This window comes from Aristophania sp. ESL1142 (genome assembly GCF_058107345.1).
In genome coordinates this window covers 1-57,671 of sequence record NZ_JBYLUH010000003.1, presented here as the reverse complement: position 1 = coordinate 57,671, position 57,671 = coordinate 1, and the positions used below count along the sequence as shown (strand labels likewise).

The following is a 57,671-nucleotide window of genomic DNA, read 5'->3' as shown; positions in this document are numbered from 1 at the left end:
CGTAGGAGCCTGTCGAGGAATGGACATTAGCTCCTCTATGAGAGCAGGAAACATTAGACATGAAGATTATCTTCTTTTTGAGCTAAAAAATTTCCCGTCTAAGTGTAGGTAGAGTATGTCAGTAGCCTACAACAGGTCTTGAGATTAAGGCACATACTTTACCGATGATTTTGATTGGTAAATGAGAGTTTTCTTCCCATGTAATCTTTTCAGCCTCAATTTCGTATCTAGGATAAATTGGATTATCACTAATAATAGAAAAAGTATTTTCTTTATGTAAAGCAATTCTTTTGAGTGTAATAAAATTATGTATTGAAACAAGATATATACCGTTAACAACACTGGTTTTCTTTCTGTCAACCAATATAATATTTCCAAATTTTATTGTTGGATTCATACTATCTTCATTTATTTTTAAAAAAAATAAATTATTTTTATTCGAATACAATATTTTAGAAATAAAATTTTCTGGTAATTTATAATTACGTTCGGGTATTATATTCAACATATCCTTATCATTTAATATAGAATCATAAGAAGTTATATAAGGTATTGTAAAATATTCATGCTCATCATTATGGTGAATTGATTGCGAATTACATGAAAAATTATCAGGAGAATCTCCTGTCATGAGCCAAAACACTGAGACTTTACATGCTGTTGCTATATCATTTATTAAGCTGACTTTTATATCGCGCCCGTCAGCGTAATTTTTCAGTGTTTGTGGCGGAATCCCTGTTTCTTCAGAAACATATTTAAACCCCCCAGCGTTATCTATTGCCTCACGTAACCTAGCAGAACGCATTTTAATCTGTTCTTGTCGTTTTAAGTGTTTTTTGTCTGCCAGGCTTGAACTGCTGTTCATTTACTCAATTCTCACACATATAAAAAATAATAGAAAAAACCCAAAAAAATAAATAAATAGGTTTTAAAATTCAAAAAAAACATATATAACCTAATTGTTTTATTTTTTGGGTTTCTAGAAACCCAATTTCTAACTAAAGAAATGTAGTCTTAGTTGAATTGGGTATTTCTTATGAATTATAGCCGACAGATAAAAGCTATAAAAGTGCTCTTATATTACTGCTTCAATTTCTCTTTGTTTTATGAAGATTTTTTTTTCTTAAATAAAAAATATAAACCTCTCTTTTTACGTCAGGCGAAGTTTATAACGCTGAATTTTATCCTCTATAAGCCCGTTTCTTAATTTTTTATAAAAATTGGAGACAGGTTTATGGAGCTACAGAGTAATTTAAAAATCCAAAAAAGAAAAAGAAAACCCAAAAATCTTCTTTTTTGTGAGTTACCTCTTGGCGCAGTATTTAGCTTTGTAAATATGGAAGGTAGTATAATGGCGAAAGTAGGTGAAGGTGTATATTTATATAATCAGACAATATGTATTAGTAATTTAAATGAAAAAGTTATTAAAATTAGAGTTAGATCTAAAGGGAGAGAAATATAATGTTAAATATTGCAAAGAAAATATATTTTTTATTTGTAATGTATGGATGTTGTAGTCCTGCTCTAGCAAGTTATACAGGATGTGGCATATTATGTTATCATGGAACCTCTCCCTATGTTATAAACAAAAGACTCTCAGTTTATGCAGTTTCTCTTTATAATGACAGTTATGTACTATTATATTCGGAAATCGCCAGAGAGCCTCTTTGGGTAGCTGAACGTTTAATGGGTAATGACTACAAAAACGGTGCTTATAAGCGTCATAAGATATCGTTTTATATGGATGATCGTATTCCTTATAGAGCACAAGCTAATCTTTCTGATTATAGGCATTCAGGTTACGATAGAGGCCATATGGCCCCCGCAGGGGATGCAAACTCAGACAAAGGCCAGGTACAGACATTCTCTATTACTAATGTAGTTCCCCAAACGCCTGATTTAAATGAGGGAATTTGGACAGGTGTAGAAATGGCCGTTCGTAATTTGGCTATCACTGAAAAACTCATTTATGTAGTTACAGGGCCTCAATTTGGAACAACAATCCGTACAATTGGCAGAAATCATGTATTTGTTCCCATTGCTACATGGAAAGCGGTTTACGCCCCATTTAAACATGCAGGTGGTGCTTATGTGTGTTCAAACTCTATTTTTCCTAAATGTGCCATAATAACGATAAAGAATCTTATCAACACGATAGACATAGATCCATTCCCGACTATCCCTTCCAACGAAAAGGAAACTCTGCTTCCTTTGCCAGTCCCTGCTGAGAGTCCTTACCGTCATTAAGATTTTTGAAGCCTTATGAATTCTTCCGTTTGAAGGAAAATCTTAGTTGCTGTTTAGGTTATGGGAGGTTGCTATTTTGGGACTGTTTCCATCCTGTCATGTCAGGTTAAATAGCTCTGCATGTAAGTTAGAGGTGGATACAGCCCCAATATATAATAATGCTCAACAGACTCACAAACAGTTAACATATGCTCCGTAGTTGTAATGAAATTAGGAATTTTATATGGCTCCCGAGAATTCTGCAAAAAAGATTGATCTTTATAGGAATGCTTTAATAGAGGTGAAGGAGATGGTTAGGAAGTACCCTTCAACTGTTTTAGAGTTGTACGATAATGGTAATGATACTGTTAAGGAATATCTCCCGATGATTTTAGATGAATTGCTTCAAGCCGGAGAAATAGTCCCTCTGGGACATACAGTTTATAGTCGTGTCCCGTGGAACCCGGCAGGCAGAGCTGTTATGCCTGCTCCTGTAAAAGAACTGATTTATGCCTTTCTGACACGAGTTCAGAATGAGTATGACTTATCGGTGAGATTGAATATCCCAGAGGAAGCTGTGAGAAAAAGTCTTCTTGAGTTAGTCAAGGATGGTTTAGTGATTGAAAAGGATGGAAATTACCGAATTGTTTCTAAAATGGAAAAAAAACATATAATAGCTGGTAGCCATAATCGGTTATAATAATGACTTTTACAGATATTCAGAAATTGCCTTTACGACGTCAACTTCAAATCATAGGATGGCCCATTAGACAAGCAGAACGAAGATCTTCGTATACTAGAGATACGATTAGACGATGGTTAATTGGGACATATGAAGCTGATGAAAGTTTTTTATCCTGGATAAATAAACTAGCATATGGTCATTATAAATTATATGGACCGCTTTCTAAGCATGTAAGAGGGATTGGCAACCGACCATGTTTTGTGGGTAGGGATATAATGAATGCTATGATTATTATTGGTTGGTCAGAAAGGGAACTGGCGAGAAGGTTATGTGTTCATAGGACATCTCTTAGGCGTGGTCTTGAAGGTAAAATCTCTTTGTCGCCGAGAGAAAGCCGATGGTTAGACGATTTGTGTGATCTGCATAGATCATACCCACGTCCTATTTGAGTAGGATAGATAAATTCTCTTAACGATTAATTTTAATAAGAAAATGGATCGAGATTTCTCTCGATCCATTTAACAGTTTATTTCCCACTTGAGACTTTCCATATTTTGCTATCTCTAGCAAAATAAAAAAATATCACACTTTAATTTAAAGTAAAAATTATTATTATTATTATTTCTAATTTACTTTAGATAACTTTTATGAAGATAAAATCTTCGTATTTGATTGCAGTTGTCTGTGTGTGGTGGGTATTTCTAATGGCATGGTAGCTATAACAATGCAGCTTATGGTGCCAGTTTGAGTTGTTTTTCTGTCTGATTTATATGGCCTTGGCCTTTCTGAAACGGGGTTAGTTCACGCCTGTTGTCCACGCTTACCACATATTACCCACCGGAACGCCGCGCTATAAGGGCGCGCTTATCCGGTGGGTAATATGCTCCGCTTCGCTCCGGCCCTAAAGGGCTGGAAAGCGTGGACAACCTGAAGCTCTGATCAAGCTTCCTGTTTGATTATATCGGCACTATATTTCACCAGACAGCCTACGGCTGGCCTACGGCGCTCCCGCTCTGCGCTCGCTCTGGTCTGTAGAATTTTTCCGATACTTATGTCGTATTTGCATTAAAGAAGTTGTTATGTGTAATATTTATTTGTAAAGATTAATTATTATAAATATAGTATTTATATTTTGGTAATTTAATATTAGGTTTAATGCCCCTCCTATATTAAATAAAAATACAAATTTAATGAAATAAGTACGTTTTTTATATTGCAAAATGTAGTCTATTTTGCTACATTTTTAATTGCAGAAAGAGATTTTCTTTCTGTTAGGGGTCTAACACTCCTCTGAAATTAAAAGGAAAAAAACGTAATGATTAGATTAAAACAATTTCTTACTCACAAAAAACGTCAGGTATTCTTTTCCTATCGGTTTTGTGGGACTGTCAGCTCAAATGCAGAACTGACCGCAATCCTGAGTGAGGCCGTAAATATGGCCTACACATTATAATCATACATTTGAATGGAATGGTCGGGGAAACCCGGCCATTTCATGTGGGTTGGGACCGTTAATCAATATTACGGCAAAGTTAAGGATGCACTAAAAATGGGCGATCTAACTGAAACACAGTTGACCGCATCGCAGCTTGAAGGGCCTGTTGTTGTTCTGGCCGGGGCTGGTACTGGAAAAACACGAACATTAGTAGCCGGAATACTGGACCGCATTAACAGGCGTCATATAGACCCTGGTAATATTCTGGCCGTGACATTCACCAATAAAGCAGCGCAGGAAATGAGGCTTCGGCTCTCAAAACAACTTGACCCCTCTCTCATTCCCAGATGGGTTGGCACGTTTCATAGTCACGGTTACGCCCAGATCAGTCGTTTCCCGGAAATCGCCTCTCTGGCACCAGGTGTTACGGTCGCTGATGACCGGCAGGCCAAGAAGATTTTAAAGAAATTGCTTGAGGATTATAAAGATTTTTCCTCTTTTCCAGACCTGGTTGATCGCTATCGCGATGAGATAAATATTAACGAGAAGACATTTTCATTTGTCTTTAACCGAATATGCGCATTTAAGGAAAACCTTATTGAGCCTCACCAGGTGCAAGATTTTGTTCGACAGAAACTTGAGACGGGTTATGGTTGTAAAAATTCCCTTTATAACCGCGTCTGGCTTGCAGCCGCCGCTATTTACCCGGTATATCAGGCAGCATTAAGGGCAGAAAATCTGGCGGATTTTTCTGATCTTCTTTTATGGCCGACACTGGCTATGTCACGTGATGAGCGGTTTCGGAGATATTGGGCTAAAATTTTCCAGTATGTCCTGGTCGATGAATTTCAGGATGTTAATTTTATCCAGTATAATTGGTTGAAACTGATTGTCAGGGATCATAATGAGATCTTCGCTGTCGGGGATGATGCGCAGGCGATCTATGGGTTCCGGGGCGCAAAGGTCCAATATATTCGGGAGTTTAAAGAGAACTTTCCAGACGCCACCGTTATATCTCTGGAAGAAAATTTCCGGTCAACAGGGAATATCCTTACAGCCGCCAATGGCATTATTCGGCCTGATGGGGTTAAAAAAACTCTGTACACCAAGGCTGATGCCGGAGAAAAAATCAGTCTGGTTCAGTTTGCTGATGCCGAGAAAGAGGCTGAAGGTGTCGCAAAGAAAATTCTCGATCTTCGTCATTCACAAGGGGAGAGTTTCAATGATTTTGCAATCCTTTACCGCAATAATAGTTTGTCCAGGTTGTTCGAGGAAGCGTTGAGAAAAGCTCATATTCCCTATGAGCTGGTCAAGGATTTTTCTTTCTGGGGCCGTGAGGTTGTCAAGGACTCAATAGCGCTGCTTGAGTGCTATTTATTTCCTGATGACGTTCGTTCAAATGAATCATTCTGCCGGATTGTCAATAAACCTGCCCGTGCCGTGGGTCCGAAAAAAATCGAGAAAATTCAGGCGCTGGCTGAAGAAGCGAAGATTTCATTATTTCAGGCGGCAGAATTATTTTCGTCGCGCACAAAAGCCAAAAGTAATGAAAAGTTGAGGCTTTTCCTTGATCTGATCAGAAATTACAAACCAGAAAATCCAAATGCTCATATTTCATTCAGATTGAGTGAATTGCTCAATTTGACAGGGTATCGAGATATGTGCCGAACAAGACGGAAAAGTGAGGATGACGATCTCGCCAATATTGATGAACTTATTGAAGTTCTGAAGGATTATGATGACGTAGAAGACTTTTTCCAGCATGCTAAGCTCGATTGTCTGCCTGAAGGAACGCAGAAAGTAAAGCTCATGACCATCCATGCCTCTAAAGGAATGGAGTTCAAGAATGTTTTCTTGATCGGATGGGAGGCGCAGATCATTCCTAGTCCCCGTAGTGAGATCCCAAATGAAGAGCGGCGTCTGGCCTATGTCGCCATTACAAGAGCAGAGAAATTTCTGGCAATTACGTGGAGTAAATTTCGTAACAATAAAAGCGCTGATGCCAGCCGGTTTATTTATGAATTGCCTAGTGAAGTCGTTCAAAAGCAGTCGTGGGATTGTGACGCTGATGACTGAAAATTAAGGTAAAGAAGAAGAAAATTATGAGAGAAACTGTGCAAATATCGTTTCATGTTACGGGTGATGAGAAACGCCAGATAGATCACTATTGTCTGTCGCACAATATAACGATTGTGACTCTGATATTGCAGGCATTTAGAGTGATGGGGGTTCATGTGCCGAGCTATATTTATAGCTCGGTCAGACGGAGCGAATTTCCTGATGATAAATCATATAAAGATATGGAAAGCATAAGGGTTCGCATTCCTAAAGAAGTAAATTCATCATTAAGATACAATATGTCAATAAAAAAATGTAAAATGAAAGCTTTATTATTTGATGGTTTGTATAAAAATGGAGTATTTAAATATTAAAAAAGAAAATAAATACGTTTTTGTATTGTAAAATGTAGTCTATTTTGCTACATTTTTAATTGCAGAAAGAAATTTTCTTTCTGTCATGGGTTTAACACTCCCCTGAATTAAAAGGAAAAAATAATGGCTTTAAATTACGATTCCATACGGACTGTAACGATTAGTCTGGGTCAATATCGGTCCTATATTCAGAAACTGTATAGATACCGTATGTTGCAAAAAGAAGGATTCTTCTCAATAGCTGGTGAAGCTGGTGAATATCTTGAAACGTGCGGGGATAATGAAGATGCAATTAAAGAAGCTGTGCTGGATAATTACTATAATCACCACCTATTTAAGGATGCCGATTACAACAATCGGAAAGATTCTTACATAACAATCACCAGAGATCGTTTTCGGGAATTAATTATTGTCGAAAAGAAAATTGACCTTATTAATAGGTGGGCTATTGGTGGTAGCTATTATATAAAAGAAGGTTCTGTCAGTCAGGATATCTATAACAAGGTTGAAGCAATTTACTTCCCTATCAAATTTCACGGGCAACCTGCCTATAATAAACGGCCTCCGTTTTTGGAATTTATGGCAAAAGAAACTGAAAGTGACACCGTTGAGCTTCAAGAACCTGACGTAAATCCCGAAACAGAGGAATTGGTTCAGAAATTCATTGCCCTGGGAGGAAAGGAATGGGTCCAGGGTAGTAAGCGCCGGATTTATTTTAATAGCGATTTTCTGGCAGATTTAACGCTCTTGCGCCTCTCTAATTATGCCAGGTTTTATTTTGATGTGCCTACAATGAAATTTATGGCGACTGATATGAAAGATGAGGCCAAGCTTGAAATATCCAGGGCGATCATGGAGCAGTTGGGGACGCCCCGCTTATTAAAACGGTTCATATTGGTCGATATTGAGACAGATACGGTCATGGGGGATGTTGAAGCCCTGAATCCCCATGAGGCTATTGAGGATTATCGCCGGAGTGAGCAGCAACGCGAAGAATGTTATGTCCAGGTTACGTCTACTCATGGTGCGCCTGCCGGTGGTTATGTTGTTTATGAGGCTCTAAAAGAACGTAAGGAACTCGAATTTGATAAGCCGGATCTCGTTCGTAAAGAGTGTCTTCAGGCCGGTGTGTTTGCTGTTGATACCGGCCATATAGATCGTGTTTATATCGTTGAATCTGAGGATAATGACCAGAAGAAGCGGGTTAAAACCCTCATGAAATCTTCTTATGAGGATGTTTTCCTTGTTGATGATAAAGTATATCTTCAGAAGAGATTCCCATTTGATGGGAATGCTTGAGGTATAAAGTTAAGATAGTCAAATGGCCAGACTATCGCCTGGCCATTTGACTATGATAGTAATGAAACCTAATTTGAGACTGTGTTGCTCTTTTGCCACTATTGGCAAGACTTACTATAGCATAGTCAGTCTTGATGGAAAGATTAATATTTATTTATTTTAAATTAGTTAGGACATGAAAATGTCAGATATTTCTCCAGTTGATTGGCTCACAATATATGACGAAAAATATCCTCTCATGGGTGATCAAGTTCAATTCCTTCTCGATAATAAAGGAAAAAATGGTATTCCAGATTGGCCTCAATGGTGTTTCCTTCCAATAAATGGATGGTTCTCTGTCGTGCGTCGTACTTTTAATATTACCAATAATATGCCCTGTAACCTTGTTCCTGATGTTTATCGTCTCGCTGCTATCGGATCATGGCGGTATAGTCAGGGTATCTATCGTTTTGATGAGTCTTTACTTGAAGCTCTTAAAAACACTCCCATTACTCGCAAATTTTCATCCGATATTTTCTTACGCTTGCCTGAATGGTCTATTTACGTTGAAACACCGGGTTTCATGTTCCCAGAGCCTTTTTTAGCTCCGGTTTTTGGTTTCTGGGTTCATCTCATATACGACGAAGATCCAGGCGCTCATTCCCAATTACGCTTCCTTTTCAATATGCTCGTTCAAAATGAAATTTTTCTATTGCCATTCCCTTTTAATCTTGAGTGCAATTCTCTTGAGGATGCCGTCAACGATTTCTTCTGCAACATTCACGATATGTTCCCTGATCTTCCTCATAATATAACTTCAAAATTCAATAGCTATCAAAAGGGCATGGCCCTTTCTATTGCTCCTTTCCTCTCTCTCGTTCTTTATCTCTGTTCTCATTCCCCTGAGATAGACGATCAGGCTTTCTCTTCTTCTCCCATTTATGCAAAACCTTTAAAAACCCATTCCGGTTTTCGGTGGATGCCTCCTTTTGACGTCGCTATTAGAAAGGTCGGTAATCATATCGGTAAAAATATTCGCGCAGTTTATGAGGCCGCTGATCTCTTGTCAGATCTTCAGATAAAAGAAAAATTCCGTAACCCTCGGTGGAACTTTTTTTATCTCGCCCAGAACTCGGGTAAAGCATCATTTATCTGTCGTTGGTCCCCTCCGCATATCATCAAGCTATAACACGTCCTCTTTTCCCTTGATCTTCTCTTGCTTTCCCTTTATGATCCTCCCAGAAAAAGCGTTGTTCTTATTTCCTTTAGTGTCATCGTTTTTTCCTTTTATTTTAAATAAAAGTGTTACCCAGACCCCGTCTCTCTTTTGAGCGGGGTTTGTGGTTTTTAGCTCCCTATTTACTCTTTCTCTCTTTTCATGTCATATTCTTCTCGATCATAGTGAAAAATCTTTTTTCTCTCTGATTAGGATTAGTTTCCAGGCTCTGTCTTTCATTAGGCAGGGCCTGTTTCTTTTTCGGTGTGCTCTTCTGGGCGTCTCACAGGCTTAACGCCTGTGACCGCGCTCTACTGCGCGCCTATGGCGCTCCGCCAAGCCCCCTTCAGGGTCTTGGCCCTTACGGGTAACGATCGTTGACGCTGTCTTATACCGCAGATCTCGACACGGCCAGACAGCCTTTCAGGCTGGCCTGCGGCTCTCCTGCTCCGCACTCGATCTGACTTGTGAGTAATTGCATAATACTAATTGATTAAATGCTTAAAAGTAAGTGTTTTGTGTGTAATTTATTATGTCAAATATAATAAAACACTCTTTTGTGAATAGTTTATGTTATAATTTTATTGTATTTTTATTGATTAATTATTTGTTTTCATGTATTTATATAATGACAAAAGATAAACATTCTTTTGTTGAGGTTTAACACTCCTCTGAAACTAAAAGGAAATGTCATGAATACTTATGAAATGAAGCAGGAAAAACGCCGTGAGCGTCTTTACCATCTCGCTAATCAGGCGGAAGAACAAGCGTTAACAGCCTCCGTGGAAGGTAATCGCCTTCTTGCCATCATTCCTCCGGGGCAACCTATTCATGTTGGTCATTACAGCGAAAAAGCAGATAGGGCCTTACGGGCCAGAATTAACGATAAATTTGCCAGATCAGTAAGCCTATCCCAAAAAGCTGAAGATCTCAGGGAAAAAGTCGAAACTGTTGGACGCGGAGGAATTTCAAGCGATGACCCGGACGCTGTTATCAAGTTAGAGAAAAAACTCGCCCAAGCTATTGAGGTCTTAGAGAAAGCCAAAGAAGAAAATAAGCTTGCAAGGAAAGCTGACCGGGACGCGCTAAAGGCGCTCGGTAATAGCGAAAGAGAAATTGATGATCTCATTAGATTTAGGGGACACGGACCCGTTATAATGGGTAATAAGAGGGCAAATGTTAAACGCATTGAAGAGCGCATTGCTCATCTAAAGAAACTCGCCCAGAGAAATGATGTTGAAAAGGTTTTTGACGGCTTCACTTACCGTGAAGACATCGCCGAAAATCGCATCATGTTTATTTTTGAAAGCAAGCCTGATGATAAAGCGCGTGACATTTTAAAAGGTAAAGCCTTTAAATGGTCTCCGAACCGGGGCGCCTGGGTGCGGAAACTTTCAAATAGTGCTCTTTGGGCCGCCCGTGATGTTATTGTGAAACTCAGTCCATCTTGATTGATGTAAGGTGAGCTATAAAGCTCACCTTATTTTTTAACGGCCCTGGTTGTCCCAAACTTGGGCCATTCGCGCTTGTTCTCCACGCTTACCACACATTATCCACCGGAACGCCTGCGCTATTGGGGCGCGCTTATCCGGTGGATAATGTGCTCCGCTACGCTCCGGCCCTAAAGGGCTGGAAAGCATGGATAACCTCATAAGGCCATGAGTGCCAGAATTAGCGATTAAGTCAAATGGTAGGTCCTCGCCATGCTCCCCCTACGGGGTGCGCGTGGCTGTGCGTGGCTCTGGTCCCGGCCGCCACTACGTGGCCGCCGCATTTGACTAAATCGCTAATCCCGGCAGTCCTGAAGGTGTCGGGACGAAAGGCGTCGCTGCGCTATCCTTTCGTCCCTTACGCTCCGCTAAGGGTCGAACAAAAGGCTGGTATTTTTTATTGCGCTTTACAAGTGGTTTTTTTTGGCAGAAAACTGCGATTTTTTCACATTCTATGCTTGTTTTTTCTTATTATATGTGGCATATAATAAGGCATGACGAAAGGCCAGATGGTCTGGCTTTACGGTCATACAAATAGGAGGGTAAGCCTATGTCAAATACCACCACAAAAACAGGTGATAAAACCACTGTTTTGGCGCGTGAAATCCCCTTTAATCGCTTGTTCCGTTCTGAAAAAAACGTCCGTAAAACTGACGCAGCGGCAGGAATCGAGGAATTGGCAGCAAGCATTAAATCAAACGGTCAGCTTCAGAACCTTGTGGTAGAAAAGGTTGGGAACAAGTTCGGTGTTGTTGCCGGTGGCCGCCGCTTGCAAGCTATTGCTTTGCTGGTAGAGCGTGGCGATCTCCCGAAAACAACGCCAGTTCTTTGCCGCGAGGTTACGGCCGACGATGCCCATGAAGCCAGTCTTGCCGAAAATGTCTTGCAAATTGCCATGCACCCGGCAGATCAGTTTTTAGCTTTTGCGCAAATGATAGATAACGGGTTGAGCGTTGAAGAGGTGGCAAACCGTTTCGGTACTACGGTATCAATCGTGAATAAGCGTCTGAAGCTGGCCCGTGTCTCGCCTAATGTAATGGCTGCGTATCGTGAGGGTAAATTATCACTCGAAATCGTCATGGCCTTTACGATCACGGACAACCATGACGATCAGGATGCCTTGTTGCAGTGGATTGACTCGTTACATTACACCCCCACGCCCGAAAACATTCGTTCACGTCTGTTGTCGGATCAGAAACTCCGCTCAGATGCGGTTTTGGTAAAATTCGTTACACTGGACGCATATCAGGCCGCAGGTGGTTATATTGCCGCTGACCTGTTCTCTGAGTATTCATATTTGCTGGATATGCCCTTGCTGCATAAACTGGCTGAAGAAAAACTTGCACGACTGAAAACGGAAATCCTAGCGGATGGATGGTCATGGGTTGAACTGGCTGAAACAACGCCGAGTTGGGCATATTACGCGCCGCGTGTCTATCCAGAAGGTCAGCCACTTCCCCCAGAATCGCAGGCTGAAATGGATACGTTGACAGCTCGCTATGAGGAATTGGTGGCTATAGCCGAACAGTCAGAGTTCACAGACGCACAGGAAGACGAGCTGCGCAACATTGAACAAGCCCAAAACCAGATAATGAAACGGTTTCAGAAATATACCGACAAGCAGAAAGCGGGGGCCGGCGTCATCGTTTTGACAGGGACTTACAATATAGGCTCAGTCCATTATGGCATAAGCAAGCCGGTTTCTCAAAAGGACAAGAAACGTGCCAATTCTGAAACGGGAGAAGAAGCGGTCATTCCAGACTCTGTTTCAATTCCTGCGAGCCTCCGTAACGAATTGTACGATATCCGCACTTCTTCTCTTCAGGCCGCATTATCGAAAGACCCGGTAATGATTTTGCGGGCGCTGGTATTTTCCTTGTTTTCTGAAGCTCACAAAACTGTAATTCCCGTGGAAATTCACACGGCTCTCTCGGAAAAGCATAACGAAAATAAAGCGTTAAATGCTGCCCAAGCCTTCGTCACTTCAGTACAAAACCCTTCAGAGATGCCACAGCCTGACAAACTCTGGCCGTGGCTATTGATGAAGAAAGAAAGTGAATTAGTTCGGCTTCTTGCGAGCGCGGTCATTAGTGGCATCACAGCCAGAAATCAGAACTGGATGGAAACCGAGACAGATCAAATGGATGCTGCGGGACGTATTGCTCAAACCATTGGCCTAAACGTTCTGGATTGGTGGAAACCCGATGCTGACAACCTGTTCTCACGTTTACCAAAAGTGCTTATTGCCGATTTTATGCAGGACATGGGGGAAGTGCCCAAGGATTGGCAGAAGATGAAGCGCGCTGATTTGGCGATTGCCGCAGCACAGAAAGCTCAAGAAACGGGCTGGCTACCTAAATTTATGAGAACCCCAGCTTCATCAGTTCCAGAGGAAAAATCCGAAACGGCATAAACTTTTTGGAAGCTCTGGGTCCTAACAGACCCAGAGCTTCAATTTTAGGATTGCAAATGACAACGTTATGCGTCAAAAAAAGAAGATCAGCACGCTTCACCAATTACGGTCTGGCTTCTTGGCTTACCCTCCATTTTGCCTTGAAGCGTGTTGGTCTCCCCCCCCCAAAGCTGATAGTGAAAATAACTTCAACTATGTGCTTGTTATGCTCTATTATATGCATCATATAATAGAGCATAACAAAAGATCAGGTGTTCTGGCTTCTCGATCTTAAAATAGGAGGGTAAGCCTATGACAAATACAGCAGGAGGGGCTTGTGGTTTTTTATGGAAATATTCAGAATAAAAACTAGAACGGCCAAGCGAAAACTTGGCCGTTCGTTTAGCGCTCAATATTATTTTAACTTACATATAAGGTTCTATAGCTCTCATAGTAAATGAAAATTATGATTAATGTCAATATATATATGGATAAATATGTTTTATTTTAATAAATACGACAAATTTTATATAACAGCACAAACTTAGGACCGGGTTCTATTCCGCGCCTTTGGCGCTCCACCAAGCCCCCTACGGGGTCTTGGCCCTAACGGGTAACGATCCCTGACGCGCTCCCTCATAAACACTTTGCATATGACAGGCAGCTCTCGCCCTGGACGTTCAGGATGGTCGGGTAAAAGGCTGATGTTTTTCATTTTTTTTGCATTTTTTACTTGTCTTCTATTATATGTGGCATATAATAGAATAACGAAAGGCCAGATTGGCTGGCTATGAACCTCAAAGCCAATCTCATTGAGCCTGGCAGTAAAGTGATTTATCTATACCCAACGAATTGACGCTGTGATGACCGGTCTTGATAAAACAAAAAAACTGACTTACTTCGATATTCCCGCTGATGTGCGGGGGCAGATTGAGCTTTACGTTAATAACAATAACACCTCTTTGCAGCACACTATTTTGCTCGCTCTTTCAAAAATGGGGGTGCATGTCGAACAGGACGATCTCACCGTCTTGCGGAAACGTCACCTGAAACCTCGTACGTCAAAGAAAGATGGGCCTGTTGGTCTCTCAGTTTACATCCCAAATTATGTCCGCATTAGTGCTGAAGAGATTCTTCGCAATACCCCTAACATGCGGCTGGTTAATCTCTTGTTGGCTGGCTTGCAGAAGTTGGGCTTGACGGTTGACGATCAGTTTTTAACTGCTGGTTTTTCTTGGATCTCGTTTAGGCCATAAATCAAGCCTCATAGGTGAGGCACTTTGTCTCTTCCTCTGATAGCTCTCTGGGCGCCTCTCAGGCTTATGCCTGGAACCAAGATGCCCCATGACGGCTTGGGATGGTCGGGTCATTATTACCTCTTTGAGGAATTATGATTATGTTCTTTAATATTTTCTTTTATAAGTTCGTTTATTTTGTCGTTAACATCTTTCAGAATTGTTTCCGCCTCTTCGTAGGTTGGTTTAATATCAGATGTAAATAATGCATACGATGAGGCTCCCCTAATGTAACCCTCAACTAACCATTCAAAATGGTCAGCAATTAATTTATCTGCGTTAATACTTTTTAATTGTATTAGAAGCATATAAAATATTTTTTGAGTGACGTCTTCAATAAAAGCCTCTCGTGATTCTCTGCTCATGACTATACATCCTCCATTTCCTATCAAATTTTACGGTTAGTTTATGTAATATACCATCCGAATTTCAGCTAAGACTTCAATAGCTCTGATTTAATTTTGGTCATTTAAAGATCAGTACTTCGTATTTTGTGTAGAGTATCTGAAACATCGTATTCAAAATCAACTATCGTTGCGTCCCCCTGGCATGCCAGGGGCCACGCTCTACTCCGCGCCTATGGCGCTCCACCAAGCCCCCTTCAGGGTCTTGGCCCTTACGGGTAACGATCGCTGACGCAGCTCACTCTACGGACAATCTCACAGCCTCACAGGGCCTCTCTTCTGTATCAGCTCCGGTATGTGCCAGAATTAGCGATTAAGTAAAATGGTTGGTCCTCGCCATGCTCCCCCTTCGGGGTCCGCGTGGCTCTGGTCCCGGCTGCCACTACGTGGCCGCCGCATTTGACTAAATCGCTAATCCCGGCAGTCCTGAAACTGTCGGGACGAAAGGCGTCACTGCATTCGCTTTCGTCCCTTACGCTCCGCTAAGGGTCGAACAAAAGGCTAATGTTTTTAATTAATTACATAAATAATAAAAATAAATATTAAATAATAATGAAATTATTTTATTTACAATATAAGTATATTGTTGACTTAATATTATATTTTTGATAAAAAATTTTATCAACAAAGCGTTGATAGGTTGGCCCTCACCAAGAAGGGCAAGGAATTATATTATGACAAAAGTGCCAATGCTAAAAGCTGATCTCAATATGATTGATGAAAACCGCTCTAAGGCGATTTCATTATTTGAAGAAGCATGGGGACTCATAAAACAGGCTCAAACGTGTGTCGAGGTCGCTTCAATGGGAGACCGTTATGACATTCTGGAGTGGCGTAACTATTATGATCTTTTAATAAGAAAGTCTTCTAACAATAAATTTGATAAAGGCGCTTTAACCAAAGCTATTGATGAAAAGATTTGGTCCAACCTTCTTATTAAAAGTCCTCTCTGGGCCTTGTTGGATGATGAAGGGAAAGATGCCTTTAGGCGTGATATGGAAAAATCTCCCATCGAAGCCAATAAAGAAAATATCATTTCAACATTAAGGAACCTTCAGGAAAACGCCGATCTTTACTTTGAACGGGGGGTCGTAAATATCTTTCGCCGATTAAGCGGAATTTACAAATCTCATGACCCATTTGAAATTAAGAAAAAGGTCATTATAAAAATCTTTTACGGACCTTATAGGTTTTCAACAGACAATACGTCTCAATTAGTTGACCTTGACCGTGTCGCCCATGTTCTGAATGGCAAAGTTTTCTCTTCGGATTATTCCTATGGGCTTGTGGGCGCTGTGCGAGAGGCTAAAAAAACTTTCGGAACATTTGAAACCGATTATTTTTCTGGCAAAGTTTGCAAAAATGGTAACGCTCATATTGAAATCAAACAGCCTGAGCTTGTAAAACAGATTAATCGCATCATTGCTCATTTTTGCGGTGCGGTTATCCCTTCCAAAAAACCCGTATGAACTCTATAAGGAGTTCATGACAACCGCTACTAAAGTGCGACGTAGACACGTCGCACTTTCCCCTTCTTCCTTCAAGATCGGTGATACCCTTTGGCTTATTGAGTGCCAGGATAATAAGGGCTGCTTTTGGCATATCGTTCAATATGACAAGCCTTTTGTTCAACGACCATCAGGATGGATTAAGACCATAAATGGCGTTTCTTTTTCCCTCATTGGTAAAGCTGTCATTTCAGAACTTGGCCGGGAACCTGGGACTGTTCGATATAAACGCTTGAAATGCGATACGTCTTTTTTTGAAATAAGGTAATGATAAAATGGAAAAGATTTCACAAGTTCTTGTAAAACTTTTCTCAGATGTTCTTGCTGCCTACGGTCGCGTTGCTTATGTGATGGCTATCATGGCGCTCTGCACATTCATGGTGGTTGAACATGATGAGGCAATGCGACCTCCTATGGCATCGTAGTCACTGGAACTGTCTTTGTGTCTCTCTACAGAAAGACGCTCTATGTCTGGTGCCTTCCCTTTTGTTGGATCTTCTCAAAAAAAGACAAGCATGAAATAATTGGCGGTTCCTAAGGGCGTCTCACAGGCTAACGCCTGTGACCGCGCTCTACTCCGCGCCTATAGCGCTCCGCCAAGCCCCCTTCAGGATCTTGGCCCTTACGGGTAACGATCGCTGACGCTATCCTTATTTCTCGATCACGACACCGCCAGACAGCCTTTCAGGCTGGCCTACGGCTCTCCTGCTCTGCACTCGATCTGGCTTGTATTGACTTTTATAATATAAACTACGTATTTGCCGAAATAATAAAAGTGTTGTGCTTGATAAATACTCTTTAATTGATAATAATTAAGGAAAGTATTGGCGTATTTAATATTTTTATATTGACTTTATTTTTTATTTGTCGTATGTTTATAATAACAAAAGGAAGTAAATTCTTTTTTTAAGAGTCTAAACACTACTCTTATTTTAAATAAAGGGAATATTGTTATGCAGTGTGTGAAATTAGCCCCCGTGTTCGAGGCAGAAAAAATTCTTAAAGTTTTCGCTGATGAGCGGCTTAATCTGGATAATTTAAAAGCTGTTCTTCGTTATGACAATACAACGGGAGATTTTGATGATGTTTTTGACATCCTGCCCGAATTGAAGATCGAGCCTTTTCGGAGGTTAGAAACAAGCCTCAATGGAGCATTATTCCATAATTTTTGCACGGCTTTTAACAATATTTTTGAGGCGTGCCTGCCATTTACTCCTCTCTATAAACTAAAAAGCGAGTTAGCTTGCCAAATTATTGTCAGATCAATTGTCAGATCAAAAGTTACGCGGGATGCTATTCAGCATTATTTTGAGAGATCTGAATATGAGGGGTATGCTGGTCGGGTTTCCAGATATTGGGATGCGTTCGTCGAAATTAATATAGATGAGCAAAATGACCGGCTTAAAAATGATAACGAGTATTGGAAAAACTCATTGATGAATGAAGAGTGGTTTCAGGTGGCTCTTAATGCCTATAACGCAAATCCAGATCAATTGATTTACCCAGAGGATGACTGTAATCCATTCATTAATGACGCTGATATTCCAGAAAAACCAGAAAGAATGCCATTTTTTGGGTTTAAGGAATAATTTTTAAAAGTTTCTGTCCAGATTGTGACATATCTGGGCAGTTTTCTTTCTCTTTTGCCCACGCTTACCACATATTATCCACCGGAACGCCGCGCTATAAGGGCGCGCTTATCCGGTGGGTAATATGCTCCGCTTCGCTCCGGCCCTAAAGGGCTGGAAAGCGTGGACAACCTGACGGGGCATTTTTGTTTGGGGCCGCTCTTTACACTCATTAGTAGATCGTTTATACACAAACTACTTCCCCATTTTATGGGGATGAACCACTTTTTGATTTAAGAAAAGTATGTGGTGCATACAACTTCCCTGTATCTGCGGGGATTTTTTTATCTGAAAATCATATTCTTCTGGGCGTCTCACAGAAGAACGCCTGTGACCGCTGGCGATCTAATATGAGCTTGGATTCTATTCTCGCTGATGGCTTGGAGTTTGCTGCTCCGGGCCTTCGTTATATCCGTGCGCATGATCGGTCGAAACGACAAAAAAGGAAACCATCGACCTTACTTCTCTGATTTCTTTTTCTTTTCTTCTTCAGCTTCTATTACTTGCCGAATGTAATTTTCCCACATTCCAGATCTAACAGCTTCCTTTGCGATATTAATCAAATCAGAAATTGGGTCTATAAAAGCATTACTAACTTTTGCATCAACTTGAGTTTCAATTGTAACAGAATAAGTATATCCATCAGCCGGTTTTTTTGTTGATTCTTCAAACACTTTCACGTATATATCATTATTATCTCTACATACTCGCACTTGATAATCTAAATTATTGTGAGAAAATTTTTCTATTACTTTTACTGTCATTTATATAATCCTTAATTAATTATGATTTATTTATGGTAGTCTCAATCTCAATCTAAAACAACATCAATTTGCTTCTTGCCGTGCATGGCCTACCTGGGCGTCTCCCTGCCCTATCGGGCATGGACCGCGCTCTACTCCGCGCCTACGGCGCTCCACCAAGCCCCCTTCAGGGTCTTGGCCCTAACGGGTAACGATCGCTGACGCAGCTCACTCTACGGACAACCTCACGGCCACGCGAGATCTCTCTTCTGTATCAGGGCCGGTAAGGGTCGAACAAAAGGCTCTTATGAGCTTTCTCCTTTTCTACTGTTTGGATTGCGGAGTATGAGATGTTTTGACAGGAACGGGATTCTTTTCCAGATAAGCCAAGATTCCGGTTGTCCAGTCAGCCATTTCCGGGGGGAGAGGGGTTCTGCCCCGCATCCAACTTCTTACAGTTTCTTCAGAGTAATGAGATTTTTTTGCAAACTCGCTTCTTGATAAGCCGAGTTTTTCTAAAAGTGTTCTGAAATGGTTTTCCGGCATTTTTAATCTTTCTACAAATAGGGACCAATTGACAGGCCAATCGTTAATCCAACTATGGCCGCAGCAACGTAAATAATTTGTCGATTTTCTCGATTAGAGAGCCAATAGGCTAAATTATCCATTTCATCATCCCTTTCGTTGGGAGGAAGCGTAAGCTTCCTCCCTGTCTCGCCTTATTTGCAGACGTGACGACTGATAAACGTCCCCACAGCAATAGCCGTAGTGACGATGGTGCAAACAATGCGCACAACGTCTATTACTAATTTAATTGAGGATAGTTTTTCAGGTTTCATGGGATTCCTCCATTACTGCCGAGGATAATTCCATCGGCTCAATTATTATGGCATTTTTGCACGGTTGGTACAAGATATATTTTCAATTTTTGCAAAAAAAACGCCAAACTGCCAATTTGGCAGCTTAGTCATATTCATGGTCCCGGTCGTCCTCTGTCTCAGCGCCGTGTGTGCCGGGATTAGCGATTAAGTAAAATGGTTGGTCCTCGCCATGCTCGCCATGCTCCCCCTACGGGGTGCGCGTGGCTGTGCGTGGCTCTGGTCCCGGCCGCCACTACGTGGCCGCCGCATTTGACTAAATCGCTAATCCCGGCAGTCCTGAAATTGTCGGGACGAAAGGCGTCGCTGCGCTATCCTTTCGCCCCTGACGCTCCGCTAAGGGTCGAACAAAAGGCTTTCGATTTTCTTTCTTTTTAGCAAGAAAAAATCATATAAGAAAGTTCAATAAATGGCGGTTTTCTGCCGTTTTTCTTGTGTTTTTCCTTGCTAAAAGTGAGCCATTATGCTAGCTTGAAATTACTGAATTGGTGATATGTTTCTTTTAAATCACAACTAATTTTTAGCGGATGAAAAAGTAAAATGAATCATTTTAAGACATTTACTGAACAAGACGTTGAGGCAGTAAAATCCGGGGTTTCTTGTGCCTATATTCTTGAACAATTCGGATTTAATATTGATAAAAAAGCAAGTTCACAAAACAATCAAAAATATAAAAGGGGATCTCCATCCGATAAAATTATTATCCTCAATCATCAAGGAAAAGGTTGGTGGAACGCTCTCGCGGATGAAAAAGGGGACGTAATTGATCTCTATAAGCTCTTGTCGGGAAAATCCTACCCTGTTGCAATGGGAGATTTGACCAAATTAATTGGTTTTTTACCAAAAAATGTTCCTTATGTTGACCCCCTTAAATCGAGTGAAAGGGGAGATGCTGATACTTTGAGTCCCAGACAACGCTGGTTAAAAAAACGCATCTTGTTCAAAAATTCCGATATGTGGAATTACCTAGTCAAAACCAGATGTTTATCCGAGCGTATTGTTCGTATGGCCGTCAATACCAATGTGATCCGTGATGGGTGGAAATCAATCTGGTTTGCTCATACCAATGACGAGGGCATCGTTACTGGTGCTGAATTGCGTGGACCTGACACACATCTCTGTCTTGCACATACCGAAAAACGTCTCTTCAGGTTTCAACCCAATCCAAAATTGCCAGTGAAACGCTTTATCATTACTGAAGCGGCAATTGATGCGTTGTCTTTTGCTAGTTTGGACGATGAAATGGCTCCCGACACATTATATGCGTCCACTGCTGGGGGAATGAGCAATACAACCATTGATTCCATAAAGAACATATTAGAGAAAATGCAAAAAATTCCGGGTTCGGAATTTATTATCGCTACAGACGATGATCGTGCAGGAGATATTTTTGCTGATCGTCTCTTGGGGTTTGCTCTGGAATATGGCGTACAAACCTATCGCAGACTGCCCCCTGGTCGGGCAAAGGATTTTAATCAGGCCCTGAAGAACAAGATGATATCTGCCTAATTGTATGAAAATCTTATTTGTCATAATTCTTTAAAGAATGATAAAAAAATTTATAAAAGCGCTATCAGAAAGGAAAATCTTTCACTTGGTATTTATATAAATACTTAATAATATCTTTTAATACAAATTTTATATGGTATTTCGATTTGTTATAAGTGGCATACACACTAATTTTGCAAAAAATTTATTTTATTACATAGTGTTGTGTTGTTTTTTCTTTAATAAACAATTGCTTTCTGTCAATCTCTCAGGTAAATAACTACAACATTAAGGAATGCCTTTCATGCGCAGTTAGGTAGTTTCTTCTGCACATTTAGTCTTGTTTTGATCTTCTATGCGCGTAACGGATCTCCTTGGTTAACTCTCTGTATAAGGGGGACTAGGAATAGTCGTTTCAGGCTCTGTCTTTTATGGCAGGGCCTGTTTTTTTTGTGAGGTCTTGCAAATTATGCGCCAAAATGGACACAATCTCAGATATCGCCGATTTTACACCATTTTATGCCGGTGGCTCTGTCAATTTTTATATGCGAGTAGCAATAGTCTCTAAGATCATGACTTTGTTTGTCATACATATATCCCGCAGAGAAACCCAATAATAAAACTGCTGCTAAAATAATAAAAATTTTGCTGATAGCAATAATTTTTGCTGTTTTATAAAATCTGTTTTCAAAAATTGGAAGTTTTTCCTTAATAATTTCTCCTGATTTTCTTTCGATTGAATCACTAATGCGTGTAATAATGTCTGATACAATCAGGTCGGTTTTGGCTTGGTTTATTTTTAACTGATTATTCATGCTTTCTGAGCATATGTTCCTTAATTGCTCAATTTCATTTCTGCCTACAGTAATCTGAGTTGTAAACTCGTTCGTTGCCTGATTGATTTCTTTTATTTGTGAGGCTCTGTTAATTGATTCTTCTGACAGTTGAGAGGAGAGCGTAATCACATGTTTCTGAATGACTTTTGACCATTGATAAAGCGGTGTATTAGGCATAATGCCCTCTGCGTAGAGGGCATTATCAAGTTGTTCCTGAAGTTGTTCGATTTCTTTTGTTTGCTGTGTCATGGCAAAAATTTCTCAGCTCCAGACAATTGGATGGATTTTTCTATATCCTCGAAAAATTTTTTGATACAAAAGCGGGCCATGGGATTAAACTTATGTCCGTTTTTGCCTTCCATGCCTTCCATCACTTGTTGGAACGATAATCCAGAGGCAAGAACATCATTCATATAACGTAATTTTGGCATACTAATCGTAGATAGTTTAGTTCGTTGCTCGAAAAATTCGCATCTATCATGGGTGATAACTTTATTATACATTTTGTTTGGTGGGATTCCATCTGGAACAGTAAATTCATTGAAAACAAGGATGCTTTTCTCTGGATGGAAGCCAACATCTTCCCAAATTTTTTTAATAAAATCAAAATCTCCATTAGCGGTACCACACATAAACAAACCAACAATGGTGATACCTAACTCTTTACCTGCATCGATAAGACTCATTGTCGTTGAATAATCTTTAATGAGCTGGTCGCCGCCCCCTACATCTAATAAAAGACTTTTTTGTTCTTCTATCGCTTTTCCAAATGCACTATCGAGCCATTCTTCCATAGTGACTTTATCAGGGGCATTAGGGCGCTTTAATCCGTATTTTTCATAGAGAGGGCTGGCAGATAAACCTGTATTATTTCTGTCGGCATCTCCCATAATGATTGATCTGCCCGCGTGAATAGCCCGCTCAGACAAAACTTGAAGCAAAGTTGACCCTCCAAGCCTACCTCTTCCGACTTTTATGAGTACTATTGGTTTCCTGACTTCCTCGCAATTTGAGGATGAGGCATTTTTAATGGTCTTCATACGATTTCTCATCAGTTAGTTTTTTTACAACCAACCAATTATAAAAGGCCTTTTTGTGAGTCAGGTTATGCTATACCAGGGATACGGGCTAGCATGTCTAAAAAACGCCTCTCGTCGTTTGTCAGATCACTATTCGGTTTTGCGTTACCTATTGCCCAACACACCTTGGCCCATTGTATTTCAAGATCGAAATAGCTGAGTCTTGGATACCCAGGCATATTCTCGTAGTAATCAAAATTTTTTCCGTCTGGTGTCCTGGCCGTCGCCGTCAAGGGGGCTAAAGCTGTTAGAGGGATATTATCTGGGAGTCCTTTGGGTCGTGGTCCTATATAGCTATCCTGCGACTTCTCGGTGAATGATATATTGGTCGGAAGGCCTTCTGCTTGTCCGATCATGTTAGAGAAAGTTTTTATAGCTTCATCTGTTGCTCGATCGTTTTCTTTTGGCTTTCTCTCAATTTTTATAAGGTCATTTTCTTGAGGGGAGGGATCATTTTTTCTTGTTCGGGCAATTTTGCGTCTGACTTTGAACCAGGCTTTTCTTGTATTTCCAGGGTTGGGGGGGGCGCCATTGGCGGTAGTTATGCCGTGAGTCACCATAATTTTGGAAATGTCTTCCCATTTTATTTGTTTGCTCTCACGTAATTTTTCAAAAAAGTCAAAATTTTTTATAAAGAAAGCATACATCGGAGATGAACTTTCTTTAGATGCTTCTGCCAAGGCATCGCATAAACTTTCATTATCTATTTGTTTGCTCATTAAAATTGTCCAAATTGCTTTTTCCTAGTTTGTATATATTGGCATATTTATTCCTACTTTGTCTTTACTCTGTCCCCACTCTGTCCCCGCTCTGTCCCCGCTCTGTCCCCACTCTGTCCCCGCTCTGTCCCCGCTCTGTCCCCACTCTGTCCCCACTCTGTCCCCGCTCTGTCCCCACTCTGTCCCCACTTTTTTCTTCTTCCATATACAAATGCACCCAAAACGGTGCCCTGTTTTTTTGAGAGAGAATTTTTCAGACGGCTAAAACGATCATTCATCAGATTGGTGAGATCCACGGCGACATGAACGCTCTGCCGGTTTGCTGATCTATTCTGTCATGGGACTAGCTGATCATATCATTCATCACAGCAATAAATTGTGCATAATTTCATAATAATATCACAATAATTTCATAATATTGACTTATTTAAGAACATAACCTGTTGCCTGGCCATTGGTTAATTGTCTTATTGTTGTTCATTATATTCGTAATATTTAATTGAAATATTTCCTTCTTTCGGGGATAGGACGCAACTATGGGTATTGAAATACGTTCCAGAGCAGCGGTGATAAAACTGGTCATTGCTTTATTGTTACTTCTTGTCATCTGGACTGTTGTCTCATCGCTTGTTTTCCTTATGGGAACGGGGCTGTCCAGCTCATTCAAATACCCCTTCTATCAATGGTGGCTCTATTTCCTTTATGGCCGGGATGATGACACCGTCGTCAGATGGTTGAAGATCGGGGCGATTGTGGGGGCGGTGGCTGATGCTGCCTTGATCGTGGCACTTGTTACAACCGCCCTGAAAAGCGGTTCTTCATTACGCCGCTCCCTGTTCAATAAATCCCGCTCCCCTGTCCGTGGTGCTTCTGAAAATCACGGCCATGCGGACTGGATGAGCATGAAGCAGGCGCTTCAGCTCTTCTCCGGCCCATCCCCTGACTATGGCGGTATTGCCATTGGTGAGGCTTACCGGGTCGATCAGGATAGCTGCGCAAAAATACCGTTCATTCCCAAGGACAAGAAGAGCTGGGGCAAGGGTGGAAAAGCCCCTCTGCTGATTGATTCCTGCGAGAATGGCTCCACTCATAGCCTTGTGTTCGCCGGCCCAGGTTCATTCAAATCGACATCCGCCATCACCACCATGACAACATGGACAGGCTCCACCGTGGTTCTGGACCCCAGCACGGAAATCGGCCCCATGCTCCGCAATTACAGGGAGTCACTCGGCCATACGGTCCATGAGCTGCAACTGGGCGGCGATGTGGGCTTCAATGTGCTGGACTGGATTGACATCAATTCACACGAAGCCATGACAAATATTCAGGATGTGGTCTCATGGATATGTCCCGAGAGCAAGGGACAGAACCAGTCAGGCGAGGACTTCTTCGACCAGGCAGGGAAGGACCTTGTTACATGCCTGTTAGCGGACATGCTTTATAAACCAACGCTTCCAAAAGAAGACAAAACCTTACGGACATTAAGAGCTGCCATATGTACGCCACAAAACGAAATGAGGATCTTGTTAGACATAATCCATGAAAAAAGCACTTCCTCCTATGCCCGCGATCTTGCAGGTTCGATCAAGGGGCATGTGGAGGAGACGTTCTCTGGCATTTACGGCAATGCCGACAACAAGACCTCATGGCTCTCCAACCCCGCCTTTGCTGATCTGGTATCAGGGAACAGCTTCCATTCATCGGACATTACCAGCGGCAAGACGGATATCTTTGTTCAGCTTCCCCTCCGTGCTCTGGAAAACACCCCTGAAGTCGGGCGGACCATCATCGGGGCGCTGCTCAATACGGTCTATGATGCCGATGGCAAGACAAAGGGCCGCGTGCTCTTCCTGCTCGATGAGGTCGCCCGCCTTGGCCCCATGAAGATCATGGCTATTGCTGCCCGTGATGCCGGTCGTAAATATGGCATCACACTGCGCCTTCTCTACCAGTCAGTGGGGCAGCTTGAGGAACAATGGGGGCGTGAGGGAAAGCGTGCCTGGTATGACGCGGCCGTGCACCGCACCTATGTGGCCATCTCCGATCTGGATACGGCCAGGGAGCTATCAGAGACGTTTGGGCAATATGGGGTGATCGCCGCCTCGGCCGGGAGCAGCAAGGGAAGCGGGAACTCTCAAGGCACGAATGTAAGCTATCAGGAAATCGCGCGGTCCCTCATCGGACCGGAAGAGCTGCTTAATGACACCCGTGTGGATGAAGCCTTTATCGTGGTCAGGGGCGGCCGCCCCCTGCGTTGCGGCACGCCGATTTACTTCAGGCGGCCCGAGATCAGCGCTAAAATATCCGCCAACCGCTTCAGCAACGCAAAGCCATAAAGGACACCAGACAGGCCATCGGGCACGCCCCGAAGGCGGACAGCCTGACAAGCGGTGCCCACCAGCTCCATGAGGCCGCGCACTCTGTGACGATCAAACCCGTTTCCGTTACGCCGGAGGACATTCATAAGGCTACGTCCCGAGATGCTACTTCTGTCCATGAGCAGGCGGCTAAATCGTCGGAGACGGCGGAGAACAAGGCCGCGCAAATACCCTCTCAACCAGCGAGACGGTCTACCGAAAACCCGTATCTGGACATTCTTTACCGTGAAGGGGAGGAGTTAAAGAGAGAAAGACAGGAACAGGGAATAACGGAAACACAGGATTACACTCAGACTCAGAGCCGAAGCCGCGGTATGAGGATGAGATAACCTAAAAGAAATCAGGCCCGTTATCATCCTGGCGCTGTCATCGTAATCCTGCGAGCGAGAGCGCTGGCCTGCTGCGCACACGCCCCTGTCCAGTACCTTTACGTCTTTTGGCCTCCTGGCGTGCTTCCTGCTCCTGACAGATCCTCACATGCTTCCTGAGGAATTTCTCCTCACCCCCCAGTCCTTTTCTCCCCTACTCAGAGGGCGCGATCTGGCCTTCAGGACGCGGCTGGACGGATATGAGGGATAAGTCTCTCTCAAAGAACCTCTCATGCTCTCTGGGTAACGATCGCTCCCTATGCGCTTCCGCGTCTTTTGTAGAGTGAGTAAGAATATCATATTCAGCTTATAGGATTACATTTCTGTACTAGGATTTTATAGCTGTGGTCGTCTCTGAACATTCGACCATAAACCGCCTAGCCAGGGTAATAGAATAATATAAGCTTTGGAAACTAAGAAGAGAACTATCCAAAGCTTTATATCAGATAGAATATTCTGATAATAAATAACCATATAGTAATTATTTTTTGTAAAGATTGTTTATATCAATTGCTTCAGCTTTCATTTTCGCTAAAATTTTAATCTGATTCTCAATTTTCTGAGGGTTTACTTCAACATATATATCTTTTCCTATTCCATATATATCTTTTCCTATTCCGAGGTTCTTGAGAAATCTAGGAGGTCCATAACAGCAAGAAGATTCGCCTCCCGAAATTACAAAATATAACGGTTTTCCTGAAACTGGGGGCGGCGGGACGAGTGCTACATTAAATGCTATGATTGTACTAAGTATGATTACCTGAGAAAAAAAAAGTATCGACCCAACGTAAATAATTTTTTTCATACACAAAATCTTTTTTAATAATCAAAAATATTCGTTATTTTATCTAAATATCGAGATTCATACAAGAATATTAACCAATATTTTTCGAGGTCTTCGAGTTTGGATATCTGTGCGAATTCCTCTTGCTGTGCTTCTTCTTCCTGACAGACGTTACATGCCCTTTGAGGAACTTTTCATTAATATCTAGTCCTGCACCTCCCAGAGGAGGTTCACATTGAGGCATGTCAGATTTGAAACTCACCACTCACAAAAACATGTGTGAAACTCTTGCTTAGAGGCACTCCGTTTATGAAAGTGGTAAAATGAGTAATGAGAATGAAGATGATATAGGTGCGTGGTTGATGCAGCTTAATAAAGCTAATCTTCAGACACAGAACCGGATAGCCCTTGTCTTAACTCAGCAAGAGCAAATTATACGTTTACTCACTCCATCTAAGAATAGTGAAGAAGAAGTATCATTGAAGACGCTTTTGGAAAAGCTTGTAGATGTTGTGTTGCAGCTAAAGGGGACTACAGAGAAGCTAGAGAAAAATGTATTGGCCCTATCTCAGAAAAAGAGGCCATAATAATGATTACATATAGAAAGATTGAGGGAAAAAGTACTGGTAAGCTAGTTGTCGCTTATTTGCGTGAAAATCAGTCAGAACCTAATTTGGATAAAAATCATATAAGAGATTATAATAGCGAGAATGGTGAACGATTAAATAATTATTATACAGGGAGAGAAGGACGTGGAGAATGGGGGCCTGGTCTTGGTCCCCATATTAAGGCGGCATTGGGAATTGATACTTCAGTGCTTCCCAGCGATGAAGCTTTAGCCCGATTGTTTGAGTGTAAGCGTGCAGATAATGGTGAAGCATGGAAAGGGTCCAGAAAATATTCTGGTTTTGATTTTACAGCTTCTCCCGATAAATCTGTTTCTTTGGCAGCAGAGTTTGCACCTACATTAGCTGAACAGGCTTTGATATGGACAGCAATTCATAAAGCAAATGATAAAACAATGGCATTTATTGCAAATGAAATCGGATATGCACGACGGGGCAAAGGGGGAAAGGGGTTAGCCGAAAAAGGAGAGGTTGCATGGACATCATTTCGACATTACACCTCACGTCCAACATTGATGATACAGGATGGATCCGATGGTGCTACAGCGGCTGTAGAATTGCCTGTTCCTGGAGATCCGCAAGCGCATATTCATAATGCTTTATTTAATGTTGTTGCTACTGAAAGTGGGCATATAGGGTCGCTTGATACAGCACGGATAACTAATACGACATCACATCTATTTGGTGCTGTTTTTCAGGCTGAACTTGCGAAGAATCTTAGAGAGATTGGTGTCAAAGTTTCTGTTGATCAACGGAACAAGGCGGTTGTTATAGATTCAATTCCTAAGAATATATGTGATCTGTTTTCGAAGAGAGCTAAACAAACAGAGAAAATGGCTCAAGATTATATTAAGCGTCATGGGGGTGATTGGTCAGCAATGTCAGCCGAAGAAAAGTATCGGCTGATGCACCAAGCTAATCTTGTTTATAGAGCCAAAAAGTATGATGGGAAAAATGATAAAGAGTTTTGGTTGGAGCAAGCGCGTGAAGCAGGATGGGTACATGAGAGTGTTTTAACCAATGAAATTGTCGCCACCAGAAGTTCTGAGGAGCGTTATGAAATAGCTTATCAGATTGCGTCAAAACTTTTGTCTGATGAATTTAAAACTTCTGCGGTGTTAGATAAAGATATTCTAAGAGTACATGCTACTCATGGTCTTATTACGGCAGGATACGATAATGCGCGTGATATTGATAATGTCGTTAATTTAATACAGGAAAGAGGGATAGAAGTTAACGGGGTAAGAACGAAACTCATTGAACATGAGCAGGAGAAAAAGAATAAAGTTGCGACTGACCAACAGGTTTCTATTGAATATAATATGGCGAAGAAAGCCTATAAGGCCGCTAGAGATACCCACGGAGCCTTATCAAGAACGCAAATTGATATTGCAATAGCTAGGTCTGATCTTGATTTCGAGAAAGAGGTGAATCACGGTCGAGCACAGATGAAGGCAATTTATTCATTGGGTACTGCTGGTGGATTGGCATTTCTGACTGGTGTTGCAGGTTCTGGAAAAACAACATTACTAAAGCCTCTGGTAGATGCCTGGCATAGTGATGAACGTAATATAATTGGAACGGCGGTTGCTTGGAGGCAAGCGGATGCGCTTAAAGATGCAGGTATAGAAAAGACCTTAGCGCTTGCGCCTCTTTTAAATCAGTTAGATAGTGGTAGTTTAAGGTTAGATAGCTCATCAGTGCTCATTATTGATGAAGTAAGTCTTTTGTCCCCTTCTCAGCTTCTAACGATTTTGCAGTATCAAGAACAACAAAAATTTATTATTCGTTTATTGGGAGACAGAGAGCAAGCACAGTCAATAGAAGCAGGAGACATAATTGAGCTGTTAAATCGGGTGTTAACGCAAGATCAGGCTCCACAGCTTCTCAGTACAATTCGTCAGAGAACTAATAGAGAACGGTATATCGCAGAACAGTTCAGGAGTCTGGGACCAGACCCATCTTTGACTCATGAAGAATTAAGGAAAAGAGATTTTCTACAGGTTTGCAAAGCGGTAGAAATGAAACGTTTAGATGGTACAATAAAGCTACTTGGTGGAAATTCAGCAGAAGTTAATGAACAGATTGCTGAGCTTTATTTGACCCGTCGTGACAAGCTAAAAGAGGCAGGTTCAACAAAAGGTATTACTATTTCAGCCCCTACAAATTCTGATGTGATGGAAATTAGCCAAGTTATTCGTCAACATTTGCGTAAGCGTGGAGAGATTGGCGTTAAGGAAATTGTTTTTCCAGCCGTGGATCAAAGAGGAGAGCAATATGAATTACCCGTTTCAGTCGGTGATAAGTTTCGTTTATTTTCAAGAGTTTCGGTACAGGTAAAAACTTCTCACGGTAAACGTTGGAGGCAACTCGGCTCTAATGGAGACTTTGTAACGGTTAAGGGACTGGAAAGAGAAGGATTTATCTTAGAAAATTCTAAAGGTATTAGAGGCTTGGCTCCATGGAAAAATATAATGGATAGTGAAACTAAGCGTATTAAACTTGGTTTCGGACATGCGATGACAATTGATGCTGCGCAAGGAATAACATCTGACGAGCATATAAACGCGATGCCAAAGGGGACAGCCGGGTTATCAGGATTTAAAGCATATGTAGGTGAAAGTAGGCATATTCATAAGTGTTGGACTGTTATAGCTGAAGGGCCAATAAGAGAGTCTATAACATGGTCAAGGGCTATTGGTGATATTACTCCGATAACATTGGACGATATTTATAATCAGATAGCTAAGGATCTAAGTCGCCACCCTTATAAGTCCTTGGCTGTCGATTTAGCGAAAACGGAATTTGATTTTAAAAAAGAAGAAAAAAATTACGAGAGACAGAATTGTGAATGGATTATGAATTCACAGAAGATCGAAGCTCTTGGCAGTGATCCTGGTCGAAAAATTAGAGAAAAAATAGAGGAAAATCTATATCTAAAGCCGGGACAGTGGGATGATATAAATAGAAGGCTAAATAAGCTTGGTAGAAAGTTACTCAATGAAATTTCTCATGAGAAAGTAGCTATCCCTAAAAATGTTCATAATCCTGAAAAAGATAATCATTCCCAAATTAATAGATCGCCATCTTATTAAAAGTCGTAAGGAAATAAAATTACGGTTGCAGGTTTAGAAAATTGCTGTACAGCAATTCCTTGTTTCTTGGCTGTTTTCTGCCAATTTATAGAGCAAGAACCTACTTCATGAGTGGGCGTTTCGCTTCAGAAGATAATTACTTTATCATGCGTTAGCTATTGATACCCTTGTGCTATTTTTAAGTAAGAGAGTGTTAGTCATTGCATTATATTCCATGAGAAAAAATCTTCTTTAAGCATCTTAATTGTTATGTACGAAAATTGCTGTACAGCAATTTCTTGTTTTTTGGCAGAAAACTGCTAAAAAATATTCATAGAAAACTCTTTTGTTCTTCAGGAGCTATTCGGTATAGAGCAGCGGATATTCTTTTCTTTGCATCGCTATAAGATAAGCCATAGGATTCTTCAAAATTTGCAAGTTCTTCGCATATTTTATTTAGATCATCTGGTAAGTCTATTTCTTCTTTGGTTTCGTAAATGCTGCTACTTAATCCTGGAGAGAATAGTGTATCAAATGGGTTTATTGTTTCAGATTCTTCAGGGAAACTGACATCAAGTATGAATTGACCTGTTTCTGTTGAATTATTGAAATCGCCTTCCTCTAAAAGGTATGCAAGCTTATCATAAACTGGTTCGAACATTTTATGGGCGTGGGCATTACTATCTCTGATAATGGTGTTGTCTGTTACGTTAAGAGTATTTTTAAAAATGTAGGGCAGCCCTGGAAAAACCCTTGCTTTGCCTTTTGGCTGTATTCCGGCATAAAATAAATTCATATATATTCTCTTGCCCCGAAACAGGACAATTGCTTGCCCCTGTCTTAGTTTTTGTATGTCAGTCCAAGAAATCCTTTTTACCATACGGATGTCTGCTCGTGGTTGAGCTTGGAATGATCCTTCGATGTCGCCGTCATAGCCGGGGCGAACAGTAACTGGCATTTCTCCGCCACTGCTTTCAACCCATTCTTTTGTTACGGTTGCATCTTCAATATTTTCAAATATTTTTAATTTTGGATTTCCTAATAAAGCAGTCGCTCTGTCTTTTCCTAAAGTGGCATACAGAGTTCCGACTTCTTGAAAGGAAATAAGAATAGAAAGGTTAAGTTCACGTCCTAATGCCATCATGGCATCTATGCCACGAGTGGCATATTGGGCAACCTCATCAAATATGATGGGGTAGGGAGTGGTCGATGAGGAAGGGCGATGAACTACAAGGTCTTCATAATTGCCTTCGATAGAAGTGCCGAGAGCTTCAGCGGACGCATATCTCAAGGCGGTTATAACGGCTTTTCCTAAAGCGGCGTTTGTATCGGGATGGTTTTCCAGCGATGGTAATAATACAACTAGAATGCGTCTATTATATAGTACGTCTCTAAAATCCACGTCCCCAATGGAACATTCAAAAATATGTCCTAGGGTGGAGGTCATTTGTGTAAATGTTTTACCAAATCCACCAACAACATAAGAATGTTGCTCCCTAACTTTGTCTTGGCTATCTATGGTTTTTTCTTCACTAAAACCTCCGGTCTCAATAACGTATGATCGTACTGGGCTTAAAAGAGATGTATCAAAATTACCAGTCAGTTCCTCCGAAATAATCTCGCCACTCCCAAGGTCGCAATAAGTGAATTTTTTTTCCAAGTATAATTGGCGGAGACTATTAATATCTGAGAACATGGCTCTAAGAGAGCTGGGTGTAATAGGAATATTTAAATGATCCCTTACCCATATAAAAATAGGTGCCATTCCGCGTATGAGTGCTTCTGCACGGCTTCTGAAATGTTCGGAGTTTCCGCTGTTCTGTGTAGATTCTGGCAAAAAAAGTATGAGTAAAAGTTCTGTTAGGCCCTCGGCGTTGATAGATGAAAAAGGGTTCCATGTGTTTGTTCTGCGGTCTCCTGCTGATACCATTAAGTTGATGACCCTGACATCAGCTTCTCGCCCCCATTTTCTTGCCATGGATAAGACGCTAAAATACAGATTGTTAGATGCCTTTCCGTCCACTATTGTAAAGCCTGTACCCATAGCTAGGGCATTACTTAAGAAGCTATATATAAATTGCGTTTTTCCTGAACCTGTGGCGCCAGGCAGAGCTGCGTGCATAGTCAGGTCGTTACTTGCCAACCAACATTGTTGTCCCGTTCGCGCATCCCATCCGATCAACCAATCCCCTGCTGCTTTGCCTGCTATTTCTGTTCCAGGGTGTTTTTCGTCTGGGACAGGAAAATTATAGTCTTTGTGACCACTATAAGCTGGCAAGCGTAAAGGCATAATAATGGGACGGGATATAATGAAAAGCGTCAATAGGATATTAAAAGGCAGAAAAATATGTATGGTAGCAGGGATGGTAAAAGAAATTATTGTAGAGACAAAAATTATTATAGGCGATAGGTAACCAGTCAGACCTTCATAAACTATAGTAGATAATGGTCTCGTATCAAGGTAATTAAGCCCATCACTTTGTTCATTATAATCTTGAGGACCATCAATTTTACGCTGTATTATTCCCATTTTAATTAAGCCCAAAAGGTTGGTTAGTATCTGTCCCTGTCCCTGGCGTTATAGGTAGCGGGATAGATGTATCTTTTTTTAATGTTAGAGCTTTGTTGCTTTCATTTTGTAAAGATTTATTTATTTCTGATTTATTTACTACCGTTGAAATTATGTAACCAATAGTAAACATTGCTATCATGATAATTATGATGTTTATTTTTTTCTTTCCAAAAAAATCTTTTTTCTGCCATTTACTAGATGAATTTAAGGAATTTATAAGGTTATTCTGGTTTGAACCTTCTTTTTTTATTATTTCAATCTCCATTTCGTTATGATTAAAAATAATATAATCATCTTGTTCTAATTGAATTCTCATTTTTCATACTTTCTTCATTTTGCGGTTTGTTTAGCTTAACATTAGCGTTTGTGAGTGAGGCGTTGCGTGGTTTGGTAATTATAAGTTCTTACCTAATATTTTTTTTGTGCAAGAATTGCTGTACAGCAATTCTTGATTTTTTCGCAGTCTTCCGCCGTATTTGTTATAAAGATAGGTTGTACGATCTTGCCAAGAGATCCTCTATAGAAATCTCTTTGGACTGATTTGACAAAGAATCAATGGCCGACATGATAGACATAAGTGCGATTGAAAATGGAATGTTCATTTTAGATACACGGTAGCCAGTGATCGTTGTTTTATCTTGAATATATGTACACCCAAAGTCTTGTCCTAATGTTTTTTCTCTCCAAAATTCTTCCCCTATTCTTACGAATAAAGGAAATAAATAATCTTGTTTGCTTAATCTTTCGGTAGAAATTCCAACAAAACTATTGATCGTGGATGTGAAGCTATAACCTTTGCGGCCGAGGACGAGTGATAATGATAATTCCAGGTTATCAATGCTAGTTATAAGCAGGTTGCTCATATTAGTAGTAGTCTCGCTGTTTATAATGTGGAAGTCTGGAACGTATTGGACCAGAAAGCCATGTACGCGTAGTTCTCCAGGCAACCGGGAGTGTCCACCCGCACCAGGAGAGTATGCTAAAGAATATAATCCCAAGAAGAGCTAAAACGAGCGTCCATAGTCTCATATGGCAAAGCCAAATGCTTATTGGAGCTAACGCTCTAGCGTCTAAAAAAAGAATCCTCACAGGGTCAGAAGTATAGCGCCACATACTTTATCTTTCCTCTATTAATGCTTGTTCTGCCACTTCTTCTGAAATAAGTTTTTCTTGAAGGGCGCACTTAATGGATTGTTCAAATGTTTGTCCATAATTCATTAGGGCTTCCCGAGTTAAACGAGGCCATTCATTATGTTGGGAATCAAGAAGACTATTTCTGATTTTATTGTTAAATGGCAAGAATTCTCGGATGGCTATTCGTTTACCATCTAAGGATGGAAGTAATCTTTGATTGACGATTAGCTTTATATTTTCAGCAAAAGAAATGGTCAAAGAGTCTCTCTGGTCAGGGGGGCATAAAGCTGAGACACGTCTGACGGTAGAGACGCAATTTGACGTATGAATAGATGTCGTTAGTCGGTGTCCTGATATTGCCGCTTGTATAGCGGCATTCATCGTCTCAGGATCTCTACATTCTCCTACTATAATGTCTGTTGGTTCGCGGCGCATAGACGCCCGAATAAAGTCCGAAAAATTTTTTAAATCACGGGGTATCTCAACTTGAGTGACAGTCGAGTTGCACACCTCCACTAAGTCGTATAGCAGCTCTAAAGGAGCAGAGCCTTCAATAATGTCGCAATTTAGTTTGCAGTCCTCAAGTCGTTGTCTATTTATTCCCCCGATAAGGGTTGTTTTACCACTTCCGGTTGCTCCACAAATGAGGAACATGCCAGTTGATCCCTCAAGTGCATCCAGTAAGCGGGGTTCAACTCTTTGCTGTTCTAGTGGGGTTGGGATATCAACTAGAGGGCGTATGGTAATAGAGGCCCCTATTTCAGAGCCTGTAAAAGATTGAATGACGTTAACTCTGTAAGAATACCTTTTACCTTTCCCCCCCCAGATCACATATGAAACGTCAATAGCAAACCCGTTACTGAGTTGTATCACTCCTCCATCAGATTTGTAGAATCTACTAATGATATTAAAAATATCATCTTTTTGTAATTTTTGTTCAGACGCTATATAATTCACTCCGTAAGCGCGTATCATAATATGCCGATCAGTCTGCATTTCTATGCGCGAAGCATTTTGGTCTGAGCACCACATCAAAAAAGGGTCAAGGGAAGTGACATCAAGATATGTGTTATCTAATTCCCAAATTTTTTTGTTAATATGGTTATCTGCCATGTGTGCCTCTGCGTATTATACGTTGTATTTTTTGGTGTAGCTTAATGAGTTTTATAGATACGGTCGTACTATTCGTGGAATTTGTATTTTCTCTTAATAGATACACATAATGATAAATTGGTTTTTTCAGGCTTAATGGTGCATCATTTATTTTATATCCTAAAAATAAATTATTTTCTGTTACGTTATTTAGATTGGGAAAGTTTTTTGCTAGGTCAGGGTCTAGGTCTGTTTTGTTGAGATTGTAATTATTTATTACCCAAAAACGTAATTTCTTTGCTGCTTCTTGGGAAATTGCGTAGTAATTCAATATCATATCAAGATCGTTGTTTTTCATTTTTTGTTCTACAATTATTTGTTAAAAGTATATGGCGTTATTTGTGTGATATAGAGGCATAGGTGGTCAATCTGTGGTTCCTTAATTGCTTTTTTAGCCTTACATTCTGCTAGCCAATGAGAAATAGCACCAGCCGCTTCGCAGCAAACTGTTATATCCAATGTAGGGAATTTTTTGCCTGGGTGGGGATATGATGGAGCGGATAAGATTATCCATAACTCACGGTCAATAAGCTGAATCATTGAAAATAAGCCTGGGTTTACTACGCCATTTTTAAGACGAGCTTCGTAGAGTAAGCTTAATAGCGCTGTCCTTGTATAAGCGTGACGAGAAACTAATTTCAGTTCTGCCGTTAAGTCAGTAGTTTTAATCAAATCATATATATATCGTCTAAATGATTTTGAAATGCTGACAGATCTCACGGCATTATTATGCTTAATTTCTTGTGATAGGCATCCAAGTAAATTTATTGCGTCTTCTGATTTTCTTTCTATGAAAAAACTAAACACAATGAACATACACTGTTCAATAGTTGTTAATGATTCTATGTTAACCCATGGATTGCCTAGCTGGTCACGTAATGCCTTTTGAATCGATTCAATTTTATCATCATTTGCATATCGTTGCAGCCACTCATCTACCTTTAAAGCTGGATCAGTATTTTTAATAGGGCTGCCTGGTTTTGCTGGTTCAACGAGTTCTGAGCTTGTATTAATCCATGCTGTACCAATTGGATGTATTTTTGCCAGAACTTTTTGTAATCCATCAATTCTAAAACGATCTTTAAATAACAATCTAGGTGCTTTAATGTAACATATTACACATAATATAAAAGAAATTATTAAAGATGGCCATTTAATTGCTTCTCCTGTAATTGAATATAATATAAATATATTTTTTATGGTTAATTTTTCTGGTTTTGCGTGTTTTAGTTTTTCTTCAATAATTTTATATTTATCAGAAAAAATATTTATTACATTTACTTCTATTTTTTCAGATGAAATAATAAACTCTGATATTTGTGTGTGATAAAATCTCCATAATAGAAAAAATAATACGCCTAAAAGTATCACTGTTAGAAATAAACATTTTATTGCATTTTCAATATCCATATCCTGTTTGAATTCACGTCCTGGATATATGCTCATTATTGATCTCCGGCCATATGCCAGTGGGCGCTATTGGCATCAAGGCCAGGTTGGCTTTTTATGTGAATAGACGTATCAGAAACCCTGAGCATATTATGTCCCCCCTGTACATTTTGGTAATTGTGCGTAATCTGGGGCGGGCTAATTTTCCCAGCCTGAAGCAAAATATGGTATCTGGCCATTCCCACGATATCACGTTCAAGTCTGGAAAGGTCGTCAAGAAAAATATCTACTGCCTGACGTTCTCCATCAGCCCATCCTTTAGCAATGTATGTACGCCAAAGATTTACTTCATGAGGTGTGCGGGGACGCATTATTTCATTAGGCGTTTGAGGATAATTAATCGTTCTCACGAGATAATTTCGCCATTGTGGTAATACAGAGACAAATTTAGCCTGTTGGTTAATTTTATAAATTAAAGAAGTTTCTCTTGCGTCTTGCCCTTCTAAAGAAAGTGCTACAGACATATCTGCCTCAGTCACGACAGGTGGGCGTATTAACGTCTCACTATTCCCGACCGGCAAGACAAGAGTCCTGAAGTCATAAACTTTATCGAGAGTTTTTTCATATCGCCTGAGCATTTCATTAATTGCATAATTTCGCGCTGCTAGACCACCTCTAGCACCATACGCTATTGCAGCTCCTTTTATGACTTGATCCCTGCCATCTGGTTTCTCTTTTTTGGGAGAGTAGCCGGGGCGAATAGCCATCATTTTTTCCATTGAGGGCGGAGGATTTGGCTCAGGTATTGATGGGATATTCTGTCCACCTGTAATGGGTGAATTAATATCATTGCCCAATTCTGGCATTGATTGTGAAACGGGAGGTAGTTCATAAGAAGAAATGCTATTTTCTTTTTCGGCATAGGAACAATTTATTGTAAATGAAGAAGATACAATAAATATTAATGATCTATACATTGTTTTATTCATAGTATTTAACCTCTATTGTGTGTTGTGGAATGTTAATAATAATTTGGGCGTAATCTGAAATTGACGCTGAAATTTCATTAATTATTTTGTAAATTGCTATACAAGAATGATTTATTTCTATATTTGGAATGTTTTTGTGTTGAGGCAATATTAATTTGTAATTTATTTTTTTTGCGATTAAACGAAGTGCGTTATTTAAAGATCCTTTCCATTGCCATGAGACAATTTTATTCCATTCGGCAGGCAATACAGATCCTGAATGTGCCATCGGGAAATAAACAACCCCTTGCGTGTCAAACTCATTGAGAACATGACTCATTTCAAGGCTTATCGGTTTTTTGTCTTTCGTATGTTCACTACATCCAGCTACTAGAATGAAGCTAGAGATAATGACCGGGAGGATGTTGCATAAGCTTTTCATCCTCTAATTATATCAGGGGCGTTTGTGAGTCTGATCGCGCGTTAATAGTCTTGTGTATTCGTTTTGCATAAAGCTTCAAGCGGAAGTGCCTCTGGGAGCTTATATTTACGTTTGAAACGATAAATTGTTGCCTTGTGAACATTAAATAATCTGGCAATTTCTGCAACCGGCACTCCGAGTGACAATTTTCTGAAAACTTCTTGCTGTTGTGTTTTATTAAGCGCAAATTTTCTACCAAGTTTTACGCCGCGCCTAATGGCTGCCTGCAATCCATCTTTAGTGCGCTCAATATTTCTAGTCCTCTCACCTTGAGCAATTGCCGCCATTACGGTGAGAATAATTTCGCCTACGGTTCCGTCAATAGTTCCTATATCTAAAAAACGGACTGTCACTTTTGTTTCCCGAAGCTTTTTTGTTGTGGAGAGAATGTCAATTGTGTCTCGGCCAAGTCTATCGACTTTTGTGACAATTAAAGTATCGCCTGGTTGTATGGTTTCAAGAAGTTTCCTTAATATGGCACGCTCTGGTCCCGGAACGCTTCCGCTAATCTGCTCTATAAAAATATTGTCAGCCGGAACACCCGCAGAAAGAAGCTGGCGTTGTTGTGCTTCCAATCCATATTCCTGATCTATGGTTGATGTTCGAGCATATCCCCATATTTGAGGACAAATTGGCAGAGTCATTACGCACCCCCTTTTTGCAACAAAAAATATGGCTAAATTTAGCGACCAAGATTATTGTCGCATAATCGAACGTTTTTGCTACTACTTTCCCTAAAAAAATACTCATATCAGAGCATTTTTTTTAAATATTAGTCTGTGAATAAATGTTGGTATTCGTTAAGATATTTTTCCGCATATTCTATAAGTGTTAATGAAGTTGAATATGCTTTTTTAACAGGATACATTTCGTCAACAACAGTTATTATGTTAAACATTTGAGTAATAAGGTGTTTCTCTGAGCCAATTTCATTTTCAATCAAAGCACTTAAAGAAAAAAACAAATTAATAATCCTGATAATACACAAGGGAGAGACATTTCAGGTCCTGTTTCAGTTAATTTAAACGTGTAACATCCAGATTTTGTTCGTGGTATTATAAAAGCAGTTTCATTGTATGTGCAGAATTCCAAGTGTAGGTAAGGGTAAGCCAATAATTCCTGCATGAACGCATATCCTTCATCTATAGATTCTTGGCGTTCTCCAAAAAGTTGTTTTAATACTTCACATTTTGGAATATTTTTATAATCAAGTTGAACGGAATAAAATTCTATATTATTAATATAACTGCCAATATCAAAATTTCCTTTGGTAATGATTGGAAGTAAATTTGTTTATTGGCTTTTACTGTGAAGATTTTTCCAAACCTTTGCTTGATAAGCGACATTGAAAACAGGCGTGTGAGAATTATAATTTCCAACAGCTCGCCAGAAACCTTGTGGGTCTTTTTGTGGATCTTTTCCGTACATTTCTTGCCCCAAAATCCAAGCACCAACATGAATATTGAGGCAATCATCATTAAGTAATTGACTTGAAGTTAATCCAAGTTTATGCAGCCATGAAGAGTTAATTTGTGCAATTCCTAGGTCATAAGTTCCATTTTTATTCTTTACTTCTTGGCCGTGATGGCCTCCTTCTGTTTTTAATATTGCTAGAAATAATGATTTTTCTATATTATTCTGTCTAACTGCATCATTAATACATTCTTTTCCATAGGGTTGATTAATGAATTGCGGGATATGGTATTTCCCTTTTTTTGCTGTGGTTATTTGTTGTTCTTTTTTTAATTTTCCCCATGCCATAATCCAGGCAGTAGCAGCTATATTCATACAGATATCTGTTTGTATTTTTGAAGAATCAAATCCCACCATGGATAGCCAGGGTAGCCATCTGGGGTTTATTTTAAAATAACCACTTCCTTGCAGCTTTTTGTCTTGGACGAACTTCAAATGAGCCTGAAGTTCATCATGTGATATACCGTAAGTACGTTCTGCAATGATGGCGCAAGGCGGTAGATTGGGTAGAGGAATTTGAACTGACATATTATTTTCTTATTCGAATGCAACAGCGCGTAAACTGCGTGCACCGCCTGCAAATGATACGACTGAACCAGATGGAACGGGTAAAGTCGACATCAACTCTCCTTCGACCCAGTTTGTTGTAGCTCCTATATGTAGATGTCCTATATAACGGCCATCAAGATATATGTCTAAATTTGGCTCACCTTTTTTAACACAACAATACATATATGTTATAACTAACAGGACAGTTTTATTAGATGTGTTTTTCCATCCTTGGCTTGGGTTTAGGTCCCCATCAAAAATGACTTTACTGAAATCTTGTGTAATAGTACCCCACTGTCCGTTTGTGCAAACTAGTGGGTTTCCTTCAAGGTCTCTTGCAATATCACCATTTTGCACTTTAAAGTTTCCCTCTTGAGGTGTAAGGCTATTGTCACCTAAATCAGTATTGGGAACATTTACATTGCATGGGGTGTTGCGTGTAGCAATCAATTTAGGGCGAAAAACACCAGCAGAAATATCCTGTGAAGCTCTTAAGTATCCGCGTTCATTTAAATAAACACCTAGTTTGCCATTTTGTCCGGTGCCGATAGCGCCTTCTGCATATAGATCCTGAGTATGAATACCTTGGCCACCCATAGTGGTAGGATAGCCCCCGAGAGGGTCCATGTCGTTTGTTGCTATCCGTCCTTCAAAGCGTCCATCTCTGGCGTTGTTAATGTCATTACTGCCCATATCAAGGGATGTATTCATTCTGTTCAATTCAGGGTGGTTAGCAACAGCGTCACGGTACAGATTATCTGGTGCATTCCGAGAGTCAGATGGGTCTAATGAGCCGGATATTAATGTTGCTCTTCCCAGAAATTGTCCTGGACCGGGGTTGGGACCCTGATTGACTGGTAATGTCCATATACCGTTAGCGCCCTGTGCTATGGATGAGCTGAACTTTCCTAACATTCCATTATATGGCACGTAGCCGCCTTCTGGTCCCGTCATCGCTGCTACTTGGATTAACTGCTCAGGCTCCATTATTCGTCTGCCTCCATTACTGACAACATATGCTTCAACATCACCTTGAACAGGTTGTTGGATGTACACACGCCATAATTGCCCATACGCGTTATACGGACTCACACCTGATCGTAAGTCATGGTCATTCACTAATGTTTGCGGAGATACTTCTCTTACGTTTAGCCCGACCGGGAGCGATGTTTCGAGGGTGGTATAGTTTTTCCTTACATATTGTTGTGCGGCATTAATAAATGTTTTAAATGACCCTGCAACGAGTGCTTCAGTTTGACGCTGATTAGCCAATTCTTTTTGCGTAATCAGTGGTTTTAAAACAAGCAAACCAATACTGGCTGCAATGATAATGCCAAGAATTGAGTTCATTCAAAACCTCCTCCGTTGTAGGAAACAACAGAAACAATGGCCCCAGATGGGACGTTAACTGGAAGTGGTCCCATTTCACCCAATGTCAGTGAATGCCATTTGTCACCGTCGGAAAGACCAATGGCTTGATGATTAGTAATTCCCAACTGGAGAATTTCTTCCAAGAGACCTGGTGAGTTATTAGTCCAGGTTAGAATGACGGTCCTGCCTTCTTCACGATGAATATAATTATGAAATTTATTTACACTGTCATTAAAGTATGGTGCTAGTGTTTCATCAGGTATAGGACCGTCAATTCCAGGTTGTTCTGATACTAAATGTTGTATTGTCTTTTTATACTCCAGAAAGTCCATTGCCTCTCTAATAGTGACAAAATACGGCTTATCATCTACTGAAGACATTTCTGCTCCGGTTTCCAATATTATACCGAACATTAATGCAACCATGACGAAAGCCGTATAAACCCACATGGAATAAGCCCTTCTTCTCAGTCATTCCATGCAAATGAAATCGTTGCTATACTCCCTCCACAAGCTGAGGCAATCTGGGTATTAGCATTTCTGTTGTCATTGGCTATGGTTTGCCCATTGACAGTGACTTGATTGGCACCGCTTGAAGCGGCGAATTGTGCGCAATCATCTGCACCAACGTTAGTCCAAGTTTCTATAAATTGAGCACCATCATTGGAACCGGATAAGGTCACTATAGAATTACGCCATGGACCATAAATGGTACCATCTTTTTTAAGCATACTGTCTGGAACAATTCGTGCATTTATAGCAACTGAATTATTCATGCCAGAGTAGTCAATAGCATGCAGGGCAGAGCCAAATGATGCGTGAGCCTTATCATGAATATATGTAGAATTTGCTATTGCTGCATTTACATTGTTGGCTGAATATGCGTGTACTGCGTATGCAATTACACCAACAATGGCTAGAAGAAGGACAACGCCGCCTGCTACGATACCAACAATTCTATCCATAATTCTTTTCCTTTCTTATGGGGTAATATTCATAGTTAAAAGTGTGAACCCGAGTGTGAGTCCCCAGGCAAACAATTGAACGACTAGGTATAATGTTTCTGACAGGTTGATAGTGCTTTGCTCAAGCTCTTCACCCCAAAGTTCTGAGGCTGTCAAAAGACGTTGATAATCGCTCGATGCCCCCCACGAGATACTGATTTCGCTGACAATATCTCGGGAAGGGAAACTGTAGCCGCTTTGTTTTAAAGCGTTTGGTAACGTCATTCCCGACTGTAAAAGTCGGGCTATGTCTGTGAGCCTTTCAGCTAACCAAGGTGATGCGTTTTCAGATTGCTTAAACAACACCCGATCTTCCTTCTCTCCAGCTTCAACCTGACATAAGTAGGCGAAAAGCCAAACATTGCCCTCTACATTTCGGTAATAAGACCAAGGCGGAAAGCGTTCAAAAATTAACCGGATAGGTCCTGTGAAGTTTGGCAATGACCAGATGACAAGACATATTAGAGAAGCAATTAATAGTGAAAATATTATCAGGGGCCATCCAGTAAATAAATTTGCCCAGAACAGTAATTTATCGATATTATGCTGTGATTGTCCAGGAAAAGAGTCCTTCATGGATACTAGAGAAGGTAAAACATAAATATCAAGAAAAACAAAAGTTCCAATCATCATTATTAAAAAGCCAATAATTAAGCGTATTGGACGCCTGAAAGCTTTCTTAATACGGTCTGATTGATTTCTCATTTTGAGTAGCATCTGTAGAGCGAAGGCAAGTTTACCGTGTCCTTCGCCTGCGGAGATAAGAGAGTACTCATTATTCGGAATGTATGGACGTATAGCTTCTGCGAATGAACTGCCCTTATCTGCCATGCTGAATTGGATAGCGCGCGCAATTTTTGCGGCACCTCTTTTTCTGCGGTCAGACATTCTATTTTCATAGAAAATAAGCAGCGTCTCAAGCTTTGTTGCTTCTTTTTGACTTAGACGCGTGGAAAGAAGACGATATAAGTCGGAACGAACTTTCCAGCCGAAGTCTAATTTATCCAAGAAATGGCTTCGGTGTGTGTTGTTTAATAATTCAACACTCATCCTAGACGTCCTTCTTGTAATCTTTCTTTCCGGCCGACCTCAATTTCAGCAAAATACTCTTCTTTAGTGGGCATACCTTGGTCTAGAGTTAGAATACTTATAGGGTCAATTTTCCCGGCATGAGCAAGTTCGAAGGCACGCTGTATAATCGAACGATCAGCATTTTTCCTTGAGCGGTATTTTCGACGAGCTATATGCGTCCCATGTTTAATAATATCATCCATTAATTCTCTGTCAGAAACAACGACTTCTGCTACGCAAGTTAAGCCTTGTTTCCCACTCCATCCACATTTTGGGCAGCCTGTAGGGTTTTTCTGGAATACGGTTGACATATCTCCCCATGATGAAAGAGCTTCTAAATGAACAGGTAATAATGATTTGGAATCAGAGGACCAGGGAATTTTACATTCTGGGCATAATGTAGCTAGAAGCCTCTGGTAGATAACCGCACGGAATAATGATGGGTCACAAACAATAGAATAAGGTAAGTTTTTAGGATCTAGGTTATGAATTCGAGACGCAAATTCAAATGGATCACTGATATGCAGGGTTGTCATAAGCCCATGCCCAGTCTGAACAGCATGAATTGCTGCGCGCGTTATTTCTGCATCACGTATCTCCTGGATACTTAAAAAGTCTGGGTCCATACGTAATGATTGACGCACTTTTGCTCTAACTTCTTCTCCAACACTTTCTTCGTCTAAGGCATCTGAAATGCTCATTTGAATGGCCCAAGGTTTTTCTTCTTCGACAGGCTGTTCGATTGAAATCTGTCTCTGTCCTGGAAATTTATTAAAATATATTTCCATTAAGATTTGCTGGAGCGTGGATTTTCCTGATCCTGTTGGGCCACTTAAAATGAATGCGCCAGATCCCGAGTAAATAAGCGAAAGAAGGGTTGTTATCTGTGCAGGATCGTATCCAGAGCGTTCTAGTATTTCGTAAGCGTCTATCTCTCTTATCTTTGGAGATATAAAATTTGCGCCATCGGGAAACTTTTCTCTTATAGGAGGTCTTCCGCCTTTATACTGTAGCCGAAGACTCATAGTTTGGGCGTCTTGCCCCTCTGGATAAATTGGCGTGCGGCTTAAACGAATGTTAGATAAGTCATTATGTACTTTTTCACCAGGAATACCACCGTCTTGCGCCTTATGTGCAGAATACGTGCTATCTCCAGCTTCTCCATATCTGTATAGGGCCGTAATTATACGCTGTCCGAGTTCTTTAGAAAGTTCACGTAACAGCATTTCTTCTTTTTTGATTCTGAAAAAAATTTCAGTATGGTTTATACGCACAACGATGCGTACGTCTGTCGCGGAGCACTCCGCAGCAAGCTGCATAAGTTCAATACCAATTTTTAACGCTGAGTCTTCAGCCCCGTCATTTCCTAAATCCTGCGTTATTATAATATGACCAGCTCTTTGCATGGCCTGTATGGTGCTAATTGGGCATGATCTTATTTTATATTTGCCATATCCATCTTTTCTGATGATATTTTTATCATACCAGCTCAAAAATTCAGGTCTTTTTCTCCATTCTTTATCGACTGATACAATCTTTGTCTCTTCATCTAAGTAAATACTCTTTTCAATAAAATCATATGAGAATATTTCACTATTCTTTTTCTTGTAAATTTTACTAAATTTATTTATTATAGTTTTCATTGCATTTTTCCTACAAAATATAATTTAATTTCCAACTTTTGATCATTGTATGTGTTTTCTGACATAAAATTATTGGGAATGCCTGTACTATGAGACATTGAACTCAGGATTACGCCTTTAATATTGAAATTTATTTTTCTGGGATCTACTGGAATAGAAATATTAATTGACTTCATACCATCGGCTATGCCGTTTCGTCCCATTATAGTGGAAGTATCGGTATGAATAACTACACCCAGTCCTTCGAGAAGGGAGTACAAAGCTTTTTCACTATTTTTGTCCGCATAATCTTGTACCCCAAGTTCATTGGGAAACTTTAATTTTTGTGTAGTTTCGATAGTGTCTCCGTCATTCTTTATTAGACCATTGGGGGCGTCAGATACTATAGCTCCTGGTTGTCTATGCCAGATAATTACCAAATTATTTAGTGTGCATGACCAGCTTGATAGCGTCCATCCATGATAAAATGGTATATCTGGTACATTAGATATACATGTTTTCACCCATGTGTTAGGATAAGGTCTATTTGGAGCAAGTCTTTTTGCAATATTTTTCTTATCATTTTCTAGTTTTATCCTTAATTCTTCTGATGCTTTCTTGTCATTGTAAATTTTTGATATGTAAATATAAGAAATTATACATATTAAAATAATAAAAAATATGATAAATATATTTCTAATACTATCGATTTGTGATACTGAATATAATTTATATGAAAGAGGAGTTATATCATCGCATAGTTCTTCAATTGAAGAGCTGTCTATGTCTGTAACTTCTAAAATTTCTCGTATATGTTCTAAACTTTCTTCTTGTACTATTTGGTCTCCTTGTGAGAGAGGATAACCTTTCTCATCTATAGAAAATATCCAATATTTTGTTTGTCCACTGCTATCGTTCTCTTCTGATTGGACCGTAAAAAAATATTCTCCATAAAATTTGTTTTTTTCTTTTTTCTCTCGTGCCGTTGAAATGATTAGAGGATGAACAGTTTTTTGTTTTACTTTTTCATGAAAATTAAAAAAACCAACACTTTTCTCTGTAACAACATAATGAGACGCGCCAAGTTCCACAGCGTGTCTGCGTAGCGATGAGTGTGAAGGTGCTTTGGGATAAATAAAACTTTCCCATTTCCCACCGACGACCCATTCAATATCGCCTATCCTTAACCGTTGAGAAAAAAGTGTTTTCATTGAGTTATATCCAGATTGAGATGATGGGTATGCCCGTCTTCGTCTTTGAGTGTAACATTGTCGTTTGTGAGTGCTGTGATGCGTGCTCCATGAATTACAGAACCTATTTTGACCTCTTGACCGGTTGAGAGAATAGCAGTGCGGCTTTTTCCATTCCCTGTTATCATTTCCACTTTCGGATAAGAGATGATGGTCTTCTGCTGGTTAGAGGTGTCACTTTGCAATGGGTCATTTGGTAACGCTACAGGTTGGAAAATTTCATTTTGCCTACTTCCGCCTGGTTGAGTGATCTGATTGGTGTTGTGGCTACGTCTATCAGTCTCAGCTATCTCAGCCTTTAATTTAGCGACCTCACTTAATGTGCGTAATGATTGTAAACATGACATATTCACATCAAGGGCAGCTCCTGAGAGTATTTTTCCAGGTTCAGGAGTAATAATTGAATCAACACAAGAAGGTAGTTGTGTATCTGCTTTGGCATTACTAACAAGCGAAACCCCAAAACAAAATGAACATGATATTAAGGCAATATTTAAATAATGTTTTTCCATTTTTATTGTCGCTTTCGAGGATTAATTTATGTTCGTGTCACCGTTTGATTCTTCTGTGACTGCTTCGTTGAGGGTGTGGGCATTAACTATAACGTAAACAAGGGTCTTCTTTTTTTGCGCTTCACCGCCACCACCAAGGCCCCAAAAATCTGCCCATCCTGCACCAGAACGATTACGGCTTTTTGAATCGTCAACATAACCCTGGATAACCAAAACTTGGTTGTTTTTCAGAACAATTTGGTTGTCCATGGTGGTACTATTAGTTATGGGAAGCTGCATTTTGCTGCCGTTAGATTCAATCTCATTTAATTTCTGTAACGTTTGAATGAGGAAGGACATTCTAAGTAAAATTTTATTTCCAATGAGTTTTGGTGTAACTGAACCAGAGAAACCTGACATTACTACTCCCGGTTCTAATGATGCGGACGATCCGGCATTTGTTGCCAGATAAGACTGTGACGATTGCAGGTAGGTTGTGTTTAGGCCGTTTTGGAAATCTGCGGCTTGTCCATTAGTTGTTACCGCTTGTCTTTCATATACTTCTGTAACATTGCCAAACTCTGACAACGCAGCGACAGCGATTTGTGAGCCTTTAAATTGTCCTAACGCTCCATTATCTGAAATGATAGATGCGCCAGCAGAGAATGGTAGATGTTGTGATTGAATTGCAGGAGCTGCGGCAGGCATCACTGAAGATCCCCAAGCTTTGCCCATACTTTCGACAGCAATTTTTGGCGAGAAAGACATAGCGCTTTCGCGTGTCACTTGAAGCGTATAAACATGAACATCTACCGAAACTGATGTCATCATGCTGCTTTGTAAGGCTTTAATCCATCGTTCTACTCTTATAACCTGACCTGGAGTGCCAGTAACGGTGAGTGTCCCTAGATTTTTGTCTAGGACAATTTGTCCTCCATTAGCGATAGCTTTGGCAGTTTTTTCGAGATCATCATATGGATTTGTTGAGCTTTCGCGGGTAGAACTCATAACTCCCTCTGCATTGCCAGAGTTGGAGCCACTTCCGCCACCCATACCTCCCATACCTCCCATGCCACCGCCCCCCATGCTCCCCATGCCGCCGGACATGCCTCCCATGCCGCCACCGGAATTGCTGCCCCCTCCACCTGTTATGGCTACAATTGCACTATTTTGTTCGGTTTTTTCGGAGAAAGCCGGGATTGGAAATGTTTTGGTTTCTGTCCGGTAAAAAGTGACCGCGCCATCTTCAAATTTTTCCCAGCATCCATAATGGCTTGCAATAGTTTGAAATAAACCAGCTTTATTGCCTGAGTAGCGTATCCATGGGCCAACCCCATGCCACTTGGGTATGGAGGGAGGTATACGTGACATAGGAAGTGGTTTTTTAAGGTCTGGTGGTGCAGGAAGACCACCTACTGATTTTCCATCAGACGCAGGTATATAATTTTCACTATATGAGGGAGCAGTATCGTCGAGATCGTCATCTAAATTTACGTGTATGTGTGTTGCATTTTCAGCCAGAATAGCTACCTCTCTGATCGGAAGAGGCTTGGCGATTATTAATTCAATGTGTGGTTTTAAAGGGCCTGGTATAATTGCAGACGGCTTTAATGAAGGGCCGACCAGATATGGTGTGTTTGATACTACAACAGATTGAGATAAAGGAACTCGATGCTTTTTCATAACATCTGAGATATTTTTCTCTTCCTGTCTTGCCTCATTAAAGTCGTGACATCCACCAAAGAAAGGTGAGGCAAGCAGACATAAGGCAAATGATTTAAATTTCATTTTATCCCTCTTTTTTGATCAATAAGACACGGTTAGATGGATGGAACTCAGCGGTTAACGGTATGCCTTGGCTTCGGACAGCATGGATTAATTGTGTAATGACACTGGTGTCCGAACTGGCTCCTTCGACATAAAAATCGCCAATTAATGTTGTATTTTGAGGAATTGACCAATCAAGGGAAGTGTCCCAAACAACGTGCCAATCTGCTAACTTGCCCCAATTTATAATCTGTTCTCGTGCTGACATATCCTTAACCAAGCTCCAGCTTGATGCCGATGATGTTAACCCATCGTCTGTCAGCAGGGTTGGGGCATTTGATTTTATGCTACTATCAGGAATTTGTAGGCTTAATTGGCTACCTTGACGGATAGTGCAGCCACCATTCTGGTACAAATCTCCCTGTTTGTTGTGAGAATATATACAACTGGCAATTGCATCATCTACATGTAATTCTAAAAGTATCTGATTATTATATGAGCTTGCTTTGTAACTAATTTCATGAGCATCTGGGTAATTCATTCCATTTGGAGATAATGCAAATCCCTTTTCCCTTAATGTATTGCTTAAATACTCTTCTGATTTCTCTTTATCTTGACCGCGATATGGTAATATTTGTAATGTAGAACTCGCTGGGTCCATGCTTTTTGCTAAAATATCAGCTATAAATACAGTTAATGCCGATGTATCTTTTTGATTGATCCCAACCATATAAGAGGCTTTATGATCTGTCTCGGCGCATCCTACTAATGAGGTGGCTAAAAGAAGGGTAAAAAAAGGTAGTTTCTTTGTCATGATATGACCCTATTTATGCGTTATCTGAATGATTTTCTTGTCGTCCGTTGGGTCTCTCAAGATGGCATTTTCAATTGGAATATCAGTAACATATGAGTTTCCGACTGTTTTATAGCTCTGTGCTGCATTTGCTCTTGGAGACGTAATCAGAAGTTGCGGCGCTATGGCTGCACCTTCTTGTGTAAACTCGATAAATGTTTTTCCGTTTTCTTGAAAAACGCGTAGTGGTGTCCAAATATATTTTGGGCCGTTGATGGCGTATCTGAAATCAGATTCATTAATATTATTATTGTTATTTATAGAGACTGGAGGACTGTCCTGAATTGATGGGTCATTTTTACTGTATGCAAATTTGATTTTTGTCATAGACATTGATGTTGTTGTTGCGTCTAAGAGCAAATTATAGGTTCGTTTTGAAGTTATTAACTGCAAATTAGTATTTTTGGCATTATTCTCACGGCTAAGTGATACTACAAAATTTCTTTTTCCTTTTATTTTTGACTTAACATTCCAGTGTGATGTGTCTGATATAATCACTCCGTTATCATCCAGTGTCTCACCTGGCTGTAGGTATATGAGGCATGTTGTATTGCATGATATGCGTGGGTAACCATCAGAGAAAACAAACCATACTATTCCATTCTTTCCGTATAACGGAGCGGCTTCGTGCTCTGATGGCATGTGTCTTAATCTGTCTATTTCTGAGGCTAAATGACTGCTTTCCGTTGTAGGAGGGGGGGATATGGGTAACGTGCTTTTTAAGGGAGCATCAATACGTCCGTTTATGTTCTTCAAGAAGCTGTGGACACGATCAAGTGACCTCTGTAAGGCCAGCTCTGGTGAAGGCACTCCAGGCACATCCACCGGAACTGGCTCTTTTGAGACTTTTTCTCCACAAGCAACGAGTGCAGGCAGAATCGGAATTAGGAAAATTGTTTTCATTTTAACCATACCGGCCATTATAAAGACTCCGTTTGTGAGTCCGCGTATGGGTAAAATTCATAACCCTTTGTTAGGGGATTTTGATTTTTTTCTATGTTATAGTGGGTCGTTCTTTTAGGAGAGCGGCACCTAGTCCGCGTGCATTACATATGTCATCAGCTAATTTATCTATTACACTTGAGGTTGCTTCATCAGAATCAAGACTGCCTGCTTTCTTAATGGCTGCTTCTTTCATATGATTAATAACGGTTACGGCCGTTCCTTTCGGAAAGACTAAACCCAATCGTTTTCTGGCTTCATGTGTTCCTAAAGAATCATATAATCTACGCCGTAGAGCAATATCTAATGGTGTGGTTGATAATGCCCAGAGTTCCATAGGCCCCATCAAATTTAATAAATATAGCTCGTACCATTCATTATTTATCATTATTTTAAGGATAAAAGGCGAGCCTGAACCATCTTGTTGTGGGCCATTTAGGCCATGCCGCGTTATTTGCCTGGCTGCATCACTGAGTTTGAAACGATCACAAATTTCATTTGCCTCATCTTCATCGCCAGCACCTAAAATAAAACGTCCTGTAGAGTGTGAAATCAGATACTCGCCATAATCTGATAGTTTTTGACTAGCTAACCCTATTTTGACATTTAATTTTGCACCGCGGCGTGCAGAGTCCTCAAATTGCTTTTGAATTGGTGGAGCGCCTGCCGTTCGTTGAAATTCATCACATTCAAGTCTTTTAAAACTCTCTTTAAATTCTTGGAAGCGACGCTTATGCCAATCACGAACATTCTCTGGCAATCTGTCTGTTTCATCTGGATCGAGGAAGAAATTTCGAGCAACGATGTAATAGCCAAGCATATACATTAGTTCAGTTTGTCTCTGAGCTTCTCCTTGTCCCTCTGGTGCCGCCTTATCAATATCAATAACGACTATCCTGGAATCTCCGATATCCAATTTGGTGGGTTTATTTAGTATAGGGTATCTCTGAATAAATGTGCTTAAATAACGTCTAAATATATCAATTAAATTCTCAGAACCAGATGTTGGTGTTGCATTTATATATTTATCCTTAATTGATTCTTCCTTTAATATGTATGCAAGATCTCCAATAACTGGAACTGCTTGTTGTGTTGCTTTGTAAGCATTTTTCATATCACCTTTTGATGACAGGTAATCAGCGACATCCCACCATTTTACATTGCTATTATTTTGTAGAAAATTATCTTTGTCTAATATAGTGTCAATTTCTGGTATACATTTCCTTCTGTAAGATTTTGCTGAGTTTGATGAAGTTTTACTATCATACAATTTATATGATAATCTAATAACGTCCGATATGATTTGATCCATACCTTCAAAGGGCTTCCCATCCAGGGGACAAAATGCCAAATTGAGAAAATTCTCTAAAAAATTTTTATGATGTTCAAGAGGGTATCGACAACAAGTTTCCGTTGAAAAAATGTTATAAGCGCATTTCTCATTGAGCAAGTCGAATTTTATGTATAGTGCTAAATGTTGATCCTCAGGTCGTAAAGCCGTCTGAATCATGTCCACGAACCCAGAGGATGAATCGCCTATGTCCAATTTACCAATAAGCGGTAGTTTTATACCATCCGTTGTGGATGCAGCGGGACTTAACACAGTTCCCAACAATAAACTGTTGGCTAATACTGATTTCCCGCGCCTAGACGGACCAGTAAATAAATCAAGCGTCGCACCTCTACCGCTACCATAGGGATCATAATAAACGATTGTTCCATCTGCTGCGCGAAATAAAACAGATCCGTTTTGATAAGGCTGGCTTGGCCTTACCCATGGCATGACAGCGAATATATCTGATAAGACCGCTGCCGTAGGAGGGGCCGTAGAGGCTACGGCCAGTCCAGGCACGGATGAGAGAACTCCTGCAAGTGGATCTCCACAGAATTTTGCTGCTTGGCTTCCCCCCCAAGATTCTACAGCTTGCTGCAATCTTGAGGCTCTAGTATAGAGCTGGTCCAGCTTGCCAGCTTTCGCAGATGTTGCAAGGCTCATTCGAACGCGAACGATTGAATCTGATTTATCATCAGAAATGACTTGAAGCTCATCAAACGCTTTGGAGATAACGACGTTTGAACCCATTTTAAGTAATGTCGCTATCATTTTTTTCCAGCTCATGTATGTTGGACGGACCGATTCAATAGTGATACATGTGCGCCAGGGCATTCTCCGATCAGCTAATCCCCTTACTAGTTCGGTAAACGAGGGCATGGGTCGATTAGGAAATCTGTTAACGTCTATAGATGTCCAGTCTAATAAGTCTAAGCGAGCAGTTGTATAATTAGGGGTTAAGGCGTCATTTTTGAATAGCTGCTCCCTTAATGGGGGCCATAAAGCATCTTCAATATTTTGTGGTTTTTCATCATCTGGAATAGTATTAGAAGACTCTGACTGTGGTGTAATAGGTTCCCAATCACTTTTCATATTATCGGGGTAAATTTCCTGTCGGATGACCTTGAGAGCTTGAATTGGAGTTAATTCCTCTACCTTTACAGTCAATGTGTGCAAGGCTTGAATTATACGTTGAACAGAAGCTCCATGAATGACACCGAGTTCAGCGTTTCCTAAAAGAGGATTTTGTCCATCTCCTGTATCGGGAATTTCAAAAAAAAGTTTCTTTCTCCTTTTTTTTAAGTCGTGTTGTTCTTTTTTGGTTAATCTTCCGCTACGTGTCCAAATGGCGAGAAAAATCCGTTCTTGGCGCATATAAGGTGGCAGAAATCTTTTTCTTTCTGTGAATATGTCATCAAAATCGAGGTTTAATAAGCTCGTGAAGTTACGTCTTTCTTTGATGTTCTCTGCAATTTGCTCTTCAACTCCTTCAGGATCGGCCGCGTAATAAAATTGCATAACAAGCCCTGGTGATTCGAATAAACTACTTAAAGAAGTTTTTAGGGATGTAGCATATTTTTGTATTTCACTGCTTGTAGAGATATTTCTCATTCCTTTGATGCGCAGTAATGAAAGATAATCACCACTATAACTAATTAGGCCATATTTATCACATGTAGCTAAATCACAAAAAGTAATTACATTTTTCTTTAAAAAAACATCAACTTGATTTAAGGCAAAATTAAATAGCGCTTTCATCATTCCATTTGATGAAAAACCAAAAAAAGAGTTACTTGTTACGTTGATTCTTTTTCCTTTTTCCTTTTTTTGAAATGGTAACATATTTATCCCCAAAATTTTTTAGTATTATTATAGAATTTATATTCTTCAGGTTTAAACCATTTTCCAAAGTACAAAGTGCTTAAGTCTGTAGATATATTATTGTCTATTTTATTAATGTATGTCATATCATTTTTATTATAAATATCTCTTAGTATAGAGATTTTATCTGTTCCAACTTTCTCTTTGGCTGTTTCTCTTAATGACAATAAATTATAAAAAATAATGCGAGCATTTTTTTGCTGCCCATTAAGATCTGTATCATAAATTGTCTTATTTACTGATGCGCACGAGGCATGCAGTAGTGTTGTGAGGCGATTTAATGTCCCTTGGTCTATTTCTGGAATCCAGATTAAGCAAGCTAAATCATCAATATTAGGCTCATCAAGGGCAAATGCAGGAAGACAGGCCATACAATATGGCCTATCCAGAACAGTAGAAAATGCTACATGAAAATTACAACACTCGCAAATTATACCAGTATTATTTTTTAAGTGCTGTATTCTTAATGGTATTTTTTTTGCTATATTTTCTACTATATTCATCATTTTATTCATCAAATCTCAATTGTTTCTGTTCCCCGGTAATAGATGTATTAGTACCAAATATGCTTTGGGAGCTTATTCCGATTGTGTAGGGTAAGCAAAGTAAGACGACACCGATTAATCCCCTTATCAATAGTGAGGCAACAGTGGACTGTCCCATTCCTCCCTGGGATTTTTGAGATCTATACCACCCAAAAAAAGCGCTTATAACAAACCCGCTGCCTGCTGTATAGCAAATTAGATTTATTGTATATCCGTATGCTCTAGAAAATCTATCTGTAGCACTTTGTGCTAGTTCATCTATGGTTTGTGCTGCATATGCGTTATCGTGCATTATTAAGAAAATAGATAATGCTGTTAATATTATTAATGTACTTGGAATTATTTTCTTGTATAGCATTTTTTTGTCTCCTATTAAATAGAATTTGTTTCTTTTAATATTATAGTTAGTATGGTTTCTATGTTCATCACGAAGAAACCAAACATTACAACTATAAAATTTGATGACGTTGTTGTTACCTTTGTTCCTTTACTTGAATTTATAAATCTCATTAGACCTGCATAAACTATTAATGCGCCATAACTAAATTCAAAATAATTAAGTAAATGAACTATAGACATCATGGTCGCAAAAGGTCCGTCGTTGGCTGAGTTTATTATTGTGTCCGTATTAAACTCTTGTTTTTCTGACCTGCCAAAGCCTACTTCACCATTAAATCCAAGTGTTTTGTTGCCAGATGATAGTAAATTATCAAAATTCAACAAAAATGAGCCAATGATTATTATGAGGAAAGGTACGCCTGGTTGGGAAAGAAAACCGTTAGAATTCGAGGTTCTTTTTACAAACCCGTATAGACCACAGATGATCGCAGATGTACCTGATACATAGCACAAGAACGGAACCAGCCATGCGAGAGCTGACCCTATATCTTGTACGAATGTAAACAAGCCTTCCATTATTTTATAATTCCTTGCTCGGTGACAATATCAGAATTCAAGGGACCATTAGCATCAATACGTTTTACAACGCCCCACCCGTTAATGACGCTTCCTACTGTGACTCTTATCATTGAGTCTTGTGATGATCCTGGAATAGCTATGAGTGCTACATTTCCTGCGGCGGCAGTGACATGGTAATTAGGTTTCTTTGGAGTGACCGTTTTTTTTACATTATGATAAACATTCGCCTTTCTCTCATTTTTAGGTAAAGATTGATTTTTTAATTGTAAGGAATTTTGATTATGGAAATCATTTAATAATGTTTTATCCATTATATCAATTCTGTGTTGTAGTTCATCAATTCTACCATCAATTTTCCCTGAATTTATATTAAATTCATTATTTATATGATTATCTAAATCATTGATTCTACTTTCGAGGTTTTTAAGTTTTTCATTTAAATCATAAACTTGTTTACCAAGTTCTAATTCTAATGTTGCGTCAGGAGAGTCACTTAACTTTAGGTTACTTTGTTTTGAACTATCTTCAGGGAGAGACAGGATTTTCTCTGACTGTTGAATAGGTAAATTCTCTTTTAACGTTGGACTATTTTGTTTTGCGGTTGCTTCGGGAAATGATGGAATTTTCTGTGTTTGTTGAATGGACAACTTATTAATGTGTTGTTGATTAAATCCGTCCGATTGCAACTTAAAGCTATGAGTGTCATCATTATGACTGCTTATTGGAAGTTCTCTTTCTTTGGACAGTTTTTTGGTGTCAGTCGCATGAGTGATTTTCAGGGCTACAGTACCAAATACTGCTATACATACAATGCCTGAAATGATTGAAATAAGAACAATCTTCTTGGATGTTTTAGGTTTAACAGAGTTTTTTACCTCTGGTGTTTTTTCAACGCATTCTTCTGGCACTGGCTTCATCCCTCTTGATGGAACTCTTAACTGTGCAATATTGTTGCTCATATAACGACCTCACCTAAGCGTGTTTTCACTTTAATTCTAATTCTAAGTGATGTGTTTGTGAGTGGCGATTTTTCACTTTCCATGGGAATAGACCGGACTGGTGAAGACGATTCCTATTGCATCACCTTGGTGTAAAATTACTGTAGGTTGTTGTGGTGTCTGGTGCTCAATAATTTGTCCGACTTTTTCACCTACTCTGCCAGCCGCCATGCCCATTTGTTGCGGTAAGGTTAGTTTTGTGAAGCTACTTACACCTCCTAGACCATTATCTACGGATCTCGTATTCGTATTTTCAAAAGCGTTACCCAGCCCCTCAACAAACGCAGCGGCGGCTGGAAGAAGAATACGTGTCAAATAGTGTTCGTTTACTTCTGATGCGACACCAGTTTCCATACTATCTGGAGCGATGGCAAAGGCAGAAATAGCCATTGGATCATTTTCATTAATGACTAGTTTACTGAATTGTATAACTAACCTGATATCCTTTCTCTGAAATGAACCGATTACTCTAGCTCCTGCAAGTGGACCAGTATCAACCTCTGCAATTACAGTGCCTCCTAAGTCACTATTTACATTCAAAACAGAATGTCCATATACGCCGTGGCCTGCTGGTATTATTGGTTTAATACCTCTTTGGGAAGTTAAACTTGCTCCCGTATAATTAAACGTTTTCCTCGTGTTAGCCTTATTAGGTATGTCTGGATCAACAGCGTATTGAGGGCTGTTATTGCCATTAGAATTAGAAATATTATGTGTGATGCTTTTCTCTGATTCAGAAATTGTCAAAACTAAAGGTTTTCCAGACCATGAATTAAATAATTCATTCTCAGCTTCGTATGAAATTGTAGAATTATTTTGAGGTGATTCAGTAGATTTTTTAGCATCATTGGGATCAACTACAAAAGGATTTCCAATTATGTTGCCATTATTATTTTCTTCTTTAGAATTATTATTTGTTTCTATATTGCTTGGAGGGGTTCCCAGG

53 protein-coding genes are annotated in these 57,671 nt (G+C 40.0%); 18 read left to right on the top strand and 35 right to left on the bottom strand.

Annotation, left to right across the window (positions count from 1 at the left end; all coding sequences use genetic code 11):
* Nucleotides 1-118 precede the first annotated feature (118 nt).
* A complete protein-coding gene (locus AC3B6P_RS10000; protein ID WP_489805999.1) occupies nt 119-865 on the bottom strand; it encodes a S24 family peptidase in 747 nt (248 codons plus the stop codon).
* Between the two features lie 369 nt (nt 866-1,234).
* Between AC3B6P_RS10000 and AC3B6P_RS09995 the strand changes: the two genes are divergently transcribed.
* From AC3B6P_RS09995 to AC3B6P_RS09950, 10 genes are all read left to right on the top strand, one after another.
* Nucleotides 1,235-1,462, top strand: a complete 228-nt coding sequence (locus tag AC3B6P_RS09995; protein ID WP_489805998.1) for a hypothetical protein — start codon at nt 1,235-1,237, stop codon at nt 1,460-1,462.
* Nucleotides 1,462-2,247, top strand: a complete 786-nt coding sequence (locus tag AC3B6P_RS09990) for a DNA/RNA non-specific endonuclease (RefSeq protein WP_489805997.1) — start codon at nt 1,462-1,464, stop codon at nt 2,245-2,247. Before AC3B6P_RS09995 ends, AC3B6P_RS09990 begins: the two co-directional genes overlap by 1 nt.
* Nucleotides 2,248-2,470: 223 nt before the next feature.
* Nucleotides 2,471-2,926: a hypothetical protein gene (locus AC3B6P_RS09985; RefSeq protein WP_489805996.1), complete on the top strand. Its 456-nt coding sequence runs from the start codon at nt 2,471-2,473 to the stop codon at nt 2,924-2,926.
* A gap of 1,534 nt (nt 2,927-4,460) precedes the next feature.
* The gene (locus AC3B6P_RS09980; protein WP_489805995.1) at nt 4,461-6,422 is read left to right on the top strand and encodes an ATP-dependent helicase; all 1,962 of its coding nucleotides are present in this window, start codon (nt 4,461-4,463) and stop codon (nt 6,420-6,422) included.
* A 26-nt stretch (nt 6,423-6,448) separates the two neighbouring features.
* Complete coding sequence (locus tag AC3B6P_RS09975) at nt 6,449-6,778, top strand: hypothetical protein (protein WP_489805994.1); 330 nt, start codon at nt 6,449-6,451, stop codon at nt 6,776-6,778.
* Between the two features lie 123 nt (nt 6,779-6,901).
* Entirely contained in the window at nt 6,902-8,077 is a 1,176-nt protein-coding gene (locus tag AC3B6P_RS09970; protein WP_489805993.1) for a hypothetical protein, read from the top strand.
* Nucleotides 8,078-8,258: 181 nt separating this feature from the next.
* Complete coding sequence (locus AC3B6P_RS09965; RefSeq protein WP_489805992.1) at nt 8,259-9,245, top strand: AcrVA2 family anti-CRISPR protein; 987 nt, start codon at nt 8,259-8,261, stop codon at nt 9,243-9,245.
* 719 nt (nt 9,246-9,964) lie between these two features.
* Nucleotides 9,965-10,723, top strand: coding sequence for a DUF3560 domain-containing protein (locus tag AC3B6P_RS09960; RefSeq protein ID WP_489805991.1), 759 nt, complete (start codon nt 9,965-9,967; stop codon nt 10,721-10,723).
* Nucleotides 10,724-11,312: 589 nt separating this feature from the next.
* Nucleotides 11,313-13,175, top strand: coding sequence for a ParB/RepB/Spo0J family partition protein (locus tag AC3B6P_RS09955; protein ID WP_489805990.1), 1,863 nt, complete (start codon nt 11,313-11,315; stop codon nt 13,173-13,175).
* 842 nt (nt 13,176-14,017) lie between these two features.
* Nucleotides 14,018-14,410, top strand: a complete 393-nt coding sequence (locus AC3B6P_RS09950; protein WP_489805989.1) for a hypothetical protein — start codon at nt 14,018-14,020, stop codon at nt 14,408-14,410.
* A gap of 116 nt (nt 14,411-14,526) precedes the next feature.
* Here the strand turns inward: AC3B6P_RS09950 and AC3B6P_RS09945 are convergent, their stop codons facing one another.
* Complete coding sequence (locus tag AC3B6P_RS09945; protein ID WP_489805988.1) at nt 14,527-14,814, bottom strand: hypothetical protein; 288 nt, start codon at nt 14,812-14,814, stop codon at nt 14,527-14,529.
* Nucleotides 14,815-15,458: 644 nt separating this feature from the next.
* On the opposite strand from AC3B6P_RS09945, the gene AC3B6P_RS09940 reads away from it, so the two are divergent.
* From AC3B6P_RS09940 to AC3B6P_RS09925, 4 genes are all read left to right on the top strand, one after another.
* On the top strand, nt 15,459-16,322 hold the full coding sequence (locus AC3B6P_RS09940) for a DUF4942 domain-containing protein (protein ID WP_489805987.1): 864 nt from the start codon (nt 15,459-15,461) through the stop codon (nt 16,320-16,322).
* A 16-nt stretch (nt 16,323-16,338) separates the two neighbouring features.
* Nucleotides 16,339-16,629 (top strand): hypothetical protein, encoded by a 291-nt coding sequence (locus AC3B6P_RS09935; RefSeq protein WP_489805986.1) that lies wholly within the window; start codon nt 16,339-16,341, stop codon nt 16,627-16,629.
* 7 nt (nt 16,630-16,636) lie between these two features.
* A complete protein-coding gene (locus AC3B6P_RS09930) occupies nt 16,637-16,786 on the top strand; it encodes a hypothetical protein (RefSeq protein WP_489805985.1) in 150 nt (49 codons plus the stop codon).
* A 528-nt stretch (nt 16,787-17,314) separates the two neighbouring features.
* Nucleotides 17,315-17,950, top strand: a complete 636-nt coding sequence (locus AC3B6P_RS09925) for a hypothetical protein (RefSeq protein WP_489805984.1) — start codon at nt 17,315-17,317, stop codon at nt 17,948-17,950.
* 497 nt (nt 17,951-18,447) lie between these two features.
* Here the strand turns inward: AC3B6P_RS09925 and AC3B6P_RS09920 are convergent, their stop codons facing one another.
* Both AC3B6P_RS09920 and AC3B6P_RS09915 read right to left on the bottom strand, forming a co-directional pair.
* Nucleotides 18,448-18,753, bottom strand: a complete 306-nt coding sequence (locus AC3B6P_RS09920; RefSeq protein WP_489805983.1) for a hypothetical protein — start codon at nt 18,751-18,753, stop codon at nt 18,448-18,450.
* 303 nt (nt 18,754-19,056) lie between these two features.
* Nucleotides 19,057-19,278: a helix-turn-helix domain-containing protein gene (locus tag AC3B6P_RS09915; RefSeq protein WP_489805982.1), complete on the bottom strand. Its 222-nt coding sequence runs from the start codon at nt 19,276-19,278 to the stop codon at nt 19,057-19,059.
* Nucleotides 19,279-20,150: 872 nt separating this feature from the next.
* Here AC3B6P_RS09915 and AC3B6P_RS09910 point away from each other — a divergent pair.
* Nucleotides 20,151-21,119 (top strand): DUF3991 domain-containing protein, encoded by a 969-nt coding sequence (locus AC3B6P_RS09910; protein ID WP_489805981.1) that lies wholly within the window; start codon nt 20,151-20,153, stop codon nt 21,117-21,119.
* A gap of 470 nt (nt 21,120-21,589) precedes the next feature.
* Here the strand turns inward: AC3B6P_RS09910 and AC3B6P_RS09905 are convergent, their stop codons facing one another.
* The 3 genes from AC3B6P_RS09905 to AC3B6P_RS09895 all read right to left on the bottom strand — a co-directional run bounded on the left by AC3B6P_RS09905 (nt 21,590) and on the right by AC3B6P_RS09895 (nt 23,732).
* A complete protein-coding gene (locus AC3B6P_RS09905) occupies nt 21,590-22,183 on the bottom strand; it encodes a hypothetical protein (RefSeq protein ID WP_489805980.1) in 594 nt (197 codons plus the stop codon).
* Nucleotides 22,180-22,974 (bottom strand): P-loop NTPase family protein, encoded by a 795-nt coding sequence (locus tag AC3B6P_RS09900; RefSeq protein ID WP_489805979.1) that lies wholly within the window; start codon nt 22,972-22,974, stop codon nt 22,180-22,182. Before AC3B6P_RS09900 ends, AC3B6P_RS09905 begins: the two co-directional genes overlap by 4 nt.
* 65 nt (nt 22,975-23,039) lie before the next feature.
* Entirely contained in the window at nt 23,040-23,732 is a 693-nt protein-coding gene (locus tag AC3B6P_RS09895; RefSeq protein WP_489805978.1) for a hypothetical protein, read from the bottom strand.
* Between the two features lie 536 nt (nt 23,733-24,268).
* Here AC3B6P_RS09895 and AC3B6P_RS09890 point away from each other — a divergent pair.
* Nucleotides 24,269-26,068, top strand: a complete 1,800-nt coding sequence (locus AC3B6P_RS09890; protein WP_489805977.1) for a type IV secretory system conjugative DNA transfer family protein — start codon at nt 24,269-24,271, stop codon at nt 26,066-26,068.
* Between the two features lie 891 nt (nt 26,069-26,959).
* On the opposite strand, the gene AC3B6P_RS09885 is transcribed toward AC3B6P_RS09890, so the two are convergent.
* Complete coding sequence (locus AC3B6P_RS09885; RefSeq protein WP_489805976.1) at nt 26,960-27,283, bottom strand: hypothetical protein; 324 nt, start codon at nt 27,281-27,283, stop codon at nt 26,960-26,962.
* 302 nt (nt 27,284-27,585) lie between these two features.
* Here AC3B6P_RS09885 and AC3B6P_RS09880 point away from each other — a divergent pair, with 302 nt between their 5' ends.
* Nucleotides 27,586-27,849 (top strand): hypothetical protein, encoded by a 264-nt coding sequence (locus AC3B6P_RS09880; RefSeq protein WP_489805975.1) that lies wholly within the window; start codon nt 27,586-27,588, stop codon nt 27,847-27,849.
* 2 nt (nt 27,850-27,851) lie between these two features.
* The gene (mobF, locus tag AC3B6P_RS09875) at nt 27,852-30,983 is read left to right on the top strand and encodes a MobF family relaxase (RefSeq protein ID WP_489805974.1); all 3,132 of its coding nucleotides are present in this window, start codon (nt 27,852-27,854) and stop codon (nt 30,981-30,983) included.
* 310 nt (nt 30,984-31,293) lie between these two features.
* Here the strand turns inward: mobF and AC3B6P_RS09870 are convergent, their stop codons facing one another.
* The 27 genes from AC3B6P_RS09870 to AC3B6P_RS09740 all read right to left on the bottom strand — a co-directional run.
* Nucleotides 31,294-33,492: a type IV secretory system conjugative DNA transfer family protein gene (locus tag AC3B6P_RS09870; protein ID WP_489805973.1), complete on the bottom strand. Its 2,199-nt coding sequence runs from the start codon at nt 33,490-33,492 to the stop codon at nt 31,294-31,296.
* Between the two features lies 1 nt (nt 33,493).
* The gene (locus AC3B6P_RS09865; protein WP_489805972.1) at nt 33,494-33,850 is read right to left on the bottom strand and encodes a hypothetical protein; all 357 of its coding nucleotides are present in this window, start codon (nt 33,848-33,850) and stop codon (nt 33,494-33,496) included.
* A gap of 163 nt (nt 33,851-34,013) precedes the next feature.
* Nucleotides 34,014-34,397, bottom strand: a complete 384-nt coding sequence (locus AC3B6P_RS09860; RefSeq protein WP_489805971.1) for a hypothetical protein — start codon at nt 34,395-34,397, stop codon at nt 34,014-34,016.
* A 1-nt stretch (nt 34,398) separates the two neighbouring features.
* A complete protein-coding gene (gene icmT / locus AC3B6P_RS09855; RefSeq protein ID WP_489805970.1) occupies nt 34,399-34,647 on the bottom strand; it encodes an IcmT/TraK family protein in 249 nt (82 codons plus the stop codon).
* Between the two features lie 3 nt (nt 34,648-34,650).
* The gene (locus AC3B6P_RS09850) at nt 34,651-35,781 is read right to left on the bottom strand and encodes a type IV pilus twitching motility protein PilT (protein WP_489805969.1); all 1,131 of its coding nucleotides are present in this window, start codon (nt 35,779-35,781) and stop codon (nt 34,651-34,653) included.
* Nucleotides 35,771-36,118 (bottom strand): hypothetical protein, encoded by a 348-nt coding sequence (locus AC3B6P_RS09845; RefSeq protein ID WP_489805968.1) that lies wholly within the window; start codon nt 36,116-36,118, stop codon nt 35,771-35,773. The genes AC3B6P_RS09850 and AC3B6P_RS09845 overlap by 11 nt, the downstream gene beginning before the upstream one ends.
* 14 nt (nt 36,119-36,132) lie before the next feature.
* A complete protein-coding gene (locus AC3B6P_RS09840; protein WP_489805967.1) occupies nt 36,133-37,266 on the bottom strand; it encodes a secretion/conjugation apparatus DotM-related subunit in 1,134 nt (377 codons plus the stop codon).
* A complete protein-coding gene (locus tag AC3B6P_RS09835) occupies nt 37,266-38,198 on the bottom strand; it encodes a type IV secretion system DotC family protein (protein WP_489805966.1) in 933 nt (310 codons plus the stop codon). Before AC3B6P_RS09835 ends, AC3B6P_RS09840 begins: the two co-directional genes overlap by 1 nt.
* Nucleotides 38,191-38,619 (bottom strand): DotD/TraH family lipoprotein, encoded by a 429-nt coding sequence (locus AC3B6P_RS09830; RefSeq protein ID WP_489805965.1) that lies wholly within the window; start codon nt 38,617-38,619, stop codon nt 38,191-38,193. The genes AC3B6P_RS09835 and AC3B6P_RS09830 overlap by 8 nt, the downstream gene beginning before the upstream one ends.
* Before the next feature lie 41 nt (nt 38,620-38,660).
* Nucleotides 38,661-39,302 (bottom strand): recombinase family protein, encoded by a 642-nt coding sequence (locus tag AC3B6P_RS09825; RefSeq protein ID WP_489805964.1) that lies wholly within the window; start codon nt 39,300-39,302, stop codon nt 38,661-38,663.
* A 649-nt stretch (nt 39,303-39,951) separates the two neighbouring features.
* Nucleotides 39,952-40,659, bottom strand: coding sequence for a lytic transglycosylase domain-containing protein (locus AC3B6P_RS09820; RefSeq protein ID WP_489805963.1), 708 nt, complete (start codon nt 40,657-40,659; stop codon nt 39,952-39,954).
* Nucleotides 40,660-40,668: 9 nt separating this feature from the next.
* Nucleotides 40,669-42,030: a shufflon system plasmid conjugative transfer pilus tip adhesin PilV gene (gene pilV / locus AC3B6P_RS09815; RefSeq protein ID WP_489805962.1), complete on the bottom strand. Its 1,362-nt coding sequence runs from the start codon at nt 42,028-42,030 to the stop codon at nt 40,669-40,671.
* Nucleotides 42,027-42,500, bottom strand: a complete 474-nt coding sequence (gene pilM, locus AC3B6P_RS09810; protein ID WP_489805961.1) for a type IV pilus biogenesis protein PilM — start codon at nt 42,498-42,500, stop codon at nt 42,027-42,029. Before pilM ends, pilV begins: the two co-directional genes overlap by 4 nt.
* Nucleotides 42,501-42,517: 17 nt before the next feature.
* Nucleotides 42,518-43,015, bottom strand: coding sequence for a type 4 pilus major pilin (locus AC3B6P_RS09805; RefSeq protein ID WP_489805960.1), 498 nt, complete (start codon nt 43,013-43,015; stop codon nt 42,518-42,520).
* A 15-nt stretch (nt 43,016-43,030) separates the two neighbouring features.
* The gene (locus tag AC3B6P_RS09800; protein WP_489805959.1) at nt 43,031-44,104 is read right to left on the bottom strand and encodes a hypothetical protein; all 1,074 of its coding nucleotides are present in this window, start codon (nt 44,102-44,104) and stop codon (nt 43,031-43,033) included.
* The gene (locus AC3B6P_RS09795) at nt 44,101-45,768 is read right to left on the bottom strand and encodes an ATPase, T2SS/T4P/T4SS family (protein WP_489805958.1); all 1,668 of its coding nucleotides are present in this window, start codon (nt 45,766-45,768) and stop codon (nt 44,101-44,103) included. The genes AC3B6P_RS09800 and AC3B6P_RS09795 overlap by 4 nt, the downstream gene beginning before the upstream one ends.
* Nucleotides 45,765-46,958 carry a hypothetical protein gene (locus AC3B6P_RS09790; protein WP_489805957.1) on the bottom strand — a complete coding sequence of 398 codons (1,194 nt, stop codon included), beginning with the start codon at nt 46,956-46,958 and terminating at the stop codon, nt 45,765-45,767. Before AC3B6P_RS09790 ends, AC3B6P_RS09795 begins: the two co-directional genes overlap by 4 nt.
* Nucleotides 46,955-47,509, bottom strand: coding sequence for a hypothetical protein (locus tag AC3B6P_RS09785; protein ID WP_489805956.1), 555 nt, complete (start codon nt 47,507-47,509; stop codon nt 46,955-46,957). The genes AC3B6P_RS09790 and AC3B6P_RS09785 overlap by 4 nt, the downstream gene beginning before the upstream one ends.
* Before the next feature lie 21 nt (nt 47,510-47,530).
* Nucleotides 47,531-49,276, bottom strand: coding sequence for a pilus assembly protein PilN (locus AC3B6P_RS09780; RefSeq protein WP_489805955.1), 1,746 nt, complete (start codon nt 49,274-49,276; stop codon nt 47,531-47,533).
* Between the two features lies 1 nt (nt 49,277).
* Nucleotides 49,278-50,069, bottom strand: a complete 792-nt coding sequence (locus AC3B6P_RS09775) for a TcpQ domain-containing protein (protein ID WP_489805954.1) — start codon at nt 50,067-50,069, stop codon at nt 49,278-49,280.
* A gap of 9 nt (nt 50,070-50,078) precedes the next feature.
* A complete protein-coding gene (locus AC3B6P_RS09770; RefSeq protein ID WP_489805953.1) occupies nt 50,079-51,029 on the bottom strand; it encodes a TrbG/VirB9 family P-type conjugative transfer protein in 951 nt (316 codons plus the stop codon).
* Between the two features lie 73 nt (nt 51,030-51,102).
* Nucleotides 51,103-54,225 carry a type IV secretion protein DotO gene (locus AC3B6P_RS09765; RefSeq protein WP_489805952.1) on the bottom strand — a complete coding sequence of 1,041 codons (3,123 nt, stop codon included), beginning with the start codon at nt 54,223-54,225 and terminating at the stop codon, nt 51,103-51,105.
* A 2-nt stretch (nt 54,226-54,227) separates the two neighbouring features.
* Nucleotides 54,228-54,779, bottom strand: a complete 552-nt coding sequence (locus AC3B6P_RS09760; protein ID WP_489805951.1) for a hypothetical protein — start codon at nt 54,777-54,779, stop codon at nt 54,228-54,230.
* Nucleotides 54,772-55,167 (bottom strand): hypothetical protein, encoded by a 396-nt coding sequence (locus tag AC3B6P_RS09755; RefSeq protein ID WP_489805950.1) that lies wholly within the window; start codon nt 55,165-55,167, stop codon nt 54,772-54,774. Before AC3B6P_RS09755 ends, AC3B6P_RS09760 begins: the two co-directional genes overlap by 8 nt.
* 14 nt (nt 55,168-55,181) lie before the next feature.
* A complete protein-coding gene (locus AC3B6P_RS09750; protein WP_489805949.1) occupies nt 55,182-55,724 on the bottom strand; it encodes a hypothetical protein in 543 nt (180 codons plus the stop codon).
* Nucleotides 55,724-56,686 carry a hypothetical protein gene (locus tag AC3B6P_RS09745; protein WP_489805948.1) on the bottom strand — a complete coding sequence of 321 codons (963 nt, stop codon included), beginning with the start codon at nt 56,684-56,686 and terminating at the stop codon, nt 55,724-55,726. The genes AC3B6P_RS09750 and AC3B6P_RS09745 overlap by 1 nt, the downstream gene beginning before the upstream one ends.
* A 72-nt stretch (nt 56,687-56,758) precedes the next feature.
* A partial coding sequence (locus AC3B6P_RS09740) for a DotG/IcmE/VirB10 family type IV secretion system protein (RefSeq protein ID WP_489805947.1) occupies nt 56,759-57,671 on the bottom strand: 913 nt, incomplete at its 5' end.

What these genes read in the sequence shown, in the direction of transcription:
- AC3B6P_RS10000 (WP_489805999.1), bottom strand. Translation starts at nt 865, where the DNA reads ATGAACAGCAGTTCAAGCCTGGCAGACAAAAAACACTTAAAACGACAA.
- AC3B6P_RS09995 (WP_489805998.1), top strand. Translation starts at nt 1,235, where the DNA reads ATGGAGCTACAGAGTAATTTAAAAATCCAAAAAAGAAAAAGAAAACCC.
- AC3B6P_RS09990 (WP_489805997.1), top strand. Translation starts at nt 1,462, where the DNA reads ATGTTAAATATTGCAAAGAAAATATATTTTTTATTTGTAATGTATGGA.
- AC3B6P_RS09985 (WP_489805996.1), top strand. Translation starts at nt 2,471, where the DNA reads ATGGCTCCCGAGAATTCTGCAAAAAAGATTGATCTTTATAGGAATGCT.
- AC3B6P_RS09980 (WP_489805995.1), top strand. Translation starts at nt 4,461, where the DNA reads ATGGGCGATCTAACTGAAACACAGTTGACCGCATCGCAGCTTGAAGGG.
- AC3B6P_RS09975 (WP_489805994.1), top strand. Translation starts at nt 6,449, where the DNA reads ATGAGAGAAACTGTGCAAATATCGTTTCATGTTACGGGTGATGAGAAA.
- AC3B6P_RS09970 (WP_489805993.1), top strand. Translation starts at nt 6,902, where the DNA reads ATGGCTTTAAATTACGATTCCATACGGACTGTAACGATTAGTCTGGGT.
- AC3B6P_RS09965 (WP_489805992.1), top strand. Translation starts at nt 8,259, where the DNA reads ATGTCAGATATTTCTCCAGTTGATTGGCTCACAATATATGACGAAAAA.
- AC3B6P_RS09960 (WP_489805991.1), top strand. Translation starts at nt 9,965, where the DNA reads ATGAATACTTATGAAATGAAGCAGGAAAAACGCCGTGAGCGTCTTTAC.
- AC3B6P_RS09955 (WP_489805990.1), top strand. Translation starts at nt 11,313, where the DNA reads ATGTCAAATACCACCACAAAAACAGGTGATAAAACCACTGTTTTGGCG.
- AC3B6P_RS09950 (WP_489805989.1), top strand. Translation starts at nt 14,018, where the DNA reads ATGACCGGTCTTGATAAAACAAAAAAACTGACTTACTTCGATATTCCC.
- AC3B6P_RS09945 (WP_489805988.1), bottom strand. Translation starts at nt 14,814, where the DNA reads ATGAGCAGAGAATCACGAGAGGCTTTTATTGAAGACGTCACTCAAAAA.
- AC3B6P_RS09935 (WP_489805986.1), top strand. Translation starts at nt 16,339, where the DNA reads ATGACAACCGCTACTAAAGTGCGACGTAGACACGTCGCACTTTCCCCT.
- AC3B6P_RS09930 (WP_489805985.1), top strand. Translation starts at nt 16,637, where the DNA reads ATGGAAAAGATTTCACAAGTTCTTGTAAAACTTTTCTCAGATGTTCTT.
- AC3B6P_RS09925 (WP_489805984.1), top strand. Translation starts at nt 17,315, where the DNA reads ATGCAGTGTGTGAAATTAGCCCCCGTGTTCGAGGCAGAAAAAATTCTT.
- AC3B6P_RS09920 (WP_489805983.1), bottom strand. Translation starts at nt 18,753, where the DNA reads ATGACAGTAAAAGTAATAGAAAAATTTTCTCACAATAATTTAGATTAT.
- AC3B6P_RS09915 (WP_489805982.1), bottom strand. Translation starts at nt 19,278, where the DNA reads ATGCCGGAAAACCATTTCAGAACACTTTTAGAAAAACTCGGCTTATCA.
- AC3B6P_RS09910 (WP_489805981.1), top strand. Translation starts at nt 20,151, where the DNA reads ATGAATCATTTTAAGACATTTACTGAACAAGACGTTGAGGCAGTAAAA.
- AC3B6P_RS09905 (WP_489805980.1), bottom strand. Translation starts at nt 22,183, where the DNA reads ATGACACAGCAAACAAAAGAAATCGAACAACTTCAGGAACAACTTGAT.
- AC3B6P_RS09900 (WP_489805979.1), bottom strand. Translation starts at nt 22,974, where the DNA reads ATGAAGACCATTAAAAATGCCTCATCCTCAAATTGCGAGGAAGTCAGG.
- AC3B6P_RS09895 (WP_489805978.1), bottom strand. Translation starts at nt 23,732, where the DNA reads ATGAGCAAACAAATAGATAATGAAAGTTTATGCGATGCCTTGGCAGAA.
- AC3B6P_RS09890 (WP_489805977.1), top strand. Translation starts at nt 24,269, where the DNA reads ATGGGTATTGAAATACGTTCCAGAGCAGCGGTGATAAAACTGGTCATT.
- AC3B6P_RS09885 (WP_489805976.1), bottom strand. Translation starts at nt 27,283, where the DNA reads ATGAAAAAAATTATTTACGTTGGGTCGATACTTTTTTTTTCTCAGGTA.
- AC3B6P_RS09880 (WP_489805975.1), top strand. Translation starts at nt 27,586, where the DNA reads ATGAGTAATGAGAATGAAGATGATATAGGTGCGTGGTTGATGCAGCTT.
- mobF (WP_489805974.1), top strand. Translation starts at nt 27,852, where the DNA reads ATGATTACATATAGAAAGATTGAGGGAAAAAGTACTGGTAAGCTAGTT.
- AC3B6P_RS09870 (WP_489805973.1), bottom strand. Translation starts at nt 33,492, where the DNA reads ATGGGAATAATACAGCGTAAAATTGATGGTCCTCAAGATTATAATGAA.
- AC3B6P_RS09865 (WP_489805972.1), bottom strand. Translation starts at nt 33,850, where the DNA reads ATGAGAATTCAATTAGAACAAGATGATTATATTATTTTTAATCATAAC.
- AC3B6P_RS09860 (WP_489805971.1), bottom strand. Translation starts at nt 34,397, where the DNA reads ATGAGCAACCTGCTTATAACTAGCATTGATAACCTGGAATTATCATTA.
- icmT (WP_489805970.1), bottom strand. Translation starts at nt 34,647, where the DNA reads ATGTGGCGCTATACTTCTGACCCTGTGAGGATTCTTTTTTTAGACGCT.
- AC3B6P_RS09850 (WP_489805969.1), bottom strand. Translation starts at nt 35,781, where the DNA reads ATGGCAGATAACCATATTAACAAAAAAATTTGGGAATTAGATAACACA.
- AC3B6P_RS09845 (WP_489805968.1), bottom strand. Translation starts at nt 36,118, where the DNA reads ATGAAAAACAACGATCTTGATATGATATTGAATTACTACGCAATTTCC.
- AC3B6P_RS09840 (WP_489805967.1), bottom strand. Translation starts at nt 37,266, where the DNA reads ATGAGCATATATCCAGGACGTGAATTCAAACAGGATATGGATATTGAA.
- AC3B6P_RS09835 (WP_489805966.1), bottom strand. Translation starts at nt 38,198, where the DNA reads ATGAATAAAACAATGTATAGATCATTAATATTTATTGTATCTTCTTCA.
- AC3B6P_RS09830 (WP_489805965.1), bottom strand. Translation starts at nt 38,619, where the DNA reads ATGAAAAGCTTATGCAACATCCTCCCGGTCATTATCTCTAGCTTCATT.
- AC3B6P_RS09825 (WP_489805964.1), bottom strand. Translation starts at nt 39,302, where the DNA reads ATGACTCTGCCAATTTGTCCTCAAATATGGGGATATGCTCGAACATCA.
- AC3B6P_RS09820 (WP_489805963.1), bottom strand. Translation starts at nt 40,659, where the DNA reads ATGTCAGTTCAAATTCCTCTACCCAATCTACCGCCTTGCGCCATCATT.
- pilV (WP_489805962.1), bottom strand. Translation starts at nt 42,030, where the DNA reads ATGAACTCAATTCTTGGCATTATCATTGCAGCCAGTATTGGTTTGCTT.
- pilM (WP_489805961.1), bottom strand. Translation starts at nt 42,500, where the DNA reads ATGTGGGTTTATACGGCTTTCGTCATGGTTGCATTAATGTTCGGTATA.
- AC3B6P_RS09805 (WP_489805960.1), bottom strand. Translation starts at nt 43,015, where the DNA reads ATGGATAGAATTGTTGGTATCGTAGCAGGCGGCGTTGTCCTTCTTCTA.
- AC3B6P_RS09800 (WP_489805959.1), bottom strand. Translation starts at nt 44,104, where the DNA reads ATGAGTGTTGAATTATTAAACAACACACACCGAAGCCATTTCTTGGAT.
- AC3B6P_RS09795 (WP_489805958.1), bottom strand. Translation starts at nt 45,768, where the DNA reads ATGAAAACTATAATAAATAAATTTAGTAAAATTTACAAGAAAAAGAAT.
- AC3B6P_RS09790 (WP_489805957.1), bottom strand. Translation starts at nt 46,958, where the DNA reads ATGAAAACACTTTTTTCTCAACGGTTAAGGATAGGCGATATTGAATGG.
- AC3B6P_RS09785 (WP_489805956.1), bottom strand. Translation starts at nt 47,509, where the DNA reads ATGGAAAAACATTATTTAAATATTGCCTTAATATCATGTTCATTTTGT.
- AC3B6P_RS09780 (WP_489805955.1), bottom strand. Translation starts at nt 49,276, where the DNA reads ATGAAATTTAAATCATTTGCCTTATGTCTGCTTGCCTCACCTTTCTTT.
- AC3B6P_RS09775 (WP_489805954.1), bottom strand. Translation starts at nt 50,069, where the DNA reads ATGACAAAGAAACTACCTTTTTTTACCCTTCTTTTAGCCACCTCATTA.
- AC3B6P_RS09770 (WP_489805953.1), bottom strand. Translation starts at nt 51,029, where the DNA reads ATGGCCGGTATGGTTAAAATGAAAACAATTTTCCTAATTCCGATTCTG.
- AC3B6P_RS09765 (WP_489805952.1), bottom strand. Translation starts at nt 54,225, where the DNA reads ATGTTACCATTTCAAAAAAAGGAAAAAGGAAAAAGAATCAACGTAACA.
- AC3B6P_RS09760 (WP_489805951.1), bottom strand. Translation starts at nt 54,779, where the DNA reads ATGAATAAAATGATGAATATAGTAGAAAATATAGCAAAAAAAATACCA.
- AC3B6P_RS09755 (WP_489805950.1), bottom strand. Translation starts at nt 55,167, where the DNA reads ATGCTATACAAGAAAATAATTCCAAGTACATTAATAATATTAACAGCA.
- AC3B6P_RS09750 (WP_489805949.1), bottom strand. Translation starts at nt 55,724, where the DNA reads ATGGAAGGCTTGTTTACATTCGTACAAGATATAGGGTCAGCTCTCGCA.
- AC3B6P_RS09745 (WP_489805948.1), bottom strand. Translation starts at nt 56,686, where the DNA reads ATGAGCAACAATATTGCACAGTTAAGAGTTCCATCAAGAGGGATGAAG.